Origin of the sequence: Halomonas sp. ANAO-440 (genome assembly GCF_019915905.1) — a bacterium.
GTDB lineage: Bacteria > Pseudomonadota > Gammaproteobacteria > Pseudomonadales > Halomonadaceae > Halomonas > Halomonas chromatireducens.
In genome coordinates, this window is record NZ_JAHXBV010000034.1 from 1 (window position 1) to 47,070 (window position 47,070).

39 protein-coding genes and 1 pseudogene are annotated in these 47,070 nt (G+C 64.0%); 25 read left to right on the forward strand and 15 right to left on the reverse strand.

Annotated features, from left to right (window positions below; all coding sequences use genetic code 11):
- Positions 1-313 (reverse strand): annotated as a pseudogene (locus KZO25_RS17050) (TRAP transporter substrate-binding protein); the annotation flags it as partial.
- Positions 314-580: 267 nt separating this feature from the next.
- Between KZO25_RS17050 and KZO25_RS17055 the strand changes: the two are divergent.
- The 4 genes from KZO25_RS17055 to KZO25_RS17070 all read left to right on the forward strand — a co-directional run bounded on the left by KZO25_RS17055 (position 581) and on the right by KZO25_RS17070 (position 5,969).
- Positions 581-2,383, forward strand: coding sequence for an IlvD/Edd family dehydratase (locus KZO25_RS17055; RefSeq protein WP_223137903.1), 1,803 nt, complete (start codon positions 581-583; stop codon positions 2,381-2,383).
- 1 nt (position 2,384) lies between these two features.
- The gene (locus KZO25_RS17060) at positions 2,385-3,329 is read left to right on the forward strand and encodes a DMT family transporter (RefSeq protein WP_223137904.1); all 945 of its coding nucleotides are present in this window, start codon (positions 2,385-2,387) and stop codon (positions 3,327-3,329) included.
- A gap of 31 nt (positions 3,330-3,360) precedes the next feature.
- Positions 3,361-4,119, forward strand: a complete 759-nt coding sequence (locus KZO25_RS17065; protein WP_223137905.1) for a FadR/GntR family transcriptional regulator — start codon at positions 3,361-3,363, stop codon at positions 4,117-4,119.
- Positions 4,120-4,223: 104 nt separating this feature from the next.
- The gene (locus KZO25_RS17070) at positions 4,224-5,969 is read left to right on the forward strand and encodes an IlvD/Edd family dehydratase (protein ID WP_223137906.1); all 1,746 of its coding nucleotides are present in this window, start codon (positions 4,224-4,226) and stop codon (positions 5,967-5,969) included.
- Between the two features lie 46 nt (positions 5,970-6,015).
- Here KZO25_RS17070 and KZO25_RS17075 read toward each other — a convergent pair whose 3' ends face one another.
- Complete coding sequence (locus tag KZO25_RS17075; RefSeq protein ID WP_262489107.1) at positions 6,016-7,134, reverse strand: ROK family protein; 1,119 nt, start codon at positions 7,132-7,134, stop codon at positions 6,016-6,018.
- Positions 7,135-7,489: 355 nt separating this feature from the next.
- On the opposite strand from KZO25_RS17075, the gene KZO25_RS17080 reads away from it, so the two are divergent.
- The 8 genes from KZO25_RS17080 to KZO25_RS17115 all read left to right on the forward strand — a co-directional run bounded on the left by KZO25_RS17080 (position 7,490) and on the right by KZO25_RS17115 (position 15,960).
- Complete coding sequence (locus KZO25_RS17080; protein WP_066449482.1) at positions 7,490-8,260, forward strand: SDR family NAD(P)-dependent oxidoreductase; 771 nt, start codon at positions 7,490-7,492, stop codon at positions 8,258-8,260.
- Entirely contained in the window at positions 8,260-9,789 is a 1,530-nt protein-coding gene (locus tag KZO25_RS17085; protein ID WP_262489108.1) for a sugar ABC transporter ATP-binding protein, read from the forward strand. Before KZO25_RS17080 ends, KZO25_RS17085 begins: the two co-directional genes overlap by 1 nt.
- Entirely contained in the window at positions 9,782-10,783 is a 1,002-nt protein-coding gene (locus KZO25_RS17090) for an ABC transporter permease (RefSeq protein WP_235588856.1), read from the forward strand. Before KZO25_RS17085 ends, KZO25_RS17090 begins: the two co-directional genes overlap by 8 nt.
- A gap of 77 nt (positions 10,784-10,860) precedes the next feature.
- The gene (locus tag KZO25_RS17095) at positions 10,861-11,814 is read left to right on the forward strand and encodes an ABC transporter substrate-binding protein (RefSeq protein WP_066449473.1); all 954 of its coding nucleotides are present in this window, start codon (positions 10,861-10,863) and stop codon (positions 11,812-11,814) included.
- Between the two features lie 72 nt (positions 11,815-11,886).
- Positions 11,887-12,942, forward strand: a complete 1,056-nt coding sequence (locus KZO25_RS17100; RefSeq protein WP_066449470.1) for a sugar phosphate isomerase/epimerase family protein — start codon at positions 11,887-11,889, stop codon at positions 12,940-12,942.
- A gap of 13 nt (positions 12,943-12,955) precedes the next feature.
- Positions 12,956-14,119 carry a Gfo/Idh/MocA family protein gene (locus KZO25_RS17105; RefSeq protein WP_223137908.1) on the forward strand — a complete coding sequence of 388 codons (1,164 nt, stop codon included), beginning with the start codon at positions 12,956-12,958 and terminating at the stop codon, positions 14,117-14,119.
- Between the two features lies 1 nt (position 14,120).
- On the forward strand, positions 14,121-15,008 hold the full coding sequence (locus KZO25_RS17110; RefSeq protein ID WP_223137909.1) for an aldose 1-epimerase: 888 nt from the start codon (positions 14,121-14,123) through the stop codon (positions 15,006-15,008).
- A gap of 43 nt (positions 15,009-15,051) precedes the next feature.
- A complete protein-coding gene (locus KZO25_RS17115; protein ID WP_223137910.1) occupies positions 15,052-15,960 on the forward strand; it encodes an SMP-30/gluconolactonase/LRE family protein in 909 nt (302 codons plus the stop codon).
- Here KZO25_RS17115 and argE read toward each other — a convergent pair.
- The 6 genes from argE to KZO25_RS17145 form a co-directional block, all read right to left on the reverse strand.
- Positions 15,957-17,111 (reverse strand): acetylornithine deacetylase, encoded by a 1,155-nt coding sequence (gene argE / locus KZO25_RS17120; protein ID WP_223137911.1) that lies wholly within the window; start codon positions 17,109-17,111, stop codon positions 15,957-15,959. The genes KZO25_RS17115 and argE overlap by 4 nt on opposite strands.
- A 676-nt stretch (positions 17,112-17,787) precedes the next feature.
- On the reverse strand, positions 17,788-18,042 hold the full coding sequence (locus KZO25_RS17125) for a Txe/YoeB family addiction module toxin (RefSeq protein WP_223137912.1): 255 nt from the start codon (positions 18,040-18,042) through the stop codon (positions 17,788-17,790).
- A complete protein-coding gene (locus KZO25_RS17130; RefSeq protein WP_066449434.1) occupies positions 18,039-18,293 on the reverse strand; it encodes a type II toxin-antitoxin system Phd/YefM family antitoxin in 255 nt (84 codons plus the stop codon). Before KZO25_RS17130 ends, KZO25_RS17125 begins: the two co-directional genes overlap by 4 nt.
- Positions 18,294-18,436: 143 nt before the next feature.
- The gene (locus tag KZO25_RS17135; RefSeq protein WP_223137913.1) at positions 18,437-19,315 is read right to left on the reverse strand and encodes an alpha/beta fold hydrolase; all 879 of its coding nucleotides are present in this window, start codon (positions 19,313-19,315) and stop codon (positions 18,437-18,439) included.
- 77 nt (positions 19,316-19,392) lie between these two features.
- Positions 19,393-22,695, reverse strand: coding sequence for an AAA family ATPase (locus KZO25_RS17140; RefSeq protein WP_223137914.1), 3,303 nt, complete (start codon positions 22,693-22,695; stop codon positions 19,393-19,395).
- Positions 22,692-23,996: an exonuclease SbcCD subunit D gene (locus tag KZO25_RS17145; RefSeq protein WP_223137915.1), complete on the reverse strand. Its 1,305-nt coding sequence runs from the start codon at positions 23,994-23,996 to the stop codon at positions 22,692-22,694. Before KZO25_RS17145 ends, KZO25_RS17140 begins: the two co-directional genes overlap by 4 nt.
- Before the next feature lie 83 nt (positions 23,997-24,079).
- Between KZO25_RS17145 and nfi the strand changes: the two genes are divergently transcribed.
- Positions 24,080-24,757 carry a deoxyribonuclease V gene (nfi, locus tag KZO25_RS17150; protein WP_223137916.1) on the forward strand — a complete coding sequence of 226 codons (678 nt, stop codon included), beginning with the start codon at positions 24,080-24,082 and terminating at the stop codon, positions 24,755-24,757.
- Between the two features lie 72 nt (positions 24,758-24,829).
- Positions 24,830-25,390: a DUF1415 domain-containing protein gene (locus tag KZO25_RS17155; RefSeq protein WP_223137917.1), complete on the forward strand. Its 561-nt coding sequence runs from the start codon at positions 24,830-24,832 to the stop codon at positions 25,388-25,390.
- A gap of 15 nt (positions 25,391-25,405) precedes the next feature.
- Here KZO25_RS17155 and KZO25_RS17160 read toward each other — a convergent pair whose 3' ends face one another.
- Positions 25,406-26,296 (reverse strand): aldo/keto reductase, encoded by an 891-nt coding sequence (locus tag KZO25_RS17160; protein ID WP_223137918.1) that lies wholly within the window; start codon positions 26,294-26,296, stop codon positions 25,406-25,408.
- Positions 26,297-26,464: 168 nt separating this feature from the next.
- Between KZO25_RS17160 and KZO25_RS17165 the strand changes: the two genes are divergently transcribed.
- Positions 26,465-26,896, forward strand: a complete 432-nt coding sequence (locus KZO25_RS17165; RefSeq protein WP_223137919.1) for an OsmC family protein — start codon at positions 26,465-26,467, stop codon at positions 26,894-26,896.
- Between the two features lie 61 nt (positions 26,897-26,957).
- Here KZO25_RS17165 and KZO25_RS17170 read toward each other — a convergent pair whose 3' ends face one another.
- Complete coding sequence (locus tag KZO25_RS17170; protein ID WP_223137920.1) at positions 26,958-27,635, reverse strand: gamma-glutamyl-gamma-aminobutyrate hydrolase family protein; 678 nt, start codon at positions 27,633-27,635, stop codon at positions 26,958-26,960.
- Complete coding sequence (locus tag KZO25_RS17175) at positions 27,632-28,651, reverse strand: amidoligase family protein (protein WP_066449407.1); 1,020 nt, start codon at positions 28,649-28,651, stop codon at positions 27,632-27,634. The genes KZO25_RS17170 and KZO25_RS17175 overlap by 4 nt, the downstream gene beginning before the upstream one ends.
- A 132-nt stretch (positions 28,652-28,783) precedes the next feature.
- On the opposite strand from KZO25_RS17175, the gene KZO25_RS17180 reads away from it, so the two are divergent.
- From KZO25_RS17180 to KZO25_RS17190, 3 genes are all read left to right on the forward strand, one after another.
- A complete protein-coding gene (locus KZO25_RS17180) occupies positions 28,784-31,126 on the forward strand; it encodes a mechanosensitive ion channel domain-containing protein (protein ID WP_223137921.1) in 2,343 nt (780 codons plus the stop codon).
- Positions 31,127-31,264: 138 nt separating this feature from the next.
- Positions 31,265-32,767: a hypothetical protein gene (locus KZO25_RS17185; RefSeq protein WP_223137922.1), complete on the forward strand. Its 1,503-nt coding sequence runs from the start codon at positions 31,265-31,267 to the stop codon at positions 32,765-32,767.
- A 139-nt stretch (positions 32,768-32,906) separates the two neighbouring features.
- Positions 32,907-33,593 (forward strand): CBS domain-containing protein, encoded by a 687-nt coding sequence (locus KZO25_RS17190; protein ID WP_066449398.1) that lies wholly within the window; start codon positions 32,907-32,909, stop codon positions 33,591-33,593.
- Positions 33,594-33,675: 82 nt separating this feature from the next.
- Here the strand turns inward: KZO25_RS17190 and KZO25_RS17195 are convergent, their stop codons facing one another.
- Positions 33,676-34,800, reverse strand: a complete 1,125-nt coding sequence (locus tag KZO25_RS17195; protein WP_223137923.1) for an aminotransferase class V-fold PLP-dependent enzyme — start codon at positions 34,798-34,800, stop codon at positions 33,676-33,678.
- A 159-nt stretch (positions 34,801-34,959) separates the two neighbouring features.
- The gene (locus KZO25_RS17200; protein ID WP_066449389.1) at positions 34,960-35,562 is read right to left on the reverse strand and encodes a class I SAM-dependent methyltransferase; all 603 of its coding nucleotides are present in this window, start codon (positions 35,560-35,562) and stop codon (positions 34,960-34,962) included.
- Positions 35,563-35,845: 283 nt separating this feature from the next.
- On the opposite strand from KZO25_RS17200, the gene KZO25_RS17205 reads away from it, so the two are divergent.
- From KZO25_RS17205 to thiO, 5 genes are all read left to right on the forward strand, one after another.
- Positions 35,846-36,964, forward strand: a complete 1,119-nt coding sequence (locus KZO25_RS17205; protein WP_223137924.1) for an ABC transporter ATP-binding protein — start codon at positions 35,846-35,848, stop codon at positions 36,962-36,964.
- A gap of 165 nt (positions 36,965-37,129) precedes the next feature.
- Entirely contained in the window at positions 37,130-38,191 is a 1,062-nt protein-coding gene (locus tag KZO25_RS17210) for an ABC transporter substrate-binding protein (RefSeq protein WP_223137925.1), read from the forward strand.
- Between the two features lie 99 nt (positions 38,192-38,290).
- Positions 38,291-39,550 carry an ABC transporter permease gene (locus KZO25_RS17215; protein ID WP_223137926.1) on the forward strand — a complete coding sequence of 420 codons (1,260 nt, stop codon included), beginning with the start codon at positions 38,291-38,293 and terminating at the stop codon, positions 39,548-39,550.
- Between the two features lie 18 nt (positions 39,551-39,568).
- Positions 39,569-40,396 carry an ABC transporter permease gene (locus KZO25_RS17220; protein ID WP_066444828.1) on the forward strand — a complete coding sequence of 276 codons (828 nt, stop codon included), beginning with the start codon at positions 39,569-39,571 and terminating at the stop codon, positions 40,394-40,396.
- Between the two features lie 197 nt (positions 40,397-40,593).
- Positions 40,594-41,748, forward strand: a complete 1,155-nt coding sequence (gene thiO / locus KZO25_RS17225) for a glycine oxidase ThiO (protein ID WP_066452191.1) — start codon at positions 40,594-40,596, stop codon at positions 41,746-41,748.
- Here thiO and pta read toward each other — a convergent pair.
- Both pta and KZO25_RS17235 read right to left on the reverse strand, forming a co-directional pair.
- Positions 41,745-43,925 carry a phosphate acetyltransferase gene (pta, locus tag KZO25_RS17230; RefSeq protein WP_066444830.1) on the reverse strand — a complete coding sequence of 727 codons (2,181 nt, stop codon included), beginning with the start codon at positions 43,923-43,925 and terminating at the stop codon, positions 41,745-41,747. The genes thiO and pta overlap by 4 nt on opposite strands.
- Positions 43,922-45,106 (reverse strand): acetate/propionate family kinase, encoded by a 1,185-nt coding sequence (locus tag KZO25_RS17235; RefSeq protein WP_223137927.1) that lies wholly within the window; start codon positions 45,104-45,106, stop codon positions 43,922-43,924. Before KZO25_RS17235 ends, pta begins: the two co-directional genes overlap by 4 nt.
- A gap of 322 nt (positions 45,107-45,428) precedes the next feature.
- On the opposite strand from KZO25_RS17235, the gene KZO25_RS17240 reads away from it, so the two are divergent.
- Together KZO25_RS17240 and KZO25_RS17245 are read left to right on the forward strand one after the other, a co-directional pair.
- Complete coding sequence (locus tag KZO25_RS17240; RefSeq protein ID WP_223137928.1) at positions 45,429-46,361, forward strand: EamA family transporter; 933 nt, start codon at positions 45,429-45,431, stop codon at positions 46,359-46,361.
- A gap of 106 nt (positions 46,362-46,467) precedes the next feature.
- Positions 46,468-46,968, forward strand: a complete 501-nt coding sequence (locus KZO25_RS17245) for a porin family protein (RefSeq protein WP_223137929.1) — start codon at positions 46,468-46,470, stop codon at positions 46,966-46,968.
- Positions 46,969-47,070 lie beyond the last annotated feature (102 nt).

Sequence of the window (47,070 nt, forward strand, 5' to 3'; positions counted from 1 at the left end):
CCAGGGTGCCGGTCTGCAGCATCTCCATCATCTGCACGTCGTCGCCCAGTTGGCTGTTGGGGAAGATATTGACGGTGATGCGGCCGTCGGTGCGCTGGGCAAGGATGTCGGCGAAGTAGCGGCTGGAGAGGTACTGCGGTGAGGTCTCGGACAGGCCGAGCCCCATGCGGATGGTATGGCTGCCGTGGTCTTCGAGCACGTCACCGTCGATGGCGGGTGGTTCGGATAGGTCGGGCGTCGCGGCATAGGCAATGCTTGTACCAAGGAATGTGATGCCAGCCATTGCCAAGGTGAGCTTCAAGGGGTAGTGCATGATGCGAGCCTCCATGTGCAGCGCCGCTTGGGTGTTGCGCCCTTCCGCCAGCGACCGCACATTGCGTTATTGTTGTCCAACAGAGCGATTAGCGACATGGTGACATGATCACCATGTCTGGTTAGACTTTCGTACTTATTCTCTATTTGTTCAACATATACTTTTGTATGTATCGACTTTCCCGGGGTGGAGGGCGTAAGGTCGAGAACATGAAAGATAATCTGAGTCAACCTTATCCTTATACCCGCCCAGGCGTGGAGCTAGACAATGGCCAAGCCACACCGGATCAGCCCCGACCAGTTGCGCTCGCGCTATTGGTTCGACAACCCCGAGCATCCGGGGACCACGGCACTGTGCGTCGAGCGCTACCTCAACTACGGCCTGACCCTGGAGGAGTTGACCAGCGGCAAGCCGATCATCGGCATCAGCCAGTCCGGTTCGGACCTGACACCCTGCAATCGCCACCACATCGAGCTGGTGAAACGGGTCAAGGATGGCATTCGCGCCGCCGGCGGGGTGCCGTTCGAGTTCCCGATGCACCCGATCCACGAGAACGTGCGTCGACCCACCGCGGCGCTCGACCGCAACCTGGCCTACCTGGGGCTGGTTGAGGTATTGCACGGCTATCCATTGGATGGTGTGGTGCTTACTACCGGATGCGACAAGACCACACCGGCGGCGCTGATGGCGGCGGCCACGGTCAATATCCCGGCCATCGTGCTGTCCGGTGGCCCGATGCTCAACGGCTGGCGTGGAGCCGAACGGGTCGGTTCGGGCACCATCATCTGGGAGCTACGCAAGCGGCTGGCTGCCGGCGATATCGACTATGCCGAATTCCTGTCACGTGCCAGCGATTCGGCACCTTCCATTGGCCACTGCAACACCATGGGCACCGCCTCGACCATGAACTCCATGGCCGAGGCGCTGGGAATGAGCCTGCCCGGCTCTGCTGTCATCCCGGCGCCTTACAAGGAGCGCGCCATGGTCGCTTTCGATACCGGCACACGCATCGTCGAGATGGTCTGGGAGGACCTGCGGCCGCTGGATATCCTGACCCGCGAGGCATTCGAGAATGCCATCGTCACCTGCTCGGGGTTGGGCGGTTCAAGCAATGCCCCGGTACATGTCAACGCCATTGCCCGGCATGCAGGCGTTGAACTCACCAATGACGACTGGCAGCGCCTCGGCCATGAGGTGCCACTGCTGGCCAACGTGATGCCCGCCGGGGCCTATCTGTGTGAAGAGTTCTACCGTGCCGGCGGCGTGCCGGCGGTGCTGCATGAGCTGCTGCAGGCCGGCAAGCTCCATGGCGACGTGCTGACCGTCAATGGCCGGACGCTTGCGGCCAACCTGGAAGGTCAAGAGACCCGGGATGCCGAGGTGATACGCCGCTACGCCAACCCGCTGGTGGCTCACGCCGGATTCCTCAACCTGAAGGGCAACCTGTTCGACTCGGCGTTGATGAAGACCAGTGTGATCTCGCCAGACTTCCGTGCGCGCTTTCTCAGCGATCCTGACGACCCCGACGCCTTTGAAGGCAAGGTGGCGGTGTTCGACGGTTCCGAGGACTACCATGCGCGCATCGACGACCCGCAGCTCGGCATCGACGAGCGCACCATCCTGGTGATGCGTGGAGCCGGCCCGGTCGGCCATCCCGGTGGTGCCGAGGTGGTCAACATGCAGCCGCCGGCGGCTCTGCTGCAGCGCGGCATCGATTCATTGCCGTGTCTGGGCGATGGACGCCAGTCGGGAACCTCCGGCTCGCCGTCGATTCTCAACGCGGCGCCGGAAGCGGCCACCGGCGGGGGGCTGTCGCTGCTCGAGAATGGCGATCGGCTGCGCGTCGACCTCAAGCGCGGTGAGGTACGGCTGATGGTGGATAATGCCGAACTCGCGGCGCGCCGCCAGCGGCTCGAGGCCCGCGGCGGCTATATCTATCCGGACCACCAGACCCCCTGGCAGGAGATCCAGCGCAGCATGGTGGAACCGCTGGATCGTGGCATGACACTGGAGCCGGCGACCAAGTATCGTGACGTGGCCCGTCGACACCCGCCGCGGGACAATCACTGACATGAGCCGCTTGAGCGCGTTGTCTCATCGCCAGCAGGGGCTGTTGCTGACCGGCGGCGGGGCGCTGATCATGGCGCCCGATGCGCTGCTGATCAAGGTTGCCGATCTTCCCGATGCGGAGATCCTGATGTGGCGCGGTTTCCTTTCGGCACTGGGCTTCCTGCTGATCGCCCTGGTGCGCTATGGCCGCGGCACCCTGGCGGCCTATCGCCGCTGCGGTTGGACGGGTATCGCCGTGGCGCTGCTGTTCAGCCTGACCACCTGTGGCTTCGTCCTCGGTAACCAGTACACCAAGGCAGGCAACGTGCTGATGATCCTGGCCGGCGCACCGCTGATCGCCGCGGCGCTTTCCTGGGTGATCCTCAAGGAGCGGTTGCCACGGCGAACCTGGATGGCCATCTGGCTGTGCATGGCGGGCATCGCCATGATCGCCCTTGACGACGCGGGCGCCGGCTCCTGGGTGGGCAACGCCTTTGCGCTGATGGCGGCCACCACCCTGGCCATCAACTTCACGCTGTGCCGCACCAGACCGGGTATCGACATGAGTCCGATGCTGGTGTTCAACGGCCTGATCGTCGGCAGCGTTGCCGGGCTGTTCTGGCTTGCCGGCAGCGAGCCGTCGCTGCCGGCGACGAACCAGCTCGCCGTGGTGATCCTGCTGTGCCTGGTCATCGTGCCCTGTGGAGTGACCCTGCTGCAGCGCGGGCCGCTCTATCTGCCCGCGGCCGAAGTGGGCCTGCTGCTATTGCTGGAAGTGGTCGTGGGCACCTTGCTGGCCTGGTGGATTCTCGCCGAGCAGCCGGCGCCGATGGCAATGGTCGGCGGTGTCCTGGTGCTTGGCACCCTGTTCGCCAAGGGGCTCTATGAGCGCCGGCTGGAGTTGAGGCTGCGAGCGGGTGTGGACCCGGCGCTGCGGGCGCCGGCAGACCAGTCGAGTGCGTTATGATATTCAGGAATCGCAACAGGATCTCATCGCCGTGACGTCATCTCTACGCAAGCCACCGGCCCGTGCCAGTATCGCCGAATATCTGGCCGAGGCGATCTTCGCCGGCCGCTACCAGCCGGGCGACTTCGTGCCCCGTGAACTCGACCTCTGCGAGCGCTTCGCCATCAACCGCTCGGCGGTGCGCAGCGACCTGCGTCAGTTGGTCGATGTCGGCATCATCGAGCGTATCTCCGGTCATGGTTCCAAGGTCCGCGAGTATGCCGAGTGGCATATCCTCGATCCCCAGGTGACCGAGTGGATGTCCCGCTATGCGGCGCCCAACCCGGAGATCCAGCGCGAGATACTGGCCTTTCGCCTCGACGTCGAGCCCTATGTGGCGATGACCGCGGCGCGGCGTGCCACGGCCCGCGACCTGGTCGCCATCGAGGAGGCCTTCGAGGGCCTGGGGCAGAACCTGCGCAATGCCAGCTGCGCCGAGGAGCGGCGCCTGCACAGCGAGTGTGACGTGGCCTTCCACGTGGCGATCTTCAAGGCTACCCACAATATCGTCTGGGCGCAGCTGTCGCACATCCTCAGGCCGTCGATCCACCTGCTGGTGACCATGTCCAACGAGCATGCCAGCGACCCCGAGGAGAGCCTCGAGCGGCATCGCCAAGTGATGGAAAGCATCCGCATGCGGCGTCCTGAGGAGGCTTTCCTGGCCGCCCAGGCGGTGCTTGCCGGCACCGCAGAGGCCCTGGGACTCGAACCCGGCGCCAGTTCGCTGGGCCGTGGCTTCGAGTTGCCCTGAGCGTCTGAATTAATACCTTGGCCAGACCGGTCCCAGGCCTGGGATAGCCACGCCGAGACCGAAACCGGGCGCTTGAACCTGACCCCCGATATTGGAGATTTTTCATGACTGATCGCCAGCGTTCGTTGCGTTCCGCTCAATGGTTCGGCACCGCCGACAAGAACGGCTTCATGTACCGCAGCTGGATGAAGAACCAGGGCATCCCCGACCACGAGTTCCAGGGCAAGCCGATCATCGGTATCTGCAACACCTGGTCGGAGCTCACGCCCTGCAATGCTCATTTCCGCAAGCTCGCCGACCACGTCAAGCAGGGCGTTCTGGAGGCCGGTGGCTACCCGTTGGAGTTCCCCGTCTTTTCCAACGGGGAGTCACTGCTGCGGCCCACGGCGATGTTCACCCGCAACCTGGCAAGCATGGACGTCGAGGAGGCGATTCGCGGCAACCCACTGGATGCGGTGGTGTTGCTGGTGGGGTGCGACAAGACCACCCCGGCACTGCTTATGGGCGCGGCCAGCTGCGATATCCCGACGATCGTGGTCAGCGGCGGGCCGATGCTCAATGGCAAGCATGAGGGCAAGGACATCGGCTCCGGCACCGTGGTCTGGCAGCTTTCGGAGCAGGTCAAGGCCGGCAAGATCTCGCTGCATGACTTCATGGCCGCCGAGGCCGGCATGTCGCGCTCGGCGGGCACCTGCAACACCATGGGCACCGCCTCGACCATGGCCTGCATGGCGGAATCCCTGGGCACCTCGCTGCCGCACAACGCGGCGATTCCGGCGGTGGACTCGCGCCGCTATGTGCTGGCGCATCTCTCCGGTAACCGCATCGTCGAGATGGTCGACGAGGACCTGCGGCTGTCGAAGGTACTGACCCGCCAGTCCTTTGAGAACGCCATCCGCACCAACGCCGCCATCGGCGGCTCGACCAACGCCGTGGTCCACCTCAAGGCGATCGCCGGGCGCATCGGCGTCGAACTGGCGCTGGACGACTGGAGTCACGTGGGTCGTGGCACGCCCACCATCGTCGACCTGCAGCCCTCCGGTCGCTTCCTGATGGAAGAGTTCTACTACGCCGGTGGGCTGCCGGCGGTGCTGCGTCGACTCGGTGAAGCCGACCGCTTGCCACACAAGGAGGCCCTCACCGTCAATGGCCAGAGCCTGTGGGACAACGTCAAGGACGCGCCGCTCTACAACGATGAAGTGATCCGGCCACTGGACAAACCCCTGGTTGCCGATGGCGGAATATGCGTGCTGCGGGGCAACCTGGCACCCAACGGGGCGGTGCTCAAGCCTTCGGCCGCCAGCCCAGAGTTGATGCAGCATCGCGGTCGGGCGGTGGTATTCGAAGACTTCGATGACTACAAGGCGCGCATCAATGCGCCCGACCTGGCGGTCGACGCCGACAGCGTACTGGTGATGAAGAACTGTGGCCCGCGTGGCTATCACGGCATGGCTGAAGTCGGCAACATGGGGCTCCCCGCCAAGCTGCTCGAGCAGGGCGTCACCGACATGGTGCGAATATCGGATGCGCGCATGAGTGGCACTGCCTACGGCACCGTTGTGCTCCACGTGGCGCCTGAGTCGGCGGCGGGCGGCCCATTGGCGGCGGTTCGCGACGGCGACTGGGTCGAACTCGACTGCGCCTCTGGACGCCTGCACCTGGAGATCGACGATGCCGAACTGGAAGCGCGCCTGGCGCAAAGCGACCCCACCGCTGCCTCGCGGCGTATCGCCAGCGACGGCGGTTACCGGCAGCTGTACATCGAGCACGTATTGCAGGCCGACGAGGGCTGCGACTTCGACTTCCTGGTCGGTTGTCGTGGTGCCGAGGTACCCAGGCATTCGCACTGATGCTGTGGATGCCTGTCTGCACCGCCTGACCGCATGCTGCAGCCGATCAGGCGCTCACCTGGCAGCCGGACAGGGTCTGCAGGTCGGTGGCATGGAGGGTCATGGCAATGCCGCCGAGGAAGGTCATGTCCCGGTCCCATGGGCTCGCGATCAGGCGGCTCGGGCCGATGAGCTCCTCGACCAGGGCTTCGTCGATAGCCTCTTCCATTGATGGACGCATGGCCTCGAAGCCACGCACTCCGGAGCCGGTGATCAAGACCAGATCGGGGTTGAACAGGGCGAGAACGTTGGCAATCCCATACCCCAATGCGCGACCAGCCTTGCTATAGATCTTGCTGGCGACAGGGTCACCCGCTATCGCCAACTGATTCAGCGCCTGCATCTGTGCGTCCGATGGGTGGGCGCTATCGCCGGGTGGCAAGGTCAGCATGGCGCGGGCTTCACGATACAGGGCGTAGTCACTGGCATAGGCCTCGATACAGCCGCGCCGGCCGCAGGCACAAAGTGCCCCGCCGGGTTCATACTTGGTGTGGCCGAACTCGGCTGCCGAGCCGTTGGTGCCCAGAAAGGGCTTGCCGTCGATGAGCACGGACATGCCGATCCCATAGCCCAGCATGATGACGATCAGATTGGGATAGGCGGCATATTCCGGGTGGCTGGTCAGTGCCCTGGCGATGCAGTTGGCGTCGTTCTCGAGCAGTACCGGGCAGCAAAATGCGGTGGCGAGGCGCTCCGAGATGGGGGCATTGCGAAAGCTCAGGGCCGGCGACCAGATGATGAGTCCACTATTGGGAGATACCACCCCCTGTACGGCCAGGCAGATGCCTGCAAGATGTTGGAAGGTATGACAAACATCCGCCCGTATCGCTTCGATCTTCTCTTCCAGAACAGCGTACAAGTCTTCAAGGGTCAGGGTCAGTGTCGTGAGAGGGTGGTGCATGCTGTGGCGTATCTGGCCGGTGAAGTCCCCCACCACGATCTGAATCTCGTTGATCGACACCTTCACGCAAATGACGAAGGCAGCATCGGGGTTGAGCTGGATCAGGGTCTTGGGTCGCCCCCTGCCGCCGCTGCGGATCGTCTCGGGAGGCAGTTCGCTGATCAGTCCCTGGCCCAGCAATTCCGCGGTAACCGAGGTGACGGTTGCCGAGCTGATACCGTTCATTGGACCCAGATCCACCCGAGCCATAGGCCCCTTCGTCCGCAACGAGTGGATAACGGCTAACGTATTGTCCTGCCTGGTAGTTTCAATAATCTGAGTGGCCATGAAGGCTGCCGGTCTGTTTAGTTTAATAGAAAAAGTATATCAACGTCGCAGCCCTGAAGTCACCGTCTTGACGCCGCACTTTGCCTCATTCACGCCTGTTCTGGCCTTGTTTACGCCAAGGAATGTCAGGGAGACCCATAAAAAAAGGCGTTAAAATACGACTTAAGTGGCATGTGCAGACCTTTATTTTATCGCCTAAAGTAAATGCAGATCACGTGCCTTGTGCTCTGAATAACAATAAAAGGTGACCTCCATGCTACTCCCTACTGCCCGCTATCCCAGCCTTGATGGGCGCGTCGTCTTCGTGACCGGAGGCGGTGGCGGGATTGGTGCCGCCTTGACCCGCGCTTTTCATCGCCAGGGCGCTCGGGTTGCCTTCGTCGATATCGATGATGAGGCCAGCCAGAGGCTGTGTCACGAACTCGAAGCGGAAACGGGCAGGGCACTCCTCTATCGCCACTGTGATATCCGCGATATCGCTGCACTTCAGACAGTGATTCATGAGGTAGGCGAGACGCTGGGTCCCATCCGCACGCTGGTGAATAACGCCGCCAACGATGATCGCCATGACTGGCGCGATGTCAGCGTCGAGTATTGGGATGAGCGAATGTCGCTCAACCTGCGCCCCATGTTCTTCTCTACTCAGGCGGTCGCCGATCAGATGGCGGTGGCTGGCGGTGGTTCGATCATCAATTTCGGCTCGATCAGTGTACGCCTTGCATTGGGTGGTCTTGCCGCCTACGTCACGGCCAAGGCGGCCGTTCACGGTCTGACACGCAGCCTGGCACGTGACCTCGGCGAGAAGGACATTCGTGTCAACACGGTGGTGCCAGGCTGCATCCTGACCCGGCGGCAGCTCGACAAGTGGATCAGCCCCGAGGATGAGTTGCGCATTCTGGAGCATCAGAGCCTGAAAGTGCGCCTGGCGCCGGAGCATGTGGCACCAACGGTACTGTTCCTGGCAGCGGATGATAGCGCTCAGCTGACGGGCCAGGAATTTCCGGTCGATGCGGGGTGGGGCTGATGGATACAGATAACGAGGTGCTGCTCGAGGGGCGGCAGATTTCTCGTTCCTTCGGCGGCAATCAGGTGCTGTTCGATGTTGATCTGATGCTGCGGGCGGGTGAGGTCCATGCGCTGCTGGGTGAGAACGGCGCCGGCAAGTCGACGCTGGTGCGTATCCTCGCCGGCTATCTGTCTCCGACGTCTGGCGAGGTCGAGATGTCAGGCGAGCCGAGGCGTTACCGCTCCAGCGGGGAGGCGGAGGCCGATGGCGTGGTAATGATCCACCAGGAGCTGGCGTTGGCGGAGCTTTTGACGGTCGAGGAGAACATCTTCCTCGGGCGAGAGATTCGGCGCGGCCCTTTCCTGGATCGCAAGGCGATGCGTAGCCACTGCCGTAAAGCGCTGGCGGAACTCGAGACGAAGGTCGAGCCCACTGCACGGGTCAAGGACCTCAGTACCTCGGACCAGCAGATGGTGGAGATCGCCAAGGCGGTAACACGCGACGTGCGCGTGTTGATCATGGACGAGCCCACCGCCACCTTGACCGAGCATGAGGTGCAGGTGTTGTTTGCCCTAGTGTCTCGCCTCCGCAAGCGCGGGGTGGCGATTCTCTATATCTCTCACAAGCTCCGCGAAATCGAGCAGATTGCAGACCGGGTCACGGTGCTGCGCGACGGCCGGTTGATCGACTCTGGACCCATGAAAAGGCGTAGCAAGGAGGAGCTGGCCCGGCTCATGGTGGGCCGTGAAATCACCGAGATGTACCCGGCTCGCACCCCTGTTCCCGACGATGCTCCCTACGTTTTCGAGGCTCGCGACATCGTCGTGCCCGGTGCGGTGCACTGGGCCAGCTTTGCCTTGCGCAAAGGCGAAGTGCTCGGCTTCGGCGGCGTCGTGGGTGCGGGGCGCACGGCGCTGATCGAATCACTGCTGGGATTGCGTCCGCGCAGTGCGGGGCAGGTTCTACGACACGGCGAACCGGTGACGCTGCGGCACCTGCGCGACGCGGTGCGACACCGCATTGCCTATCTCACGGAGGATCGCAAGGCCAAGGGGCTGGTGCTCAACATGGGGCTACGCCCCAATCTGACCCTGCTCAACCTGCGTGCCTACTGTCATCCGCTGATCGACCGCAAGCAGGAAGCCCAGGCCTTCGAGGAGGCGACGAGCCGCTTCGATATCCGTCTGCGCACCCAGGCGCTTACGGCAGCGGAACTGTCCGGTGGCAACCAGCAGAAGCTGCTGCTGGCCAAGGTCATGTCCGTCGACCCCGAGATCGTCATCATCAACGAGCCGACGCGGGGCATCGATGTCGGGACCAAGCACCAGATCTATCACTTCATCCGCGAACTCACCGATGCCGGTCGCTCCGTCATTCTCATCTCCTCGGAGATGGGTGAGCTGATCGGCCTGTCGCATCGTGTGGCAGTGATGTGTGCCGGTGTCCTCACCGGCATCCTCGAGGGCGAGCAGATCAACGAGCAGGAAATCATGCAGTACGCATCCGGAATCAAGGGGGTAGGGGTGGATGAGCATCGTCGTGCCTGATAGCAAACCGATCAAGCGGGGAAGCATCCCCCTGGACCTGAAGACGTGGGGCCCCTTCGTGGCGCTGATCGCGCTGGCATTGCTGGGCGCCCTGATCAATCCCGCCTTTCTGGGGTTGGATAATCTCTCGAACATGCTGACGCGCAGTGCCTTCATCGGCATCATCGCGATCGGTGCCACCTTCGTCATTACCGCCGGGGGGCTCGATCTCTCGGTGGGGTCGATGGCGGCCTTCATCGCCGGGGTGATGATCATCCTGATGAACAGCCTGGTGGAGCAGTTCGGCCCCGGCCTCACCACCGTGCTGCTGGGCGTGGGGGCCTCGCTGATCCTGGGCCTGTGCGCCGGCTTCATCAACGGGATGGTGACCACCAAGGGCAAGATCGAGGCCTTTATCGTCACCCTTGGCACCATGGGCATCTATCGCTCGCTGGTGACCTACCTCGCCGACGGCGGCACCCTGTCGCTGGACTGGGGCGTGCGCGACATCTACCGGCCGGTCTATTACGGCCACCTGATGGGCATCCCGATTCCGGTGCTGGTGTTCCTGCTGGTGGCGGTGGCCGGCTATATCCTGCTCAACCATACCCGTTTCGGCCGCTACTGCTTCGCCATCGGCTCCAACGAGAAGGTGGCCGAGTACAGCGCCATCCATGTCGATCGCATCAAGACCATGACCTACATGCTGCAAGGCGTATGCGTGGCGCTGGCGACCATCATCTACGTGCCGCGGTTGGGCTCGGCGTCGGGGGCCACCGGGGTGCTCTGGGAACTCGAGGCGATTGCCGCGGTGATCATCGGCGGCACCATGCTCAAGGGCGGCCATGGACGCATCTGGGGAACGGTGGTGGGGGCGATCATGCTCACCATGATCGGCAACATTCTCAATCTGACGGATGCCATTTCCAATTATCTCAACGGCACGGTGCAGGGGATCATCATTATCGTCGCGGTGTACCTGCAGCGCGCTTCGTGGAGGAAGACGGGGACCTGAACAGGTCTACACATGCATTAACCAATAACGCGTCAAGCACTAACCAATAACAACCAAGGTAGGAAAGGAGCGTCACCATGCGAACCATAAAGACAACATTCGCTGCGTTAGCCACCGCTGCCGTGATGGCAACACCGACCGTCGCCATCGCCGCGGACTACACCATCGGGGTGTCGATACCGGCTGCCACCCACGGCTGGACCGGTGGGGTGAACTTCCACGCCGAACAGGCCAAGCAGCGCCTGGAGGCGGCACATCCCAACATTGCCATTACCATCTCCACCGCCAGCAATCCGGGCGAGCAGGCCAACGACCTGGAGGATCTGGTCTCGCAGCGAAATATCGATGCGCTGGTGGTGCTGCCCTTCGAGTCCGGGCCGCTGACCGACCCGGTGCGGCGGGTCAAGGATGCCGGGGTGTTCGTCACCGTGGTCGACCGCGGCCTCGAGCAGGAGGGCATCGAAGACCTCTACGTTGCCGGCAACAACCACGAGATGGGCCGCGTCTCCGGCGAGTACATTCGTGACCGGCTCGACGGCCAGGGCGATATCGTGGTGCTGCGCGGGATTCCCACGGTGATCGACGACGAACGCGTGCAAGGCTTCCAGGAAGCCATCGAAGGCTCCGAGATCAATATCCTCGACATGCAGCACGCCAACTGGAACCGCGACGATGGCTTCGAGGTGATGCAGGACTACCTGGCTCGCTTCGACCGCATCGATGCGGTGTGGGCCCAGGATGACGATATCGCCCTCGGGGTGATCGAGGCGGTGCGTCAGGCCGAGCGCGAGGACGAGCTGTTCATCGTCGGCGGGGCCGGCATGAAGGACATCATCAAGCGCGTCATGGAGGGCGACGAGCTGGTGCCGGTGGACGTGCTCTATCCGCCGGCGATGATCGCCACCGCCATGGACCTCACCGTCCAGCACTTCACCTCCAACGGCCCGGTGACCGGTCAGTACATTCTCGGCTCCCCGCTGATCACCCAGGAGAACGCCGAGCAGTACTACTTCCCCGATTCACCGTTCTGATCGATCCCAGCGGGCGGGCGCCGCAGCGCTCGCCCGCGTCTATCTGCCCGAGAACCCATCGGAGAGCCCACTATGCAAACCATCAAAGGGCCGGCGATCTTCCTCGCTCAGTTTGCCGGTGACGACGCCCCCTTCAATAGCCTGGACAGCATCGCCCGCTGGGCGGCGGGGGTAGGCTACGAAGGCGTGCAGATTCCCAGCTGGGACGCGCGCCTGATCGATCTGAAACGCGCCGCCGAGAGCCAGACCTACTGCGATGAGATCAAGGGCACCCTGGCCGAGCACGGCCTGGCACTGACCGAACTCTCGACCCACCTCCAGGGCCAGCTGGTGGCCGTGCACCCCGCCTACGACGAGATGTTCGACGGCTTCGCCGTACCCGAGGTGAGAGGCAACCCCAAGGCCCGCCAGGCGTGGGCGGTGGAGCAGCTGATGCTGGCCGCCAGGGCCTCGAAGAACCTGGGCCTGACGGATCACGGCACCTTCTCCGGCGCGCTGGCTTGGCCCTATGTCTATCCGTGGCCGCAGCGTCCGGCGGGACTGATCGACGCCGCCTTCGACGAGCTGGCCAAGCGCTGGCGGCCGATCCTCGACGCCTTCGATGAGGCCGGCGTCAACCTCTGCTACGAGATCCATCCCGGCGAGGACCTGCACGACGGTGTTACCTTCGAGATGTTTCTCGAGCGGGTCGGCCATCACCCGCGCTGCCATATTCTCTACGATCCCAGCCACCTGATCCTGCAGCAGCTCGACTATCTGGGCTTTCTCGACGTTTACCGCGACCACATCCAGATGTTTCACGTCAAGGACGCCGAGTTCAATCCCAGCCCCAAGCAGGGCGTCTACTCCGGCTACCAGTCCTGGACCGAGCGCGCCGGGCGCTTCCGTTCGCTGGGCGACGGCCAGGTCGACTTCAAGTCGATGTTCTCGTGGATGGCCGCCAACGATTACCACGGCTGGGCGGTGCTGGAGTGGGAGTGTTGCCTCAAGCATCCGGAGGTCGGCGCCCGCGAAGGAGCCACCTTCATTCGCGACCATATCATCCAGGTAACCGAGCGGGCCTTCGACGACTTCGCCGACGCCGGCGTCGACGAGGCGACCAACCGCCGCCTGCTGGGCCTCGACTGAAGGATACAACGACATGAGCCAACAACAGGATACGTCCCGCCGGCTGCGCCTGGGCATGGTCGGTGGCGGCCAGGGCGCCTTCATTGGCGGCGTACACCGCATGGCGGCAAGGCTCGATGACCACTACGAGCTGGTCGCCGGTGCCTTCGCCTCCGATCCCGATCGCAGCCGAGCCTCTGCAGCGGAGCTGCACGTGGCGCCGGATCGCGCCTATCCGGACTACCGCGCCATGGCCGAGGCGGAAAGCCAGCGTGACGATGGCATCGATGTCGTGGCCATCGTCACGCCCAATCATGTGCATTTCGAGGTGGCCAAGACCTTTCTGGAGGCAGGGATACACGTCATCTGTGACAAGCCGATGACCACGACCCTGGAGGAAGCCCGGGCGCTGGCGGAACTGGTCGAACGCAGCGGTCGTTTCTTTGGCCTGACCCACAACTACACCGGCTACTCGCTGGTGCGCCAGGCCCGTGAGATGGTGGCCAAAGGCGAGCTGGGCGAGCTGCGCGTGATTCAGGTCGAATACCCCCAGGACTGGCTCTCCACGCGCCTTGAGGATAGCGGCGTCAAGCAGGCCGAGTGGCGAACGGATCCCAAGCGCAGTGGTCCGGCCGGGTGTCTGGGGGATATCGGTACCCATGCCTATAATCTGGTGCGCTTCGTCACTGGGCTGGAACCCCAGGCCCTGGCCGCTGATCTGCATACTTTCGTGGAGGGGCGCGCGCTGGACGACAACGTCCACATGATGCTGCGCTTCAAGGGCGGCGCCCGAGGCATGCTGTGGTCGAGCCAAGTCTCCCCGGGCAATGAGAACGGTCTGCGGCTGCGCGTCTACGGCAGTCGCGGGGGGCTTGAGTGGTGCCAGGAGGAGCCCAATCGGCTGGTGCATTCGCCGCTGGGCGAGCCGCCGCGAACACTGACCCGAAACGGTCCCGATCTGGGGGCCGCGGCGCTGGGGGCGGCACGCATTCCACCGGGGCATCCCGAGGGCTACCTGGAGGCGTTCGCACAGATCTACAGTGACTTCGCCGAGCAGATTCGGGCGCGCGCGAGCGGTCGGGAACCGGAGGCGCTGGCAACCGGTACTCCGGGGGTGGCCGACGGTGTCGACGGGCTGGTGTTCATCACCCGTGCGCTGGAGTCTTCCTCGGCAGGGGGCGCCTGGGTGGACTTCTAGGATGGCCATTCGGCTCGACAATGGCCAACTGCGGCTGGTAGTGGCGCCTGAGCTGGGAGGGTGCGTGGTGCGTTTCGACGCCCTGACAGCGGCCGGCCCATTGCCGCTGTTCCGCCCCGGCAGCGAGGCGGAACACGATCCCAACAAGATGGGCCTCTACCCGCTGCTGCCCTGGTCCAATCGTATCTCCGACGGTGGATTCGACTGGCGGGGGCGACACTATTCACTCGCAGCCAATCTGGCGGGGGAGCCGTTGCCGATTCACGGTGATGGCTGGCAGCAGGCCTGGCAAGTCGAGCACCAGGGACAGACCGAGCTGCGACTAGGCCTCTGCTCGTCCTGGCAGCCACCCTTCGACTATCGTGCGGTACTCACGTATCGCCTTGAGGAGGGAGGCCTGACGGTTGAACTGATGCTGACTCATCTTGGTGATGTCCCCGCCCCTTATGGCCTGGGCTTGCATCCCTGGTTTCCACGCAGCGCTGACGTGCGCCTCGAGGCGCCGGCCGACGGCGTCTGGGAGGTGGATGCCGAGCAGTTGCCGACGCGCTGGCGCCGCATGGAGGCGGACGATTCCTGGAATTTCGCAGTGGCAGCTTCGCTCCCCGCAGGCCGGATCGATAACCTCTTTACCGGCTGGAACGGGCAAGCGCTGCTCAGCTGGCCCGAGCGCGGCATAGCCCTCGACGTCACTACGCTGCCCAACCTGTCGCGCTACCTCCTCTTCTCGCCGGGGGAGAACGCCGACTTCTTCTGCTTCGAGCCGGTAAGTCACGACGTCGATGCCCATCACTTCCCAGACCCCACGGCCCAGGGGTTGGTGGAGCTGCAGCGAGGCCAGAGCCTGAGGCAGCAGTGGCGCTTCTGCCTGTCTGAAGCGACTCGATGATGGCTCGGTCGATGAGACCGCAAATGACACAAGGGATGACGGCATGCAGGATAACGCGATGACGGTAGCGGTGGAGCTCGACATGAGCCTGGGCGAGAGCCCGGTGTGGTCGGTGGCACGCCAGACCCTCTACTGGGTCGACATCAACAACGGCCATGTCTACGCTTGGCGACCCCAGGATGGGGCTGTACCGACTCGCACCGAGCTTGGCGAGAAAGTGGGCTGCGTGGCGATTGCCGGTTCGGGGCTGGTGGCTGCCACCACGTCGGGCATCCTGCGCCTGGCCGAGGATGGCGAGCCCCAGCGACTGGCCGACAATCCCGAGTGGAAGAAAGGTCCGGAAAAAGGGGGGCAGGCAGGACGGGGCAACCGCTTCAATGACGGCCGCTGCGATGCCGCAGGACGCCTGTGGGTAGGCACCATAGATGTCGTTGAGGCGAGCCCCACCGCGGCGCTCTACTGCCTCGAACGCGGTGAACTGACGCGGCGACTGACGGGTATCGGCATATCCAACGGTCTGGCCTTCAGCTCCGACCGGCGCTGGCTCTACCATACCGACTCGCTGACTCGGCGAATCCTGCGCTACCCCTTCGATGTCGACACCGGCACGCTGGGGGAGGGAGAGACTTGGGTCGACCTGGAAGCGCTGGGGTTGCCCGGCGTGCCCGATGGTGCGGCAGTGGACAGCGAAGGGTGCTACTGGAGTGCGCTCTACGACGGTGGTCGCATCGTGCGCTTCTCGCCCGAAGGCGAACTGCTGGCGGAGCATGAGGTACCTTGTCCGCAACCCACCATGGTGGCCTTCGGTGGGCCTGACCTGCGTACACTCTACATCACCACCGCGACCCAGCACCTGGATGCCGAGGGCAAGGCGCGCTGGCCCCTGGCAGGCAGCCTGTTGCAGATGAAGACTGAGGTCACGGGGCTTTCCGAGCCGGAGTTCAAAGCCTAACCGCTTGCCAGTCGCTGCCCTAATGCCCGCATGAACTCGCTGCCTGCTTCGAGTTGTTCGCTTTCGATATACTCGTCGGGCTGGTGGGCCTGGGCGATGCTGCCGGGACCGCAGATCACGGTAGGCAGTCCCACGCGCTGGAACTGACCAGCCTCGGTGGCGTAGGCCACGGCGCCGCTGGGCCGTTCCCCGAGCAGTTCGCAGCACAGGGCGAGTACCTCGGCGTTGTTGTCGTCGGCCAGCGCCGGCACCGTGACGTTGAGCGCCTCTGTGACAATGCGCGTCTCGGGAGCCCTGGCCTGCATTTCGGCTTCTAGCTCGGCGGCGTAGTCGTTCACGCGCCCGACCAGTTCCTCGAAGCGGTCCTGCGGCAGGTGGCGGATTTCCCACTCGAAGGTACATTCGCGGGCCATGATGTTGATTGCGGTGCCGCCAGCGATTTTGCCCACGTGCAGGCTGGAGTGTACGACGTTGAAGGCCTCGTCCACGCGCCCCTCTGCACGCAGCTCGGCCATCACGTCCTCTATCTTCGTCACCAGCCGGGCAGCCACATGGATTGCCGAGACACCCTGGTTGACCTGGCTGGAGTGAGAGGCACGGCCGGTCACGGTGGTGCGCAGGTTGGTGGCTCCCTTGTGGGCTACCACCGGCTGCATCAGGGTCGGCTCGCCGACGATTACCGCTGAGGGGCGTGGGTGGTCGGCCATCAGGCGTTCGATCATGCGCGGGGCGCCAATACAACCGACCTCCTCGTCATAGGAGAAGGCCAGGTAGATCGGCTTCGTGAGGTCCTGCCGTACCCAGTTCGGTACCTCGGCCAGTGCGCAGGCAATGAACCCCTTCATGTCGCAGGTGCCACGTCCATAGAGCCGGCCGTCCCCCTTGTCGACGAGTTCGAACGGATCGGTAGACCACGGTTGCCCGTCCACCGGCACCACGTCGGTATGCCCCGATAGCACCACACCGCCTTCCACTGCCGGACCGATGCGCGCCAGCAGGTTTGCCTTGCTGCCGTCATCGTTAACGATCCGCCAGTGCTCGATACCGTATTCGTCGAGATAGGTTTCAACGAAACCGATCAAGTCGAGATTGGATTCGCGGGAAACGGTGGGAAACCCTATCAGACGTTCGAGCAACTCGACGGCGGTCATGGTGCACTCCTGAAAGTAATTGTTCATAGCCTAACATGCCTCTATGCCTTGCACCCCTGGACCCCCAGCCAGTGCAAGTGGCTCGACCGCCTGGCCAGACAGCTCACTCATGAAGTGGCGCTCGATCGGATCTTCATCAACCAGTGTTTTCCGATCATGGTGGCTTGAAGCAGCTCGATGCCGTGCTGGGCAACTACCTTGATGAAGTGCTCATTGCCCTCAACGACGCCCTCTGGGAAGCGAGCTGACGTGTTCGTGGCGTCAACATGTCGGCGTGACATGTTCACGAAACGCGTTTTTTCGACACGCCTTCTGGATATGTCGACGGCATCGAAGAAACTCTTCGTACATCCCAAGTTGGTCAGGCTGATGACCGAGGACAGCAATGAGATCGTCCCGTACCTAAAATAGTGCCACCGCTTATTTTATTTTCGGCACCAAATTGAAATAAGGCCGGCGTGGCGCCACTGACAGGACCCCCCCATGACCCAGAATGACATGGCGGTCTCAAGTTCCAAGCGCAACACTATTGAAGAAGCTGCGTAGTGAAACTGTGGAAGAGCTCGAAAATCTACGGGATTTTTGAGTCAATGCTGAACCGATCGGCACTTCATTAACCCGCACCGGCCGGCACTCCCATTGAGAACGATGAAGCACTCTGAGGTCGTCTCGCGGGTCAGTAGTGATAGCGCAGCTGCGCGATTAGCAGCGCATCCTCCGTGACCTTGTAGACGATACGGTGCTCGTCGTTGATTCTGCGAGACCAGTAGCCTGCCAGGCCGTGTTTCAACGGTTCCGGCTTGCCGATGCCCTCGAAGGGGGTGCGCCGGATCTCCTTGATGAGCTGATTGATTCTGCGGAGCACCTTCTTGTCGGTCTTCTGCCAGTAGAGATACTCCTCCCAGGCGTGCTCGGAGAATGTCAGCTTCATTCCTCGATAAGCTCCCGCTCCTGACCCTTGTCATCTTCCAGTTGGGCGATGGATTCGAGCAGGCGGCGGGCGTTCTTTGGCGAGCGCAGCAGGTAAGCGGTTTCCTGAAGGGCTTCGTAGTCCTCCAGCGACATCATCACCACGGAGTCGGCTCTGCTGCGAGTGATGATCACCGGCGCATGGTCCTCGCAGACCTGCTGCATGGTCTTGGCCAGATGGGTGCGGGCGGCGGTGTAGCTGATGGCTTCCACTCGCTATCTCCTGTACATAAATCGGTACGTACAGGATATTGTACCTGCTGGGGGCGGCGCAATGCCATTCTGCCTGCCGTCCAGTTCAGACCTTTCCAGTAATCCAGTTCCTGGCGCCAGATCTTACCTGCCACCCTCGGCTGTCATGGCGGCGTGCCGATCATCCGCTCCAGCTCACGGTTGAAGGCCTCCGGCCTGGCCATGTGCAGGAAGTGGTCGGTATCTTCCATGATAACGGCATCGAACTCGGGCAGCAGTTGCCGGTTGGCTTCGACGTCGGTCGGCCACAGGTCGGCGTTGATAGCCACCACGGGTATCGTCAGTGCCTCGAACTGTCGTGCTGCTTCGCCATCGGCATGCCGCGACAGCATGTCCTCCATGGCGCTGATGGCCACCTCTGGCGGCGCGGCCGCCATGTCATGCATGACCCAGCCGCGCAGCTCAGGGTCGGTGCTATCGATGAACATCGACGCCACGAACTGGCGTGCGGCCGGTGCAAAGTCCTCCTGGAGCGGTTCCAGCATCCCGTCGCGCTGCTCCTGGCTGATCTCCGAGGCTATGTTGTGGAAGGTGTCGACGCCGACGATCCCGATCACGCGCTCCGGCATCAGGCGTGCCGCTTCCACGCTGACCGGCCCGCCCATGGAGTGTCCGATAAGGATCGCCTGCTCCACTTCCAGGTCATCCAGCACCGCCTTCACGTCCTCGCCGAAGGCCGGCATGGTGTAGGACTCACGCCCCAGGCCAGAATGACCGTGCCCTGCGAGGTCGATCGTTACGACGCGATGCGTCTGAGAGAAGTACGGCAGCTGCCCGCGCCAGTACCGCCCGTCGCAGCTCCAGCCATGAATGAAGACGAGCGTCGGTTCGCCGCGTCCCTGCACCTCGTAGGCAATCGGTACGCCGTCTGCCGAATCGACCATCCGCGGCCAGTTGACTTCGTCTGCCAGCGCCGGACTGGCAAGCGCCAACAGCAGCACCAGGCCCAGGTAACGCACGCCGTACAATGTAAATCCCCTCATGACGCCTCCCGTAGGTTTTCGCTGACTCATCCAGCATAGCCGAGCCAGCCGCGTCGTTTCGCGAAACTTGCGATCGGCTAAAGACCCACCAGCCTCGCCCGGCTGGCGCCGTTGCCCAGCGGCTCCACCTTGATCTGCACCGGTATGCGTTCATGCATCTCCTGGATATGCGAGATCACGCCGACGCGCCGTCCCTGGGCCTGCAGGCCGTCGAGAGCGTCCATGGCCAGTGCCAGCGACTGCGGGTCGAGGCTGCCGAAGCCTTCGTCGATGAACAGCGACTCGATCACCAGGTTGCCCGAGGCCATCGACGCCAGGCCCAGGGCCAGTGCCAGGGAGACGAGGAAGGTTTCGCCGCCGGAGAGGGAGTGCGCGGAGCGCTGCTCGTCGCCCATGTCATGATCGATGACCAGCATGCCCAGCGGGCTGCCGCCCCGCGCCAGGCGATAGCGTGGGGTGAGGTTGGCCAGGTGGGCGTTGGCGTGGTCGAGCAGCAGTTCCAGGTTGTAGGCCTGGGCGATGCGGCGGAAGGCCTTGCCGTCGGCGGAACCGATCAGTTCGCTGATGCGCCCCCAGCGGTGATGCTCGGTGCGCGCCGCTTCCAGTTCGGCCTGGCCGGCCTGTTGGCGTGCCCGGCGGCGGTCATCGTCGCGCAGGGCATGAACCGCGTCATCCCGAGCTCGTTGGGCCTCCTGCAGTCCGGGTTCAAGGGCTTGTCGTTCGGCTGCCAGGGCTTCCCGGCGGCTGGCGATCCTCGCTTCGCACGCTTCGCCCAGTAGTTCATCGTCGCTTTCGTCATCGGCCAGCCCCTGGGCGCGGCGGTGGCGAAGCAGGGCGGTGCGGCGTTCGGCCAGGGTGGCGGCAGCGCGCTGGCTGGCTTCGTCTGCCGCCTGCAGCCGGGCTTCGTCGCGGTCGGCTTCCTCCTGAGGCTGGGCCAGCAGGCGGGCGAGGGTGGCATCGTCCAGCTCGGGGTGCGCCTGGCGCCACTCGCCGAGTGAGTGGGCGAGCTGGTCGCTCTCCTGCTGCAAGGCGCCGAGCTGCTGCTCCTGGTGGTCGAGTCGCTGAGTCAGGCGCTGCAGCTCTCGTTCAGCAGCATGTTGGCGGCTTAAGGCGGCATCCAGGGCCTGACGGGCCTGGGCCTCGGTGTGGTCGAGTCGTTGCTGCCAGGCCTCCGGCGTGGCGTAGTCGCCGAGCAGGGTGCGCAGGGCGGCGGCGGTCTCGTCATGCTGGCGCTGCAGGGCGGGGCGGCGTGCGTCCAGTTCGGCCAGCCGTGCCTCGGCGTTGGTCTTCTCGGTCGTCAGGCGCGTCAGCGTCAGCTCACCCTGGCGCAGCGACTCCTCCAGCGGTGCCAGTTCGGCCTCGGCGCGGTGGAGCCGTTCTAGGGTGGCCTGGTGGGTATTGCGCTCGTTGCTGCTGCTCTGGCGCTGCCGGCTCAGCCAGGCGTCGCGCTCGTCCGCCGCCACGGGGGGCAGTTCCTCCGTCAACGGGTGGGCATCGAGTGCCTGGCGAGCCGCCTGCAGACGCGCCTGGCCTGCCGGCTGCTCGTTCTGGTGCTGCTGCATGGTATCCCGCACCACCTTGTACTGCGCCTGCAGCTCCTGATGGGTATTCAGTGCCTGCTCGTGGGCCTGCCGGGCGTCATCGAGCTCGCGCTCCTCTGCGGCCTGTTGGGCGGCGAGCTGGGCCGCCTCGGGGGTGGCCGGGGCATGCTGGCGCCAGGGATGGTCGCGCCCGCCGCATACCGGACAGGGCTCGCCTTCCTGCAGGCCTTCGCGGAGCATCACCACACTGGCGCTCCTGGCGGCCCGGGCCCGTTCGATAAAGGCGCTCAGGTTGTCGTGGTGTGACTTTCGCTCTTCCAGGCGCTGGCGGGCGGCCTGGCCCTCCCGGGTCAGCGCCTCCAGGCGTTCATGGGCTTCGGCAAGACGCGTTTCGCGCTGCCGATGAGTGCGCTTGGCCTCGTGATACTCGCGCCAGACACCCTGCAGTTCGCCCAGGGCCAGCTGGCGGCTGGCGGCACTGTCGTGGGCCTGCTGAATGGCCTGGCGGGCGGCAGGCTGGTAGGTGTGCCCCCCCATCAGTTCGGCCAGGGTGGCCTGCCACTGGCGCTGCTGCTCGAGCCGCTGCTGCTGCCTTTCATGCTCCTGGCGGTGCTGCTCGCGGTGCCGAGCGGCCTGCTCCCGAGCACGCTCGCATTCGGCAGTCAGCTCAGCCAGTTCGCGCCGCCGCTGGGTCAGGGCGTGGTGCTGTTCACGCGCTTGGTTCAGGTCGGGCTCGGCCTTGCGGCGCGCTTCGTTGGCCGCCTCAAGGGCCAGGGCGGCCTGGCGGTGGAGGCTGGTAGCGTCCTGCGCCTCCTGCTGGGCCCGAGCCAGCGCCTGGCGGGTGGTGTCGCGGGCATGCTCTGCCTCGGCGATCAGCCCGGGCAGGCGGGCCTGACGGGAGAGGTCCTGGCGGCGGGGAGCCATCAGGCGGCGCCACTGGCGGTCGGCACGCTGCTCAGCCAGCGCTTGCCACTGGATGTCGGCTGCCTGCTGCTGGTCCACTCCCTCCACATGGGCCGCCTTGAGGTGGGCATCGTCGCTGTGCCAGCGCTGCTGTGCCTTGAGCGACTCCTCCTGCCTTTGCAGGTGAGTGAGGGCTTGCTGGGTGGTCTCGGAGTCGCGTTCCAGCTCGGCTCTTACGTCAGGGGCCGCGGGCAGATCGTCGGCCAGCCTGGCCTGCAGGGAATCGACGACGCCCTTCGCCTCCTTGGCGCGACGATAGGCGGCGATGGAGATGGCGGAGTATTCGGTGGTGCCGGTCAGGCGCTCCAGCAGGTCGCTGCGGTCATTGTCGTCGGCCTTGAGGAAGGCGGAAAACTCGCTTTGGGCCAGCAGCACGGCACGGGTGAACTGCTCGAAGCTGAGCCCCAGCACCTCGGGCAGGAGGCGGTCGAACTCCCGCTTCTGGGCGGTGAGAAGACGCCCGTCCTCGAGGTCGGTGAGCGATTGCTCCGCCGCCTGCAGGCGGCCTTCGGCCTTGTCGCGTGCCCGCCGCACCGCCCAGCGTGCCCGGTAGCGATGCCCATCCCGGCCGAGGAAATCGACCTCGGCGTAGCCGCCAGCCGCACCGCGGCGCAGCAATGTCCGCGGATCGAAGCTGGTCACGTCGCTGTCGCCGACGTCGGGCAGGCGCGCCTGGTCCTGGCGTGCCCCGCGCAGCCGCGGGGTGTTGCCGTAGAGCGCCAGACAGAGGGCGTCGAGCAGGGTGCTCTTGCCGGCGCCGGTGGGGCCGGTGATGGCGAAGAGGCCGGCGTCGGCCAGCGGCGGCTGGGTAAAATCCAGTTCGTGGTTGCCGGCCAGGGAGGCGAGGTTCTCGAGGCGAATGGCAAGGATCTTCATGGGTTGCCTTCCTCGCTGGGTGACGCGTGATGCAGCACCTCCTGGCACAGGGCGTCGAAGTCGCGCAGGGTCTCGGCGTCCGGCGTCGCGCCGTAGCTCTCCTGCCAGGCACGTTCGAACAGGGCGCGGGGGCCCAGGCTCTCCAGCGTTACCCGTGGGTCATGGCCGGTGCCGGTGGCGGCGGGAAAGCGGGTGTGAATGCGAAGCAGGCGCACCGGGCACTCGGCCAGCGCCGTCTCGATACGGTGGCGCAGGTCGGGGCGGGGGGCGTCGAGCTCGACGCGCACCTCGAGCCAGGGCCAGCGCTCGCGGGGAAGGGTGCCCCCGGCCGAGGCTTCCTGCTCCGGCGTCGCTTCCTGGCCCTCGCGTGGCAGGGCCTCCAGCTCGGTCAATACCTGATCCAGTGGAGCGGGGCCGACACGCAGGAGCTCCACCGCCCGGGGAATGGCAATCGACTCGCTGCCGACCAGGGCCTCGCCCTCGAGGGTGACTTCCACCACCTGGTGTGGATAGTTCACCTCGCTGAAATCCATCGGCAGGGGGCTGCCGCTGTAGCGGATGCGCGGCTCGCCGACCTGCTGCGGACGGTGCAGGTGGCCCAGTGCCACGTAGGCGATGTCGTCGGGAAACAGCGCCGCCGAGATCGACTCCTCGCCGCCGATCACGATGGGCCGCTCGCTGTGCTCGGAGACCTGGGCGCCACGCAGGTGGGCGTGGCTCATGGCCACCAGTGCCTGCCCGGGCCGGCGCTGCCGGCGGGCGGCGTCGATCAGCTCCCGATGGACGCGCTGGATGCCGGCGATGTAGCCGCCGTCGTGTTCGCCGTCGGCCGCGCTCTCGCGGCGGTTGCCGGTGACCTCGGCGGGGCGCAGGAAGGGCAGCGCCAGGCACCAGGCGCGGGTCTCGCCAGCGGCGTCGGTCAGTGGCACCAGCAGGCGCTCGGCCTCAAGGCTGCCGTCGTCGCACCAGCTCACCCGGCCGAGGGCATGGGCATTGAGGCGGCGCATCAGCGGGCCGGGCAGTTCGATGCGGCTGCCGCTGTCGTGGTTGCCGGCGATCATCACGATGTCGAGCCGTGGCAGGCGACGATGCGCCTCGACGATGAAGCCGTAGAGCTGCTCCTGGGCGCGCAGGGAGGGGTTGACCACGTCGAACACATCGCCGGCGATCAGCAGGGCGTCAGGCTGTCGCGCCTCCAGGGTCTGGAGCAGCCAGTCGAGGAAGGCACCATGCTCGACATGGCGCTCCTGGCCGTGGAAGGTCTGGCCCAGGTGCCAGTCGGCGGTGTGGATCAGTTTCATCGAGCCTCTTCCCTGCTATGGTGACCAGCGACATGGAAGCGATAGTCTACGCGAGACACAAGGACGAATCAGGAGGCTCGAGCATGCCCGTCGCAGCGCTGCATGACTGGAACCTGACCCCGGAGGAGGCCATCGCGCTGCAGAAGCGCCTGGCCGGCAGCATTGAACGGCAGGATCGGATCGACCCCGTGCGGCATATCGCCGGGGTCGACATCGGCTTCGAAGAGGGTGGGGAGGTGACCCGGGCCGCGGTGGTGGTGCTGAGCTGGCCGACCCTTGCGCCGGTGGAACAGGTGGTCCACCGCGAGCCGACCCGCATGCCCTACGTGCCTGGCCTGCTGTCGTTCCGTGAGATCCCGGCGGCGCTGGCGGCCTTCGCCCTGCTCACCACCCGGCCCGAACTGGTCATGGTCGATGGTCAGGGCATCGCCCATCCGCGCCGCCTGGGGGTGGCCTCGCACCTGGGGCTGTGGCTCGACCTGCCGACTATTGGCGTGGCCAAGTCGCGGCTCTGCGGCAGCCACGGCGAGGTGCCCGCAGCGAAGGGGGAGTGGACCCCGCTGCGGCATCGCGGCGAGACCATTGGCGCGGTGCTGCGCTCCCGGCAGGCCGTGAAACCGCTCTATATCTCGCTCGGCCATCGTATATCGCTTCCGACCTCGCTCGACTGGGTGGTACGCTGCCTGGGACGCACCAAGCTGCCCGAACCGACGCGGTTGGCCGACCGCTTGGCCTCGCGGCGGGACGAGAAAAGTCGCTGATGGTTGTCTTGGGCTTTGCATTCCTTGCCGCCGCGTTCGACCATGGGGTTCCGTCACCTGCCGAGCCCTGCCATGTCTGCTTCTATCAGCCCCGCCCTCGCCGCGACCCGTACCTGGGTCGAGAGCTTCGTGGTCGCCCACGATGTCTGCCCCTTCGCCGGTCGGGAGCTTGCCCGCGACACCATTCGCTATACGGAAGTGGAGGCCAGCGAGTGGGAGCCGGCCCTGCTGACGCTGATCGAGGAGTGCCATCGCCTCGACGAGACGCCGGCGATCGAGACCACCCTGCTGGTGCTGCGCCATGGCCTGGGGGATTTCGACGACTACCTCGATTTCCTGGCCGTCGCCGAGGCGCTGATGGCCGACCAGGGCTATGAGGGCATCTACCAGTTGGCCAGCTTCCATCCCGACTACTGCTTCGAGGATGCCGAGCCGGACGATCCCGCCAACTATACCAATCGCTCCCCCTGGCCCATGTTGCATCTGCTGCGGGAGGCGAGCCTGGAACAGGTCCTGGCGCACTATGCCGACCCCGAGGCCATTCCCGAGCGCAACATCGATGTGATGCGTCGCCTGGGCGCGGGGCACCTGGCCGCCAACCTGGCCAAGCTGCGGGACAAGAACGCTTACTGAGCGGTAACCACCCGCCTAGACGATATCCAGCGGCACCTTGCCTCTCGGCGCCGGAAAGGCATCGTCGAGCCGTGCCACGGTTTCGTCATCGAGCTCAATCGTCAGCGCGGCGGCATTCTCTTCGACATGTGACGGCTGCACCGCCTTGGGAATGGCGATGACGTCGCGACGTCCCTCGAACGGGCGGATGACCCAGGCCAGCAGCAGTTGGGCGGGGGTGATGCCCAGCCCGTCGGCAAGTTCACGAACCACTGGGTGCCCGAACAGGTCGTGGCGCAGTTGGCCGGCCTGGGCCAGCGGGCAATACGCCATCAGCGGCAGGTCATGACGGCTTGCCCAAGGCCGCAGCGCTGTTTCGATGCCCCGTGAGCCGAGGTGGTAGAGCACCTGATTCATCGCGCAGTCATCGCTGCCTGGCAGGGCATGGAGCGCATCGAGCTCGTCGACGTCGAAGTTGGAAACGCCGAAGCGGCGAATCTTGCCCTGCTCGCGCAGACGCTCGAAGGCTTCCAGGGTCTCCTCCAGGGGTATGCTGCCCGGCCAGTGCAGCAGGTAGAGGTCGAGATGGTCGGTTTTCAGGCGGGCAAGGCTGCGTTCGCAGGCCTCGATGGCGCTTTGGCGACCGGCATTCCAGGGGTAGACCTTGGAGACCAGGAAGGCCCGGTCGCGGCGTCCGGCCAAGGCTTCGCCTACGACCTCCTCGGCACCTCCGTCGCCATACATCTCGGCGGTATCGATCACGGTCATGCCAAGCTCCAGGCCTTGCTGCAGGGCGCGGACCTCGTCGCGGCGCGGGGCCTGCCCTTCGCCCATGTACCAGGTGCCCTGACCGATGGCTGGGAGCGAGATGATGGGGGCGTTTGACGTGGCGGGAAGCGGGATACGCGGAGTGCGGGAGTGTTTCATGGCAATCAGGCGCTCTTGCGAAGCATTTATTGGAAATAATTTCCATATAATTGCGTAAAAGGGATGGCGAAGACAAGCCCATGCGCTATGGTGAGGGATGGGTGGCGGCAAGATCTGCCGTTCTCGCCATTCCTTTTTGACCAGTTCCCATCATCGCAAGGAGTCGACATGAGCATGAAGAAATCCGCTAGCGCTGTCTGGCAGGGTAGTCTGAAAGAGGGGCGCGGTCAGGTTTCGACCGAGAGCGGTGCGCTCAAGGAGGTGGCCTACAATTTCGGCCAGCGCTTCGAGGGCAAGCCGGGGTCCAACCCGGAGGAGCTGGTCGGTGCGGCCCATGCCAGCTGCTACTCCATGGCGCTGTCGATGATCATGGGGGAAGCAGGCCTCGAACCCGAGAAGATCGAGACCGAGGCAACGGTCACGCTGAGCCAGGATGACGGCGGTTTCAGCATCAGCGCCGTGCATCTCAAGACACGGGTGCGTAGCCCGGGCGCCGACCAGGCCGCCTTTCAGGATGCCGCGGACAAGGCCAAGGCGGGCTGTCCGGTCTCCAAGCTGCTGAATGCCGAGATCACGCTGGATGCCAAGCTGGAAAATTGATACCTCCCTGACAATCACGACTGCCAGCGGCCACCTTCGGGCGGCCGCTGTCGTTCGGCCTTCACTCAGAGGACATGCCGCGACGGGCCGCTTCGACCAGGGCGTGGATCAGCCGCTGCTGGGGGCGATTGAAGATCAGCCACTCCGGATGCCATTGCACACCGATCAGGAACTCGTGCTCCCGGGATTCGATGCCCTGGACCAGGCCGTCCCGGTCGCGGGCCACGATTTCGATGCCCGGCCCTGTCTGCTGAACGGCCTGATGGTGCAGGCTGTTGATGCGGCACCAGTTGACCTTGAGAATGCGGTGCAGCTGGCTGTCGGCGACGATATCCACCGTCTTGCGTGGCAGCACGGTACGGCGCCGCTTCAGTCCCTCATGGGTGGTGTAGATGTCCGGGTCTAGGGTGCCACCCAGGTGGACATTGAGCAGTTGAGCGCCACGGCAGATCCCCAATACCGGCTTCCCCAGGGGGACGAAGCGTTCGATGAGCTCCAGCTCCAGCTCGTCCCGCTGCGGGTCAACCCGGACATCGAGCTGGACCTCGCCGCCGTAGAGGTGGGCCTGGATATCGTCGCCACCACCGATGACGAGACCGTCGAGGTGATCGGGCTGCGGGCGCGAGGGGGAGAGTCGCAGTGGGCGTCCGCCGTGACGCCATACGGCGAACCAGTCGAACCACCAGGCGATACGGCTCTTGTAATCAGAGGTCGTGATTCCGATGAGAGGGCGGGTCATGAGGGGGTGCGGGCCTCCCGGATCCAGTCGCGCAGCTTTCCGACCCAGCGAGTCAGGCGCGGCAGAGTGTGATAGCTGATGTAGTCGGCGGAACGTTTGGTGAGCGCTTCGTCATCGGCAGCGAGTCGCTCGACCTCCACCCAGCGGTTCCATTCCACCACGGCACCCCAGCCTAGCTGTGAAAGCTGAGCATTGGGCAGGCGGTAGTGGAAGGTGGGACGCGCCTTGACCAGTGTGTCGTGGAACAGTTCGTGCGGGTAATCCGGCCGGAGAAAGGCAAACAGGGGGTAGAGGTCCAGCTCCCGATTGCGGGTCGGGTTGAACGCGATGTAGTCGGCGATCAGGCCATCGAGATCCGGTGCATAGTCCGGAGCCAGCACCTTGAGGGCGTAGGGTTTGGGAAAGGGATTGGCGTGAGGCAGCACCTCGCGGGTGATGTCGATATCGATCTCCTGTCGCAGCCACTCCGCCATGAGCAGATAGGCTCGCAGCTGCTTGAGAATGTAAGCGACGTCCAGGCTGGCGACTTCGGGGTTGAGATGCAGGCCAAAGCCGTAGAGCAGGCTGGCGTCGGTGCCCTTGGCGCCATGGCTGTAGAGCGCCATGAACAGGGCGTCCAGCTCGGTGAGTTCGTCCCAGGGCACGGGGGGACAGACCACTTCAGTTGGCACCAGACCGGTTACCACGTCACCGATCAGTTGACGCGTTCGGTTATGCAACTCCACCCGCATCTGACGTCGCTGGCGCTCCCACTCGCTCTCCTTGCGCGGCACCTCTTGGAGCAGCTTGGCATCGGGATGCGCATACTGTGTGTCGAGCTCGATGACGAAGGTGCCCCAGCGTGTCTCCTCCACCTTGAATCGATGGGGGCTCACCACGCTGATCTCGCCACCGAAGAGGCTATGCACCAGCTCGGCGGTACCCAAGGGGGGCAGGCCGGCAAATTCGATTTCGACACCCACTCTACGAGGTCTACCCTGGTAGCTCAGTGGCGTGGGTGGTGATTGAGGCAACATGGAGGCATCCTGTGCGAGTCGTGCAGTCTTCGCCGCCAGCCTAGCACAGTGCTGAGCAGGCTCGGAGGAATCGATAATTGCTGGCTGCTGTCACAGGGCGAGGCAGCGAACATGTAAAGGAGTAGTCACGTAATGCCAGGTGGTTTCTTTCAGGCGTTGAGGGGCAGCAGGCGATGGCGCAAGGACTGGGCCTGGCTGCCGATCCTGCTTGTTGTCCTGTTGCTGGTTTCCGGTGGTCCACTGAGCGCTCAGTCCCTGCCTATCGGCGGGCTGGGGGCCGGCGAGGATGATGCCGGTCATGACCCCGCGGCGTTCCAGCAGTCGCTGAACGAGGTGATTGGCACCCTGGAGGATACCCAGCAGCGCGAGGCGCTGCTCGAAAGCCTGCGCGAATTGCAGCAGGTGCATGCCGAGCGTGCCGAAGAGGGAATGGGGCAGCGGCAGGGGCTGCTCGGCGCCCTGGCGGAGACGTTCAGCGAACTGGGTGAGCAGGCCGAAGCGGGTGAGTCGCCGATCGATGACTGGCAGCGCCAGCTGGAGCAGGGATGGGAGGATCTCGGTGACTTGATAGTTGGCACAGACTCCGCCGAGATCGCACGATTCACCATCGAGAGTGCCGTACTGCTGGCGATCTGGGCGGGGCTGCTGGTGATCCTGATTGCCTTGGGCAGGCAGCTGTTCGTGAGGCGAGGGTTGCCCCTTGACTTGCCGCGGGAGCCGCGGGGCTGGCTGCTGGCGCTGCATTTCCTCCGGCGCATGTTGCCCTGGGCCCTCGCCTTCGTCCTTGTCATGGGCCTGGCCCAGGCCTTGCCCGCCAGCCCCGGACGAACCCTGGCGCTGATCATCGCCTATCTGGCGCTGTGCGGGCGCGCCCTGTCAGTGATAGTGGAATGTGTGATTTCGGTCTTTACCCGAGGCCATCGCTTCATAGCAGTGCTCATCCTGCAGCAGCGGGCTCTGCGTAAGCTGTTCGTCATTGGCGCACTGATCGCGCTTGGCGATGCGCTAAATTCGGAACGCTTGTCTCTGATGATAGGGGAAGAACTGGCGGCGCTGGGCTCGGTGCTGGCCAATATGCTTGCAGCCATTCTCAGTATTCGCTTCATTCTCAGGTTCAAGCGGCCAATCAAGCATCTGATCCGCAACCGCTCCTGGCGTGTTCGCTCTGACGGTGGCACCACTATCGAATTGGCGCGTATCGTCGGTGGGCTGTGGCACGTCCCGGCGCTGCTGATCGTGGTGGGCTCGCTGCTGGCGATCTTTGTCACCGTGGGGGATGTCGGCGCGGCGTTGGCTCGCTCGATCATCTCTGCTGCCTTGCTGGTGCTGACCCTGGTCGTTACCGGCCTGATCCAGCGTCACATCGAGCGGCGCGCCAAGCGCCGTCGGATCAGCGAATACCGGCGCCGTCTCGAGCGCTTCGGCTATGCACTCTCGCATGTGGTTGCCTGGATCGTCTTCGCCGAACTGTCGCTGCAGGTATGGGGCGGCTCGCTGTTCGGCCTGGGTAGGGAGGGCGTGGCCGGCATGCGTATCGGCCAGGCACTGCTGGCGCTGGGCTTCACCGTGCTGCTGGCGTGGCTGGTGTGGATATTTGCTGATACCGCGATTCAGCGGGCGCTGATCACCTCGGGGCGCTCCCGGGGCCGCCGGGTCAACCAGGCACGGGCCCAGACCATTACTCCGATGATCCGCAACGTGATCTTCGCCACCATCGTAATCATCACCGGTATCGTGGGCCTGGCCAACCTGGGGGTTAACGTTACACCCCTGCTGGCCGGTGCCGGGGTCATCGGCCTGGCGGTGGGCTTCGGGGCCCAGACTCTGGTGCAGGACCTGATCACCGGCATCTTCATCATCATCGAGGATTCACTGGCGGTGGACGACTTCGTTCAAATCAATGGGCATATGGGCACCGTCGAGGGCCTGACCCTGCGCACCGTCAGATTGCGCGACCTGGACGGCATCCTGCACATCATCACCTTCAGCGCCATCCAGTCGATCCACAACATGTCACGTCATTTCGGTATTGCGCTGATGCGCATCCGCATACCGCACACCATGAAGATAGACGATGCCATCACCCTGATGCAGGAAACGGCCCAGGAACTGCGCCAGGACCCGATGATGCGCCACCATATCTGGTCGCCCCTGGAAATGCAGGGCGTCGACCGCTTTGATGAAGGGGCTGCGGTGCTACGCATGCGCTTCCGCACTGCACCGGTAATGCAGTGGGATGTGGCCCGTGCCTTCAACCTGCTGCTGAAGCAACGCATGGAAGCCAAGGAGATCGATCTGGGCATGCCGCGGCTCAGCGTCAGCATGGAAGGTCAGCCCGGCGATGATATGTCCACAGGAACGGCGTCAGACAATCATCAGGGACAGTTCCGTGACGCCAAGGGGCGGGAGCCGGGAGAAGCGGGTATTGCCGACCCGCACGGAGACACCAATCCGCAGAAGGCGTCGCCTGAATAGTGCTAGCCCTGCGTTGACAGCCAGTGGGCCGGGCAGCGCATGGGGTGCGGCGACCCCGTGGCAAGCGGCCCGTGTTCCGCCGTACCATGAAGCTGGTTACTACCGGCCATCGGTCCCAGGATCAGGAGCAGCGGCGACGTGATCACCGTCGAGCGCAAGGATAGCTTTCATCTCAAGATTTCCCGCGTCCTGCAGGAGGAGACCTCGCACCGGTTGGACGTGTTTCTGTTCGTACCCGGTGAGCTGGGGTTGAACGATCACGTCATCTCCGAGGACGCCTTCTATCACAGCGTCATTCACAGCAAGCGCACCTACTACAGTGACAAGCACCATCTGCCGCTGGTGCTGAGCCGGCTGGCCAGCCGCGGCAAGCTGACCAGCGACCAGTACCGGCTGAGCCTCAGCCTCTACGCTTACCAGTATGTGGTTGCACTGGAGCGCTCGACCCAGACCCTGCTGGACACTGCCAGACAGGTGAAAGAGGAGGAGCGGCGCCAGGACGGTCGGGATGAGTCGAACGCCGAAGGCGAGCTGCCTCCCGCGGAGGGTGAGCGTACCGAGGAGGAGATGACCCCAGCGGTGCGCCTGAGCGAACAGCTCGAGGAATTGTGCGAGCTTGCCCAAGGCATACTGCGACGCCTGCGGCGCAACCAGCCCGGCAGCGAAAAGCTTCACAAGTACTATGCCAATATCGACAACTACCTTTCATGGTTCACCGAGCAGCAGCTGCTGGCGCTGGTGGCAAACCTGCCGCGAGGCAGGGGGTTCCGTTCGGTGCGGAAACGGTTACTGACGATCTGTACTGCTGAGAGCGATCATCGCGAGCAGGCGGAGTACAACTCCCGTCGAGTCACCCATGATCCCACCCGGATGTCCAACAAGATGCGGCTGCTGCGGCGACTGATCGAACACCCGGTAACACTGAAGCAGCAGAGCCAGGAGCTGGGCAGTGGGGAGCAGAAGGCGGTCAAGGGGCTGGCCACGGCGGTGGTCATGATCTTCGTCTCACTGGGGCTGCTCCAGGCCCGCGACTCCCTGGGTGACATCACGGCTCTCTTCGTGCTCGCGATGGCCGTACTCTATGCCATGCGGGAGGTATTCAAGGATGATCTACGCAATACGCTGTGGCGCTGGCTGCGCAAGGGCCGCCCGAAGTGGCGTCGCCAGTATCTGGATGCCACCAGCGGTGCGCTGGTGGGTCGCCAGCTGGAGTGGTTCGACTACAAGCGATTCAGCAAGCTCGATGAAGATATTCAAAGGGTGAGGAAGCGGAATGTGGCTCAGCGAGAAGAAGTGGTACTCCACTATCGCTCGAGTTCACGTATGTCGCCTACCCGTTTCCTCAGCGGCTACGAGACGACGCGTGAAACCCTGTCGCTTGACCTCTCGGTACTGGCACGACTGATGGACAAGGGCGAGCACCATGTCTACCGGTTGAAGGATGGCCAGGTATCTCAGGAGTCGGTGGAGAAGCGCCATCTTCTGAATCTGGTCATCCGCGAGGAGGGCATCAATACCCGGCCAGTCATTCAGCGCTGGAAGATCGTCATGAGCCGTTCACGTATCGTCGATGTTGAGCAGGTCTACCAGGAGGGTGGAGAGTCGGAAGAGGGAAATGGGTCCCGGCTGGCGAAGGTTTGAGAGGTAGGTTTGCTTCATGTCAAGCTGTTGAAAATGGTTGTCTGCTAATGTAACGGTGAAGGTGCGGTTTGTGAGACCCCTCATCTGGGACTAGATTCATAGCCATGCCTTCCCGCTTTCATTATCCGGAGATACCACCATGCAAGCTGCAGATGTCATGACGCCCAATGTCATTACTGTTTCGCCCGACGCGGATGTTCAGGAGATCGCTCGCCTGCTGCTCGACAACAACATCAGTGCGCTGCCGGTGGTGGATACGGAGCATAAGGTGTTGGGCATCGTCAGTGAAGGAGACCTGATGCGACGGGTCGAGACTGGCACGCAGCGTCGCAAGTCCTGGTGGCTGCAGCTGCTTGAGGGCAATAATCCCAGCGAGTACATCAAGACCCATGCACGCAAGGCGCACGAAATCATGACTCGCGACCCGGTGACCGTCAGCGAGGATGAGTCGCTGCGACGTATCGCCAAGCTGCTTGAGCGCCACCATATCAAGCGGGTGCCGGTGGTGCGCGATGGCCGTCTGGTGGGAATTGTCAGCCGGGCCAACCTGCTGCGCGGCTTTGCCGCCAAGAAGACGGACGTCGAGGCGGTCAGCGTTGATGATCGAGACATTCGCGACGCCATTCTCAAGGAGATCGACGATAACACCGGGGTCTGGGTCGACCGTATCAACGTCATCGTCGCCGATGGTGCTGTTCAGGCCTGGGGCCTGGTGGAGAATCAGGAAGAGTGGCAAGCTGTTCAGGTAGCCATTGAAAACACCCCCGGGGTGAAGTCGGTAGAAAACAACGTAGGGATGTTGCCGCGGGGTATGGGGGGAGCCTGAGGCCCCGGAGCGACAGGACGCAGGAAAGTATGACGAGTGCATGTCAGTAGGGCGGCCGACCGGCCGCCCTACTGATAGTGCGTCAGCGGATCTGCTGGAGGGCAGCCTCCAGATTACCCAGGCTGCGCTCGAGATGGTGCAGCTTGTCCAGCCCGAACAGGCCGATGCGAAAGGCTTGATAGCCCTCGCCCTCGTCGCACATCAGCGGTACCCCGCCCGCTACCTGGACGCCGGCGGCGGCAAACTTGCCGACGATACCCGGATCACGGGTGTAGTAGACCACGACACCGGGCGCTTCGAATCCGGGAGCCGCCACGCTGCGGTAGCCGTACTTGGCCATCAACGAGCGCACACCCTCGCCCAGCGCCCACTGTTCCTCGCGGACCTTGTCGAAGCCGTAGGCAGCCGTCTCCACCATGATGTCGCGTAGCCGTGCCAGGCCGTCGGTGGGCATGGTGGCGTGGTAGGCGTGGCCGCCGTTTTCGTAGGTCTCCATGATGGTAAGCCATTTGCGCAGGTCACAGGCAAAGCTGGTGCTGGTGGTCTCCTCGATCCGTTCTCGGGCCAGCTCGGAGAGCATGACCATGCCGCAGCAGGGCAGGCCGCTCCATCCCTTCTGCGGCGCGCTCAGCAGCACGTCGACGCCGATCATGCGCATGTCCACCCAGAGCGTACCGGAGGCGATGCAGTCAAGGACGAAGAGCCCGCCCACCGCATGAACGGCGGCTGCGACGCGCTTGAGGTAATCATCGGGTAGCAGGATACCGGCGGAGGTCTCGACATGGGGCGCGAAGACAACCGCAGGCCGCTCGTCGTGAATGGTGCGTTCCACCTCTTCGATGGGCGCCGGGGCGAAGGCTGACAGCGGGTCGGCCGGGTCCTCGCGGCGCGCCTTGAGCACTGTGATGGAGTCCGGAATGGCCCCCATCTCGAGTATCTGGGACCAGCGAAAGCTGAACTGGCCGTTGCGGATCACCAGGCAGTGTTTGCCGGTGGCGAACTGGCGTGCCGCAGCCTCCATGCCGAAAGTGCCGCTGCCAGGCACGATCACGGCACTATGTGCCTGGTAGACCTGCTTGAGAGTGGTAGAAATGTCCTGCATCACGCTCTGGAAGCGCTGGGACATGTGATTCAATGAACGATCGGTATAGACCACCGAATATTCCAGCAGGCCATCGGGGTCGACATCGGGCAGCAGGCCGGGCATTTATTTCTCCCTGTATACAGTTCGGGGTAAGCAATGCCTAGAGGATATTCTGATTGGCGGTCATGAACCAGTTTCGGCGCCAAGGGGTGGGTCGTCTTGCAAGGGAGGTGGTGAACTGGCCGGGACACGCATTCGCATGCGGCCCCGGTGGATGGCGGCTCAGGGCCTGCAGAAATAGACTTTTGCCGGGGGGATGTTGATGGGCTCGAAGCCGCACTCCACGGCGGAGAAGACCTGACGCAGGTCGGTCAGGACCTTGGGTGAAAACTGATAGATCAGCATGGAACCCTCCGGCAGCAGCGCTTCCCGGCTGCCTTTGAGGATGCGTTCGCGAATCTCCGCGGGCATGGTGCTGAAGGGAATGCCCGCGACGACATAGTCGGCGGCGGGCAGACCAAGGCGATCGAGTTCGGCCTGGATGGTCTCGGCGGAGCCACTGATGACCTGAAGGCGTGGATCGAGTAAAGAGCGTTGCAGGAAGTCGACGAACTCCTCGTTGGTCTCTATGACCACCAGCGTCGCTTCCGGATGCAGATGTTTCAGAATCTCTCGTGTGATTGTGCCGACACCGGGGCCATACTCGACGATGACGCGCGCGCGTTCCCAGTCGACCGGCTCGAGCAGCCGGCGTACCAGATAGGGTGAACTGGGGATAATGGAACCCAGCATCCGAGGATGCTTGAAGAAATTACGGGCGAAGAGTGACAGTTGGGCGCGTCGCTCGGTTCCTGCCATGACCGAGGGTCGGTCTTGAGCCGTCATGGGCTAGCCTCCTGATTTATAGCGTAACATGACTCCACTCTAGGCTAGCGGGCTCGTGCAGGAAAGGGCACTTTGTTTCGTAACCCCTCCGGCAGGTTGCGGCAGCGGGTATTCTGGATTGTTGCATGCCCGGCGCCGCGGGCCAAAAACCCCCTGCGGCTAAAGAGTATGTGAAATATACTTGACGGAGGGCTGGCGGAGGCATAGCTTGGAATGTGGATATTTTATATGAACGTCTGTAATTGTTGACGTCTGAGCACCCTTTCCAGCTGCGGGTGATACCATGCCAAACAACAAGACCAGCGAACCTTCCCACTCGGCGCCACCCTTGGTTCGCTTCGATGCGGTACAGAAGACCTTCGATGGCGAGAACCTGGTGGTGAAGGACCTCAACCTCACCATCCATCAAGGCGAATTCGTGACCCTCTTGGGTCCTTCCGGTTCCGGCAAGACAACCTGCCTGATGATGCTGGCCGGCTTCGAGGTACCTACCAACGGCGACATCTACCTGGGCACCCAGCGCTTGAACAGCGTGCCTCCTCACAAGCGCAATTTCGGCATGGTCTTCCAGAATTATGCGCTCTTCCCCCATATGACGGTGGAGGAGAACATTCGTTATCCGCTCAAGACGCGCAAGGTGCCGGCGGCTGAAGCTGACCGCAAGGTGGCCGAGATACTGGATATGATCAAGCTGGGTGAGTTCGCTCGGCGTCGCCCTACGCAGCTATCGGGCGGACAGCAGCAGCGTGTCGCCCTGGCCCGCGCCCTGGTCTTCGAGCCGCAGTTGATCCTGATGGATGAGCCTCTCGGTGCGCTCGACAAACAGCTGCGCGAGCACATGCAGCTGGAGATCAAGCAGCTTCATGAGCAGTTGGGATTGACTGTCGTCTTTGTCACCCATGACCAGAGCGAAGCACTGACCATGTCGGATCGCGTGGCGGTCTTTGACGACGGAATCATCCAGCAGATCGACACCCCCAGCAATCTCTACGAGTACCCGGCCAACGCCTTTGTTGCCCAGTTCATTGGCGAAAACAATACTCTGCCCGGCCGCATCGAGTCCGTGGAAGGGCGCCAATGCCGGGTCAGCTTTGGCGATGGCTTGAACACCGGAGCACTGCTCGGCCCGAGCCTGGAGGTGGGCGACACCACACGGCTCTCGATTCGCCCAGAGCGTATCAAGCTCAATGGCGCATCACGAGAGTTGCCCAATCGCATGCAGGCGCGTGTGCGGGAGTTCATCTACCTCGGGGATCACATGCGGGTGCGCTGTGAACTCGCCGGCAACGACGACTTCGTCGCCCGCGTCCCCGTGGATGAGTTCACCAGCAGCATGCGGTCGGGCGATGTGGTGGAGCTCGGCTGGCGAGACGAGGACGTTCGCGCACTGGATGCGCCCTGATCGCCTCCATTGGCCATGCACATATCCAGGTGCAGCCCGGATTGGCGAGGTGCGCGGTAAGTGCGTTTCATCAACAGCGTTTCATCAATAACAAGGTTCTGTACCAACAGCGTTTCAATAACGTTCCTTATCAACAACAAAGGTCTCAATGACCGGGAGAAAGATATGACTCACAGCCGTTTCCCACTTTCGCGTCTTGGTCGCAGCGTTGCCATCGGCAGCCTGCTGACGACGGGGCTGGCCGTTTCCGCTGGCGCCCAGGCACTGACCGTCATCTCCTTTGGCGGTGCGTCCGGTGACGCCATGCAGCAGGCCTACTACGGCCCCTTCCAGGAGAGCACGGGCGTCAATCTCACGCCGGGCGACTACAACGGTGAGCTGTCGCGCATCCGGGCCATGGTCGAGACCGGCAATGTCAGCTGGGATCTCGTGGAGATGGAGTCACCCGAGCTGGTCCGCGGCTGTTTCGAGGGGCTGTTCGAGCCCATCGACTGGGGCCGGCTTGGCCTGGGCAATGAGCTGATCGACTCGGCATTCGATGAGTGCGGTGTCGGCACCTTCGTCTGGTCCACGGTGCTGGCCTACGATGCCGACGCCCTGGATACGCCGCCGACATCCTGGGCCGATTTCTGGGATGTGGAGCAGTTCCCCGGTACCCGTGGCCTGCGTCGTGGCGCCAAGTACACGCTGGAGTTCGCGCTCATGGCCGATGGCGTGCCGGCCGATGAGGTCTATGAGGTGCTCGAGTCGCCGGAAGGCGTCGACCGCGCCTTTGCCAAGCTCGACGAGATCAAGGAGCACATCCAGTGGTGGGAGGCGGGTGCTCAGCCGCCCCAGTGGCTGGTTGCCGGTGACGTGGTCATGACCTCTTCCTACAACGGCCGCATCGCCGCCGCCCAGGAAGAAGGCAGCAACCTGGAGATCGTCTGGAACGAAAGCATCTACGACCTGGATTACTGGGCCATCGTGGCGGGCAGCGAGTATGTCGACGAAGCCTACGACTTCATCATCTTCGCCAGCCAGCCCGAGAACCAGGCTGCCTACTCCAGCCTGATTCCCTATGGCCCGGTGCATCCGGATGCCATTGCCCAGCTCGATGAAGAGCAGGCGCGGCGCATGCCAACCCATGAAGAGAACATGGAAGGCGCGCTGGCCGTGGATACCGCTTTCTGGGTCGACTACGGCGAGGAGCTGGAGCAGCGCTTCAACGCCTGGGCGGCGCGCTGATCCCACGACGTCGGCAGCGGCTTACCGGCCGCTGCCTCGTTTCCTGCGGCGTGTCCCGACCCGCTGGGTCACGCCGGTCTTCATCAGTGGGAGAAGGCCATGACCACGACCATTGCGGCTTCGCAGCCGCCATCCAGGCCGGCGGGTACGCTCAAGGCCCAGCTACGTCGCGCCGAGCGGCTGCGTAAGTGGAAGGCCTTCGGGCTGGTCGCACCGCTGGCGCTGTTTCTGATTGTCGTCTTCGTCATGCCCATCGGCAGCATGCTGTGGCGCAGCGTCGACAACACCGAGCTGGAATCCGTCATGCCGCTCACCACGGCCGGTTTGCAGCGATGGGACGGTACCGGGCTCCCCGATGAGTCCACCATGGCATCCTTCGCCGCAGAGCTGCGCGACTCGCGCCAGGGGGGCGGGCTGGGGCGCATCGGGCGCCGCCTCAACTATGAGGATACCCAGTACCGCAGCCTGCTGATGCGCACCTTGCGCGGCCTGCCTGCGAGCCTGGAGGCCGATGCCGATTGGACCTCCACTCTTATCGAGATCGATGAGGCCTGGGGCGAAACTGCCACCTGGCTGGGTATCCAGCGCGCAGCACCGCCGACCACGGACCGCTATCTGCTGGCGTCGGTGGATCTCGAGCGCGGCGACACCGGCCAGATTCAACGCATCGGTGAAGGCGACCGTCTCTATCAGGCGGTATTCCAGCGTACCCTGGTGATCGCCGGAGGCGTCACGCTGATCTGCCTCGCACTGGGTTTTCCGCTGGCGTACCTGCTGGCCACGCTGCCGGCGAAAACCAGTAACCTGCTGATGATACTGGTGCTATTGCCATTCTGGACATCGCTGCTGGTGCGCACAGCGGCCTGGATCATCCTGTTGCAGTCCAATGGCCTGGTGAACCAGTCACTGATGGCCACGGGCGTAATCGACTCTCCGCTACAGCTGGTGTTCAACCGCATCGGCGTTTTCTTCGCCATGGTGCATATCCTGCTGCCGTTCATGGTGCTGCCGCTCTACAGCGTGATGAAGGGCATCTCGCCGAGCTACCAGCGCGCCGCGGTGTCGCTGGGCGCGCATCCCTTTGCCGCCTTCTGGCAGGTCTATGTTCCCCAGACGATTTCCGGCATCGCGGCAGGCACGATCCTGGTCTTCATCATGGCGCTGGGCTACTACATCACTCCGGCCCTGGTAGGCGGACCGGCAGACCAGATGGTCAGCTACTACGTGGCCTACTACACCAACAGCACCAATAACTGGGGTATGGCAGCGGCACTTGGCAGCATCCTGCTGGTGGTAACGCTGATGCTCTACCTGGTTTACCACCGCTTGGTGAACCGCAAGCAGATGATCCGGCACTGACCGCTCAGGAGAAGAATAATGGCTCTGCCTCCCTATGCATCGCCGATAGAAAAGGTCTGGTTCTGGGTCTTCCGCGGATTCTGCGGTCTGGTCCTGCTGTTTCTGATCACCCCGGTGCTGGTGATCATTCCGCTATCGTTCAGCAGCAGCTCTTTTCTGACCTATCCACTGCCGGGGTTCTCGCTGCGCTGGTATGCGGCCATCTTCGATACATCCGGCCCATGGATGGGGGCGCTGAAGAACAGCCTGATCGTGGCGCCACTGGCGACCCTGCTGGCGATGACCTTCGGCACCCTGGCCGCGGTAGGGCTCAATCGGGCCGATTTTCCCGGCAAGGGGCTGATCATTGCGCTGTTGATCTCGCCCATGGTGGTGCCGCTGGTGATCGTCGCCGTGGGCATGTACTTCTTCTTCGCCCAGGTGGGCCTGCTCAACTCCTATGCCGGCCTGGTCCTGGCCCATACCGTGTTGGGGGTGCCCTTCGTCGTGATTACCGTGAACGCCACCCTGCAGGGATTCGACTTCAATCAGGTGCGGGCCGGCGCCAGTCTCGGTGCCAACCCGCTGCGGGTCTTCTTCACCATCATCCTGCCGCAGATCGTCCCCGGGGTGGTCTCCGGCGGCCTGTTCGCCTTTGCCACCTCGTTCGATGAGGTAGTGGTGGCGCTGTTCATCGCCAGCCCCACCGAGCGCACGCTGCCGATCCAGATGTTCTCTGGTATTCGCGAGAACATCAGCCCGGCCATCGCCGCCATGGCCACCATCCTGATCCTGATGTCGACCCTGCTGCTGGTGACCATGGAACTGCTGAGACGGCGCAGCGAGCGGTTGAAAGGGGCAATCTGAACAGCGCGCCTATAATTTTGTTGTGGCACCTCTGCGCCCCGCCTTCGCGGGGCGTATCGCGTTTGGAGCCTATGTGCAGCGACGCATGTACTGAAGACGACAGGGAAGCTGGCAAGGTAAGCTATGGCGGCAGGTGGACTGGCGATGCCGGCCGGGCCGCTGGTTGGATTCTCGGCTTCACGACTTAAGGGGTCATGGTGAAAGACTTTCTGATTATCGGTGGAGGCGTCATCGGCATGATGACCGCCTGGCAGCTGGCTGCTGCCGGGCATACCGTCACCCTGGTGGAGCGAGGAAAGTGCGGGCAGGAAGCGTCATGGTCCGGGGGAGGTATCGTCTCGCCCCTCTACCCCTGGCGCTACAGCGAGCCGGTCTCCAACCTGGCGCAGCAGGCCGGGGACGAGTACGCCGCGCTGACGGCACAGCTGTTGGAGGCGACGGGTATCGATGCCGAGTATCGCCAGAAGGGGCTGCTCTACCTGCGGGTCGACGATGGCGACAGGGCATTCGAGTGGGCGAAACGTGCCAACAAGCCGCTTGAGGCTGTCGATGCGGCATTCATCTACCGGAAGGAGCCCTGGTTGGCGGCAGGCCTGCCCAGTGGCCTTTGGATGCCGACCCTGGGCAGTGTCCGCAACCCACGGCTCTGTCAGGCACTGCGAGCCCATCTCATGACGTTGCCCGGCGTTACCCTGCATGAGGGGGCATCGGTCGAAGCACTGTGCATGGAAGAAGGGCGTGTCACAGGGGCGGTTACCTCCCAGGGACGTATCACGGGAGGGCAGGTGATTGTGTGCGGCGGTGCCTGGAGCGGGGTCCTGCTGGGTAGCATCGGGGTCGCGCTACCTGTGCGCCCCGTGAAGGGCCAGATGATGCTGTTCCGCACGCCGCCGATGCCCGGAGGCAGGCAGCTGCTGGAGCGCGTGGTGCTCGCCGATGGACGCTATCTGATTCCGCGAGCCGACGGCCGTGTGCTTGTCGGCTCGACCCTGGAGCAGGTGGATTTCGACAAACGCCCCACCGAGGCGGCGCGGGACTCGCTGCGACAGAGCGCCATTGCCATGTTGCCGGCACTGGCCGAGTGCGAGATCGAGCACCACTGGGCCGGGCTCCGGCCCGCGGCGCCGGATGGCATTCCGTTCATCGGCGCGGTGCCCGGCATCGAGGGACTCCATGTCAATGCCGGGCACTATCGCAACGGTCTGGTGCTGGCGCCGGCGGCGACACGGCTGCTGGTCGACCAGCTGTTGGGTCGACCCACCCGGATCGACCCCGCGCCCTACCAGCCCTCGAAGCGCCTCCGGGAGCGGGGTTGTAGCGAAACAGAGGATGGCGAGACTTTCTTGCTCTAGGGGTTCATCCGCTGCGCTGCCTGGATCGCCGTCAAGGCGATGGTATAGACGATGTCGTCCACCAGGGCGCCGCGGGAGAGATCGTTCACCGGCTTGTTGAGGCCCTGCAGCATGGGGCCGACGCTGACCACCCGGGCGCTGCGCTGTACCGCCTTGTAGGTGGTGTTGCCGGTGTTGAGGTCGGGGAAGACGAACACCGTGGCGCGCCCGGCCACCGGTGAATCGGGCGCCTTCTGGCGGCCGACGCTCTCGATGGCGGCGGCATCGTACTGCAGCGGCCCGTCGATCAGCAGGTCCGGCGCCTGCTGGCGGGCCAGCCGGGTGGCCTCGCGCACCTTCTCCACGTCGACGCCGCTGCCCGACTCGCCGGTGGAGTAGCTGATCATGGCGACCCGGGGCTCGATACCGAAGGCCTGGGCGGAGCGGGCGCTCTGGATGGCAATCTCGGCCAGCGCCTCGGCGTCGGGGTCGGGATTGACCGCGCAGTCGCCATAGACCACCACCTGCTCGGGCAGCAGCATGAAGAAGATCGACGATACCTGGCGGTAGTCGGGGGCGGTCTTGATCAGCTGGAAGGCCGGGCGCACCGTATTGGCGGTGGTATGGATCGCCCCCGAAACCAGGCCATCGACCTCGTCGAGCTGCAGCATCATGGTGCCCAGTACCACATTGTCCTGGAGCTGATCCTCGGCGGTCAGCGCGTTAACCTTGCCGCCGCGCCGTTCGACCATGGGCGCGATGTAGCGGACCCGTATCGATTCCGGGTCGATGATCTCCAGCCCTTCCGGCAGCTCGATGCCGCGGTTTCGCGCCACCTCCTCGACCTCTTCTCGACGTGCCAGCAGCACGCAGCGGGCGATCCCTCGCTGTTGGCAGATGGCGGCGGCTTCCACGGTGCGCGGTTCGCTGCCTTCGGGCAGGACGATGCGTCGGTCCGCCTGCTGGGCGAGCTTGACCAGCTGGTAGCGGAAGGCCGAGGGCGAGAGCCGGCTGGCATAGCCTCGGCTCAGGTGGTCCTTCAGCCACTGCAGGTCGATGTGTTCGGCCACGAAGCGCGTCACCTGTTCGGCGCGTTCCAGGTCGTCCATGGGAATGTCATTGCCCATCCGCCCCAGGTCCTTGGCCGTGGTGAAGCTGTCGGTATCCACGGCCAGCACGGGCATGCCTGTCTTCAGGGCGGGACGGCACATCTCGATCATGTTGTCGTTGGGCATGTAGCCGTTGGTCAGCAGGACCCCGGCCATGGGCACACCGTTCATGGTGGCCAGCGCCGAGGCGAGCACGATGTCGTCACGATCGCCCGAGGTGACGATGAGGTTGCCGGGACGGAAGGCATGGAGGGCGTTGGCGGCGCTACGGGCGCAGAGACTGGTGGAGAGCACCCGGCGGTTGGCCGCATCGCCCTCACTGAGAAAGCGCGCGTTCAGGGCACGGGCCACGTCGACGACCCGCGGGGCGATCAGGGCGGCGTTATAGGGCACCACGCCGATCAGGTGGAAGCGGTCGGTGGCCAGGGCTGGCGAATAACGGCGCAGCTCGGCCAGCAGGCGCTCATCGACCTGCATGCGGCCGCCGGGAGCGAGCAAGGGCGGCGCTTCGCTGCCGGGCGGGTTGGGCATGCGCATGAGGATGCAGCCCAGGGTGCGAGCGGAGCCGATGCCGCCGAAGGCCTGGGCATGCATGTCCAGCTGCTCGGCCAGGACCCGGGGTTCGACCGTGTCACCGCTGCCCACCAGGATGATGCGGGCATTGAGGGCGTGGGCCAAGTGGGTGTTGAGCTGTGTGGCGTAGGTGCCATGAGCCGTCGGCACCACCCCTTCCACCACGATCAGTTCCGGTGCTGTTCCCGCCTGGCGCTCGATGGCCTGGTCATGCAGTTCGATCACCTGCTCCATGAGCACATCGAGTCGGTCCTGGCGCAGCAGCCGCTCCATCTCGGCCTGGGGCATGGGTGGCGGCGCCTCCAGCCCCAGGGTACTGCTGACCAGGGCGGTGGAACGGTCGGGTCCGGGGCCGTTGAGTTCGTCCTGGCGAAACGGCTTCAGGAAGCCGGCCTTGAGGCCGATGGTGTCGAGGGCCTGCATCAGGCCCAGGCTGGCCGATGTCAGCCCGACACCCACGCTGGTCGGCACCATCAGCAGGACCTGGGGTTGCGGGCGGGCATTGCGTGGTGTCATGGGGTGGTCTCGTCCAGTAGCTGGCGGGTTTCTTTGGCGATGCGGCCCTCTTCATCGGTGGGGATGACCCAGAGGCGAGGTGCCGCCGGATGCCCCCCGTCGATGCGGCCTTCGCGTCCACGCACCGTCTGGGCGTTGACGGCACGATCCAGGCCCAGGCCGAAGTGGGGCAGATGGCTGACGACCTTTTCGCGGACCAGCGGCGAGTTCTCGCCGATGCCGCCGGTAAAGACAATGCCGTCGAGGCGGGGCAGGGCGCAGGAGAGCGCTGCCAGTGATTTGGCGATGCGATAGCAGAAGACCTCGATGGCCAGCCGGGCGTTCTCGTGCCCTTCGCTGGCGGCGATTTCCAGCTCGCGCATGTCGTTGGTCAGCCCGGAGAGTCCCAGCAGGCCGCTGCCGCGGTTGAGGGCCTCATCGATGCGCTCCAGGCTCCAGCCGAGCTGGCGTGCCAGGTGGGCGTGAAGGCCGGGATCCACGTCGCCGCTGCGGGTGCCCATCACCAAGCCTTCGAGCGGGGTCAGGCCCATGCTGGTGTCGAGACTGCGGCCCTCCCAGACGGCACAGGTGGAGCAGCCATTTCCCAGGTGTGCGGTCAACCAGCCACCCTCGATGCCGCTCAGGGCATCGGCACGCTCGCTGACGTAAGCGTGGCTGGTGCCATGGAAGCCGTAGCGACGGATGCCGTGATCACGGTAGAGCGCTTCCGGCAGAGCGTAGCGGAAGGCTTGGGGTGGCAATGACTGGTGAAAGGCCGTATCGAACACGGCCACTTGCGGGAGATCGGGAAACAGCTTGCATGTGGCCGCCACCCCTTCCAGGTTGGCGGGGTTGTGCAGCGGGGCCAGGGCGGCGGTGGCCTCGATGGCTGCTATCACTTCATCGTCGAGCCGCGCGGCCCGCGTGAAGCGCTCGCCGCCGTGAACGATGCGATGGCCAACGGCGGCGGGCCGGTGGCCCTCGAGATGCTCCAGGATGGCCTCTAGCGCCCGGGTATGATCGGCGCCGGGCAGGGCCTTCTCGAAACGCTCGCTGCGGCTGTCGATACCCTTCAGGAAGGCGTCGCTGCTGCCCAGGCGTTCGGCAATGCCAGCGAGGCGCGGCTGGTCCGCTGCGGCGGGTATCAGCGCGTACTTGATCGAGGACGAGCCACAGTTGATGACCAGTACCGAAGCGTTCATCGGTTCTCCCGGTGGTATGAGTTAGGGAAACACTGCATAAATGTCTGCGCGTGCGAATCACTGCGTTGCGCGGTGCTCGAAATCCTCACCTATACCCCATAGGCTCCGGTTTCTGTGCTCCGGGCGCCTTGTGCTTCATCCCGCTCGACGATTTATTCAGCGCTTCCTTGGGGGGTAGCATAGACGTTAGACCTTAGTCTACCATGAGATGCTTTGCAGGCTATCATTCGACGCGCCCATTGTGCATGATCAGGGGAGAATGGGCTTCTGTTGAAAACGCTGGCATGCTGACCGCCATCCTTCAAACACGGGAAAACCACTCATGTCGTCACCGCCATCGGCGATGGCCGTCCCCGTCTTGCTGCCCCGCCATGTTGCCGTCTTGCTTCTGGCCGGTGTCGCCACGCTGTTTGCCGGCAATCATGTGGCGGCTCGCCTGGCCTTCGACGAGGGTACCGGGCTACTGCTGGCCGTACTTGTCCGCTCCGCCGTTGCGCTTGCTGTGCTTGTCATCCTGTTCATGGCCCAGGGCAAGCGCCTGGTGTTGCCGGCGGGGGCACGACGATGGCAGCTGCTGGCGGGGTTGATGGTGGCGGTACAGAGCCTCTGCCTCTACTCGGCGGTGGCCCGCATACCGGTGGTGGTGGCGCTGCTGCTGATGAACACCTTTCCCATACAACTGGCACTGCTGACCTGGGCGTTGGGAGGGCCGCGTCCGACCCTGCGGGCGGCGTTGATCATGGCCGTGATCCTGGCGGGGCTGGTGGTGGTACTCGACGTGCCGACCTTGGTGGCTTCGCCCCAGGCCCTGGGAGAGGAGTGGCTGACGGGTGTGGCCTTCGGTCTCGGCGCCGCTACCGCCTTCTCCTTTGCGCTGTGGATCACCGAGCATCGCCTTGCCGAGGTGGGCAGTACCCTGCGCAGCCTGCTCACCATGCTGACGGTGCTTGTCGCCATGCTGCTGGCCGGTGCGATGAGCCTGGTGCCCGGTGGAATGGCGCTGCCGGCGAGTGCCACCGGCTGGGCGGGGCTGGTGTCACTGGCCGTACTCTACAGCGTGGCGTTTTCGGTACTCTTCATCAGCGTGCCGCGGCTGGAGATGGCCCGCAATGCGCCGGTGATGAACGTTGAACCGGTGGCCTCGCTGGTGCTGGGCTATCTGGTGCTGGGGCAGATGTTGAGCGGCATACAACTGATCGGCGGGGGGATCGTGCTGGGGGGCATCGTGCTGTTGAGTCTTTCACGGCGTCCCTGACAAGGAGGAAGTTTTTTCAGTCGGTAAATTCACTTGCGTGATTGCCGCAGTTGTACCAGACTTCCCCTGCGTGTAAGGAAACGCTGTTTCTTAATGGAGGTGCATCATGAAACTGCTAGCCATTCCCGCTGCCCTATTGATCACCGGCGCCTTCGCAACCGCAGCCCAGGCCCAGTATCAGGTACCGATGTACCCTCAAGGCTATGTTGGTGGTGATGCCATGTTCTGGGATCTCAATCCCGATGGCGCTTCGTCCGCCAACTCGACGGGGCTGCGCATCAGAGGTGGCGCCCAGTTCAACGAGTTCTTCGCCGCAGAGGCTCACGTGGGTATCGGTGGCTCCGACGGTGATGTCGAGCTGGACTACCTGGTGGGTGCTTATGCAAAGGGCATCGCGCCTATTTCAGAAGAGTTTCGGCTTTACGGCCTGGTGGGCATGACCGAAGTCGATTTCGATATGGACCGTGAGAACGGTTTCTCCTATGGAGCCGGCGCCGAGTTCGATGTGGCACCGAACCTGGCGGTGGGTGCCGACTACATGCGCTACCTGGACAAGTCCGACTACACCTTCGATGCGGCAAGTGTCGGTGTACGCTTCCGCTTCTGATCGGACGGCATCAGCCAGGTTCCGGAGTTCATAAGCCATTTTCTCGCCCCTGTCGCCTGACTGGCGCTGTTCCCGAGGGTGGTGCCTCGGGATGACTTGGGG

What these genes read in the sequence shown, in the direction of transcription:
- KZO25_RS17055 (WP_223137903.1), top strand. Translation starts at nt 581, where the DNA reads ATGGCCAAGCCACACCGGATCAGCCCCGACCAGTTGCGCTCGCGCTAT.
- KZO25_RS17060 (WP_223137904.1), top strand. Translation starts at nt 2,385, where the DNA reads ATGAGCCGCTTGAGCGCGTTGTCTCATCGCCAGCAGGGGCTGTTGCTG.
- KZO25_RS17070 (WP_223137906.1), top strand. Translation starts at nt 4,224, where the DNA reads ATGACTGATCGCCAGCGTTCGTTGCGTTCCGCTCAATGGTTCGGCACC.
- KZO25_RS17075 (WP_262489107.1), bottom strand. Translation starts at nt 7,134, where the DNA reads ATGAACGGTATCAGCTCGGCAACCGTCACCTCGGTTACCGCGGAATTG.
- KZO25_RS17080 (WP_066449482.1), top strand. Translation starts at nt 7,490, where the DNA reads ATGCTACTCCCTACTGCCCGCTATCCCAGCCTTGATGGGCGCGTCGTC.
- KZO25_RS17085 (WP_262489108.1), top strand. Translation starts at nt 8,260, where the DNA reads ATGGATACAGATAACGAGGTGCTGCTCGAGGGGCGGCAGATTTCTCGT.
- KZO25_RS17095 (WP_066449473.1), top strand. Translation starts at nt 10,861, where the DNA reads ATGCGAACCATAAAGACAACATTCGCTGCGTTAGCCACCGCTGCCGTG.
- KZO25_RS17100 (WP_066449470.1), top strand. Translation starts at nt 11,887, where the DNA reads ATGCAAACCATCAAAGGGCCGGCGATCTTCCTCGCTCAGTTTGCCGGT.
- KZO25_RS17105 (WP_223137908.1), top strand. Translation starts at nt 12,956, where the DNA reads ATGAGCCAACAACAGGATACGTCCCGCCGGCTGCGCCTGGGCATGGTC.
- KZO25_RS17110 (WP_223137909.1), top strand. Translation starts at nt 14,121, where the DNA reads ATGGCCATTCGGCTCGACAATGGCCAACTGCGGCTGGTAGTGGCGCCT.
- KZO25_RS17115 (WP_223137910.1), top strand. Translation starts at nt 15,052, where the DNA reads ATGCAGGATAACGCGATGACGGTAGCGGTGGAGCTCGACATGAGCCTG.
- argE (WP_223137911.1), bottom strand. Translation starts at nt 17,111, where the DNA reads ATGACCGCCGTCGAGTTGCTCGAACGTCTGATAGGGTTTCCCACCGTT.
- KZO25_RS17125 (WP_223137912.1), bottom strand. Translation starts at nt 18,042, where the DNA reads ATGAAGCTGACATTCTCCGAGCACGCCTGGGAGGAGTATCTCTACTGG.
- KZO25_RS17135 (WP_223137913.1), bottom strand. Translation starts at nt 19,315, where the DNA reads ATGAGGGGATTTACATTGTACGGCGTGCGTTACCTGGGCCTGGTGCTG.
- KZO25_RS17140 (WP_223137914.1), bottom strand. Translation starts at nt 22,695, where the DNA reads ATGAAGATCCTTGCCATTCGCCTCGAGAACCTCGCCTCCCTGGCCGGC.
- KZO25_RS17145 (WP_223137915.1), bottom strand. Translation starts at nt 23,996, where the DNA reads ATGAAACTGATCCACACCGCCGACTGGCACCTGGGCCAGACCTTCCAC.
- nfi (WP_223137916.1), top strand. Translation starts at nt 24,080, where the DNA reads ATGCCCGTCGCAGCGCTGCATGACTGGAACCTGACCCCGGAGGAGGCC.
- KZO25_RS17155 (WP_223137917.1), top strand. Translation starts at nt 24,830, where the DNA reads ATGTCTGCTTCTATCAGCCCCGCCCTCGCCGCGACCCGTACCTGGGTC.
- KZO25_RS17160 (WP_223137918.1), bottom strand. Translation starts at nt 26,296, where the DNA reads ATGAAACACTCCCGCACTCCGCGTATCCCGCTTCCCGCCACGTCAAAC.
- KZO25_RS17165 (WP_223137919.1), top strand. Translation starts at nt 26,465, where the DNA reads ATGAGCATGAAGAAATCCGCTAGCGCTGTCTGGCAGGGTAGTCTGAAA.
- KZO25_RS17170 (WP_223137920.1), bottom strand. Translation starts at nt 27,635, where the DNA reads ATGACCCGCCCTCTCATCGGAATCACGACCTCTGATTACAAGAGCCGT.
- KZO25_RS17175 (WP_066449407.1), bottom strand. Translation starts at nt 28,651, where the DNA reads ATGTTGCCTCAATCACCACCCACGCCACTGAGCTACCAGGGTAGACCT.
- KZO25_RS17180 (WP_223137921.1), top strand. Translation starts at nt 28,784, where the DNA reads ATGCCAGGTGGTTTCTTTCAGGCGTTGAGGGGCAGCAGGCGATGGCGC.
- KZO25_RS17190 (WP_066449398.1), top strand. Translation starts at nt 32,907, where the DNA reads ATGCAAGCTGCAGATGTCATGACGCCCAATGTCATTACTGTTTCGCCC.
- KZO25_RS17195 (WP_223137923.1), bottom strand. Translation starts at nt 34,800, where the DNA reads ATGCCCGGCCTGCTGCCCGATGTCGACCCCGATGGCCTGCTGGAATAT.
- KZO25_RS17200 (WP_066449389.1), bottom strand. Translation starts at nt 35,562, where the DNA reads ATGACGGCTCAAGACCGACCCTCGGTCATGGCAGGAACCGAGCGACGC.
- KZO25_RS17205 (WP_223137924.1), top strand. Translation starts at nt 35,846, where the DNA reads ATGCCAAACAACAAGACCAGCGAACCTTCCCACTCGGCGCCACCCTTG.
- KZO25_RS17210 (WP_223137925.1), top strand. Translation starts at nt 37,130, where the DNA reads ATGACTCACAGCCGTTTCCCACTTTCGCGTCTTGGTCGCAGCGTTGCC.
- KZO25_RS17215 (WP_223137926.1), top strand. Translation starts at nt 38,291, where the DNA reads ATGACCACGACCATTGCGGCTTCGCAGCCGCCATCCAGGCCGGCGGGT.
- KZO25_RS17220 (WP_066444828.1), top strand. Translation starts at nt 39,569, where the DNA reads ATGGCTCTGCCTCCCTATGCATCGCCGATAGAAAAGGTCTGGTTCTGG.
- pta (WP_066444830.1), bottom strand. Translation starts at nt 43,925, where the DNA reads ATGACACCACGCAATGCCCGCCCGCAACCCCAGGTCCTGCTGATGGTG.
- KZO25_RS17235 (WP_223137927.1), bottom strand. Translation starts at nt 45,106, where the DNA reads ATGAACGCTTCGGTACTGGTCATCAACTGTGGCTCGTCCTCGATCAAG.
- KZO25_RS17240 (WP_223137928.1), top strand. Translation starts at nt 45,429, where the DNA reads ATGTCGTCACCGCCATCGGCGATGGCCGTCCCCGTCTTGCTGCCCCGC.
- KZO25_RS17245 (WP_223137929.1), top strand. Translation starts at nt 46,468, where the DNA reads ATGAAACTGCTAGCCATTCCCGCTGCCCTATTGATCACCGGCGCCTTC.